General features: G+C 67.5%; 54 protein-coding genes and 1 other RNA gene (2 of these 55 only partly in view). 38 read left to right on the forward strand and 17 right to left on the reverse strand.

Features of this window, described 5'->3' with window-relative positions:
- Window positions 1-755, reverse strand: partial view of a 5'-3' exonuclease gene (locus ACRC20_RS09385; RefSeq protein ID WP_438686208.1) — the 5' portion only. It extends 196 nt beyond the left edge of the window; the window shows 755 of its 951 coding nt (coding positions 1-755); its start codon is at window positions 753-755; its stop codon lies beyond the left edge, outside the window.
- A gap of 31 nt (window positions 756-786) precedes the next feature.
- Here ACRC20_RS09385 and ACRC20_RS09390 point away from each other — a divergent pair, with 31 nt between their 5' ends.
- From ACRC20_RS09390 to ACRC20_RS09400, 3 genes are all read left to right on the forward strand, one after another.
- A complete protein-coding gene (locus tag ACRC20_RS09390) occupies window positions 787-2,391 on the forward strand; it encodes an amidohydrolase (RefSeq protein ID WP_438686209.1) in 1,605 nt (534 codons plus the stop codon).
- A gap of 139 nt (window positions 2,392-2,530) precedes the next feature.
- On the forward strand, window positions 2,531-4,102 hold the full coding sequence (gene lnt, locus ACRC20_RS09395) for an apolipoprotein N-acyltransferase (RefSeq protein WP_438686088.1): 1,572 nt from the start codon (window positions 2,531-2,533) through the stop codon (window positions 4,100-4,102).
- 7 nt (window positions 4,103-4,109) lie between these two features.
- Window positions 4,110-4,847, forward strand: coding sequence for a polyprenol monophosphomannose synthase (locus ACRC20_RS09400; RefSeq protein WP_438686089.1), 738 nt, complete (start codon window positions 4,110-4,112; stop codon window positions 4,845-4,847).
- A gap of 54 nt (window positions 4,848-4,901) precedes the next feature.
- Here ACRC20_RS09400 and ACRC20_RS09405 read toward each other — a convergent pair whose 3' ends face one another.
- Both ACRC20_RS09405 and ACRC20_RS09410 read right to left on the reverse strand, forming a co-directional pair.
- Window positions 4,902-5,249 carry an RNA polymerase-binding protein RbpA gene (locus ACRC20_RS09405; RefSeq protein ID WP_438686090.1) on the reverse strand — a complete coding sequence of 116 codons (348 nt, stop codon included), beginning with the start codon at window positions 5,247-5,249 and terminating at the stop codon, window positions 4,902-4,904.
- 133 nt (window positions 5,250-5,382) lie between these two features.
- Entirely contained in the window at window positions 5,383-5,757 is a 375-nt protein-coding gene (locus ACRC20_RS09410; RefSeq protein WP_438686091.1) for a nitroreductase family deazaflavin-dependent oxidoreductase, read from the reverse strand.
- 209 nt (window positions 5,758-5,966) lie between these two features.
- Between ACRC20_RS09410 and ACRC20_RS09415 the strand changes: the two genes are divergently transcribed.
- Window positions 5,967-6,842: a hypothetical protein gene (locus ACRC20_RS09415; protein WP_438686092.1), complete on the forward strand. Its 876-nt coding sequence runs from the start codon at window positions 5,967-5,969 to the stop codon at window positions 6,840-6,842.
- A 22-nt stretch (window positions 6,843-6,864) separates the two neighbouring features.
- Here the strand turns inward: ACRC20_RS09415 and ACRC20_RS09420 are convergent, their stop codons facing one another.
- Window positions 6,865-7,818, reverse strand: a complete 954-nt coding sequence (locus tag ACRC20_RS09420) for a GlxA family transcriptional regulator (protein WP_438686093.1) — start codon at window positions 7,816-7,818, stop codon at window positions 6,865-6,867.
- Window positions 7,819-7,884: 66 nt separating this feature from the next.
- Between ACRC20_RS09420 and ACRC20_RS09425 the strand changes: the two genes are divergently transcribed.
- The 4 genes from ACRC20_RS09425 to ACRC20_RS09440 are packed head-to-tail and all read left to right on the forward strand — an operon-like array spanning window position 7,885 to window position 11,736.
- Window positions 7,885-8,448, forward strand: a complete 564-nt coding sequence (locus tag ACRC20_RS09425; RefSeq protein ID WP_438686094.1) for an isochorismatase family protein — start codon at window positions 7,885-7,887, stop codon at window positions 8,446-8,448.
- The gene (locus ACRC20_RS09430; RefSeq protein ID WP_438686095.1) at window positions 8,445-9,023 is read left to right on the forward strand and encodes a DJ-1/PfpI family protein; all 579 of its coding nucleotides are present in this window, start codon (window positions 8,445-8,447) and stop codon (window positions 9,021-9,023) included. The genes ACRC20_RS09425 and ACRC20_RS09430 overlap by 4 nt, the downstream gene beginning before the upstream one ends.
- Window positions 9,024-9,043: 20 nt before the next feature.
- Window positions 9,044-9,649 (forward strand): molybdenum cofactor guanylyltransferase, encoded by a 606-nt coding sequence (gene mobA / locus ACRC20_RS09435; RefSeq protein ID WP_438686096.1) that lies wholly within the window; start codon window positions 9,044-9,046, stop codon window positions 9,647-9,649.
- Entirely contained in the window at window positions 9,646-11,736 is a 2,091-nt protein-coding gene (locus tag ACRC20_RS09440) for a S9 family peptidase (RefSeq protein WP_438686097.1), read from the forward strand. Before mobA ends, ACRC20_RS09440 begins: the two co-directional genes overlap by 4 nt.
- Before the next feature lie 36 nt (window positions 11,737-11,772).
- On the opposite strand, the gene ACRC20_RS09445 is transcribed toward ACRC20_RS09440, so the two are convergent.
- Window positions 11,773-12,363, reverse strand: a complete 591-nt coding sequence (locus tag ACRC20_RS09445; protein ID WP_438686098.1) for a hypothetical protein — start codon at window positions 12,361-12,363, stop codon at window positions 11,773-11,775.
- Window positions 12,364-12,544: 181 nt separating this feature from the next.
- Between ACRC20_RS09445 and ACRC20_RS09450 the strand changes: the two genes are divergently transcribed.
- The 5 genes from ACRC20_RS09450 to ACRC20_RS09470 all read left to right on the forward strand — a co-directional run bounded on the left by ACRC20_RS09450 (window position 12,545) and on the right by ACRC20_RS09470 (window position 20,410).
- On the forward strand, window positions 12,545-15,175 hold the full coding sequence (locus ACRC20_RS09450; RefSeq protein WP_438686099.1) for a valine--tRNA ligase: 2,631 nt from the start codon (window positions 12,545-12,547) through the stop codon (window positions 15,173-15,175).
- Window positions 15,172-16,590: a bifunctional folylpolyglutamate synthase/dihydrofolate synthase gene (locus ACRC20_RS09455; RefSeq protein ID WP_438686100.1), complete on the forward strand. Its 1,419-nt coding sequence runs from the start codon at window positions 15,172-15,174 to the stop codon at window positions 16,588-16,590. The genes ACRC20_RS09450 and ACRC20_RS09455 overlap by 4 nt, the downstream gene beginning before the upstream one ends.
- Window positions 16,591-16,604: 14 nt before the next feature.
- Window positions 16,605-17,084, forward strand: coding sequence for a DUF4233 domain-containing protein (locus ACRC20_RS09460; RefSeq protein ID WP_438686101.1), 480 nt, complete (start codon window positions 16,605-16,607; stop codon window positions 17,082-17,084).
- A 23-nt stretch (window positions 17,085-17,107) separates the two neighbouring features.
- On the forward strand, window positions 17,108-17,536 hold the full coding sequence (gene ndk / locus ACRC20_RS09465) for a nucleoside-diphosphate kinase (RefSeq protein ID WP_438686102.1): 429 nt from the start codon (window positions 17,108-17,110) through the stop codon (window positions 17,534-17,536).
- A 387-nt stretch (window positions 17,537-17,923) separates the two neighbouring features.
- Window positions 17,924-20,410 (forward strand): translation initiation factor IF-2 N-terminal domain-containing protein, encoded by a 2,487-nt coding sequence (locus ACRC20_RS09470; protein ID WP_438686103.1) that lies wholly within the window; start codon window positions 17,924-17,926, stop codon window positions 20,408-20,410.
- Between the two features lie 54 nt (window positions 20,411-20,464).
- Here the strand turns inward: ACRC20_RS09470 and ACRC20_RS09475 are convergent, their stop codons facing one another.
- Window positions 20,465-21,538: an NAD(P)-binding domain-containing protein gene (locus tag ACRC20_RS09475; protein ID WP_438686104.1), complete on the reverse strand. Its 1,074-nt coding sequence runs from the start codon at window positions 21,536-21,538 to the stop codon at window positions 20,465-20,467.
- 147 nt (window positions 21,539-21,685) lie between these two features.
- Between ACRC20_RS09475 and rplU the strand changes: the two genes are divergently transcribed.
- Genes rplU through proB form a run of 4 tightly spaced genes read left to right on the forward strand, consistent with a single transcriptional unit; the run spans window position 21,686 to window position 24,964 of the window.
- The gene (gene rplU, locus ACRC20_RS09480) at window positions 21,686-21,997 is read left to right on the forward strand and encodes a 50S ribosomal protein L21 (protein ID WP_438686105.1); all 312 of its coding nucleotides are present in this window, start codon (window positions 21,686-21,688) and stop codon (window positions 21,995-21,997) included.
- A gap of 34 nt (window positions 21,998-22,031) precedes the next feature.
- A complete protein-coding gene (gene rpmA / locus ACRC20_RS09485) occupies window positions 22,032-22,298 on the forward strand; it encodes a 50S ribosomal protein L27 (protein ID WP_438686106.1) in 267 nt (88 codons plus the stop codon).
- A gap of 12 nt (window positions 22,299-22,310) precedes the next feature.
- Window positions 22,311-23,855, forward strand: coding sequence for a GTPase ObgE (obgE, locus tag ACRC20_RS09490; protein WP_438686107.1), 1,545 nt, complete (start codon window positions 22,311-22,313; stop codon window positions 23,853-23,855).
- Entirely contained in the window at window positions 23,852-24,964 is a 1,113-nt protein-coding gene (gene proB, locus ACRC20_RS09495) for a glutamate 5-kinase (RefSeq protein WP_438686108.1), read from the forward strand. The genes obgE and proB overlap by 4 nt, the downstream gene beginning before the upstream one ends.
- Before the next feature lie 14 nt (window positions 24,965-24,978).
- Here the strand turns inward: proB and ACRC20_RS09500 are convergent, their stop codons facing one another.
- The 6 genes from ACRC20_RS09500 to hisN form a co-directional block, all read right to left on the reverse strand.
- Complete coding sequence (locus ACRC20_RS09500; RefSeq protein WP_438686109.1) at window positions 24,979-25,740, reverse strand: VOC family protein; 762 nt, start codon at window positions 25,738-25,740, stop codon at window positions 24,979-24,981.
- A 70-nt stretch (window positions 25,741-25,810) separates the two neighbouring features.
- Complete coding sequence (locus ACRC20_RS09505; RefSeq protein ID WP_438686110.1) at window positions 25,811-26,101, reverse strand: GlsB/YeaQ/YmgE family stress response membrane protein; 291 nt, start codon at window positions 26,099-26,101, stop codon at window positions 25,811-25,813.
- Between the two features lie 135 nt (window positions 26,102-26,236).
- Window positions 26,237-27,457: an acyl-CoA dehydrogenase family protein gene (locus ACRC20_RS09510; RefSeq protein ID WP_438686111.1), complete on the reverse strand. Its 1,221-nt coding sequence runs from the start codon at window positions 27,455-27,457 to the stop codon at window positions 26,237-26,239.
- Window positions 27,458-27,485: 28 nt separating this feature from the next.
- Complete coding sequence (locus ACRC20_RS09515) at window positions 27,486-28,634, reverse strand: acyl-CoA dehydrogenase family protein (protein WP_438686112.1); 1,149 nt, start codon at window positions 28,632-28,634, stop codon at window positions 27,486-27,488.
- Window positions 28,635-28,669: 35 nt separating this feature from the next.
- Entirely contained in the window at window positions 28,670-30,037 is a 1,368-nt protein-coding gene (locus tag ACRC20_RS09520; RefSeq protein WP_438686113.1) for an acyl-CoA dehydrogenase family protein, read from the reverse strand.
- A gap of 100 nt (window positions 30,038-30,137) precedes the next feature.
- Window positions 30,138-30,932 carry a histidinol-phosphatase gene (gene hisN / locus ACRC20_RS09525; RefSeq protein ID WP_438686114.1) on the reverse strand — a complete coding sequence of 265 codons (795 nt, stop codon included), beginning with the start codon at window positions 30,930-30,932 and terminating at the stop codon, window positions 30,138-30,140.
- Window positions 30,933-30,957: 25 nt separating this feature from the next.
- Between hisN and ACRC20_RS09530 the strand changes: the two genes are divergently transcribed.
- Entirely contained in the window at window positions 30,958-31,290 is a 333-nt protein-coding gene (locus tag ACRC20_RS09530; RefSeq protein ID WP_438686115.1) for a hypothetical protein, read from the forward strand.
- Window positions 31,291-31,300: 10 nt separating this feature from the next.
- Here the strand turns inward: ACRC20_RS09530 and ACRC20_RS09535 are convergent, their stop codons facing one another.
- The gene (locus ACRC20_RS09535; protein WP_438686116.1) at window positions 31,301-31,798 is read right to left on the reverse strand and encodes a beta-class carbonic anhydrase; all 498 of its coding nucleotides are present in this window, start codon (window positions 31,796-31,798) and stop codon (window positions 31,301-31,303) included.
- Between the two features lie 120 nt (window positions 31,799-31,918).
- Between ACRC20_RS09535 and prfB the strand changes: the two genes are divergently transcribed.
- The 8 genes from prfB to ACRC20_RS09575 all read left to right on the forward strand — a co-directional run bounded on the left by prfB (window position 31,919) and on the right by ACRC20_RS09575 (window position 38,465).
- Window positions 31,919-33,037 (forward strand): peptide chain release factor 2, encoded by a 1,119-nt coding sequence (gene prfB, locus ACRC20_RS09540; RefSeq protein WP_438686117.1) that lies wholly within the window; start codon window positions 31,919-31,921, stop codon window positions 33,035-33,037.
- Window positions 33,038-33,096: 59 nt separating this feature from the next.
- Window positions 33,097-33,789 (forward strand): cell division ATP-binding protein FtsE, encoded by a 693-nt coding sequence (ftsE, locus tag ACRC20_RS09545; protein WP_438686118.1) that lies wholly within the window; start codon window positions 33,097-33,099, stop codon window positions 33,787-33,789.
- Window positions 33,790-33,798: 9 nt separating this feature from the next.
- A complete protein-coding gene (ftsX, locus tag ACRC20_RS09550; protein WP_438686119.1) occupies window positions 33,799-34,725 on the forward strand; it encodes a permease-like cell division protein FtsX in 927 nt (308 codons plus the stop codon).
- A gap of 5 nt (window positions 34,726-34,730) precedes the next feature.
- Window positions 34,731-35,555, forward strand: coding sequence for a hypothetical protein (locus ACRC20_RS09555; RefSeq protein WP_438686120.1), 825 nt, complete (start codon window positions 34,731-34,733; stop codon window positions 35,553-35,555).
- 33 nt (window positions 35,556-35,588) lie between these two features.
- Entirely contained in the window at window positions 35,589-36,077 is a 489-nt protein-coding gene (gene smpB / locus ACRC20_RS09560) for an SsrA-binding protein SmpB (RefSeq protein ID WP_438686121.1), read from the forward strand.
- Between the two features lie 55 nt (window positions 36,078-36,132).
- On the forward strand, window positions 36,133-36,624 hold the full coding sequence (locus ACRC20_RS09565; RefSeq protein WP_438686122.1) for a GNAT family N-acetyltransferase: 492 nt from the start codon (window positions 36,133-36,135) through the stop codon (window positions 36,622-36,624).
- A 250-nt stretch (window positions 36,625-36,874) separates the two neighbouring features.
- Window positions 36,875-37,246: a transfer-messenger RNA gene (ssrA, locus tag ACRC20_RS09570) on the forward strand.
- Window positions 37,247-37,361: 115 nt separating this feature from the next.
- Window positions 37,362-38,465: a hypothetical protein gene (locus tag ACRC20_RS09575; RefSeq protein WP_438686123.1), complete on the forward strand. Its 1,104-nt coding sequence runs from the start codon at window positions 37,362-37,364 to the stop codon at window positions 38,463-38,465.
- On the opposite strand, the gene ACRC20_RS09580 is transcribed toward ACRC20_RS09575, so the two are convergent.
- Together ACRC20_RS09580 and ACRC20_RS09585 are read right to left on the reverse strand one after the other, a co-directional pair.
- Entirely contained in the window at window positions 38,359-39,306 is a 948-nt protein-coding gene (locus ACRC20_RS09580; protein ID WP_438686124.1) for a hypothetical protein, read from the reverse strand. The two genes, ACRC20_RS09575 and ACRC20_RS09580, sit on opposite strands and share 107 nt — an antisense overlap.
- 225 nt (window positions 39,307-39,531) lie before the next feature.
- A complete protein-coding gene (locus ACRC20_RS09585) occupies window positions 39,532-40,068 on the reverse strand; it encodes a hypothetical protein (protein WP_438686125.1) in 537 nt (178 codons plus the stop codon).
- A gap of 1,364 nt (window positions 40,069-41,432) precedes the next feature.
- Here ACRC20_RS09585 and ACRC20_RS09590 point away from each other — a divergent pair.
- The 8 genes from ACRC20_RS09590 to ACRC20_RS09625 all read left to right on the forward strand — a co-directional run bounded on the left by ACRC20_RS09590 (window position 41,433) and on the right by ACRC20_RS09625 (window position 49,887).
- Window positions 41,433-41,750 carry a hypothetical protein gene (locus ACRC20_RS09590; RefSeq protein ID WP_438686126.1) on the forward strand — a complete coding sequence of 106 codons (318 nt, stop codon included), beginning with the start codon at window positions 41,433-41,435 and terminating at the stop codon, window positions 41,748-41,750.
- A gap of 6 nt (window positions 41,751-41,756) precedes the next feature.
- On the forward strand, window positions 41,757-42,575 hold the full coding sequence (locus ACRC20_RS09595) for a hypothetical protein (RefSeq protein WP_438686127.1): 819 nt from the start codon (window positions 41,757-41,759) through the stop codon (window positions 42,573-42,575).
- The gene (locus ACRC20_RS09600; RefSeq protein ID WP_438686128.1) at window positions 42,576-43,841 is read left to right on the forward strand and encodes a hypothetical protein; all 1,266 of its coding nucleotides are present in this window, start codon (window positions 42,576-42,578) and stop codon (window positions 43,839-43,841) included.
- 18 nt (window positions 43,842-43,859) lie between these two features.
- Window positions 43,860-44,180: a DUF6968 family protein gene (locus ACRC20_RS09605; RefSeq protein ID WP_438686129.1), complete on the forward strand. Its 321-nt coding sequence runs from the start codon at window positions 43,860-43,862 to the stop codon at window positions 44,178-44,180.
- Window positions 44,181-44,325: 145 nt separating this feature from the next.
- Window positions 44,326-46,257, forward strand: coding sequence for an ATP-dependent nuclease (locus tag ACRC20_RS09610; protein ID WP_438686130.1), 1,932 nt, complete (start codon window positions 44,326-44,328; stop codon window positions 46,255-46,257).
- A complete protein-coding gene (locus ACRC20_RS09615; protein WP_438686131.1) occupies window positions 46,254-47,915 on the forward strand; it encodes a UvrD-helicase domain-containing protein in 1,662 nt (553 codons plus the stop codon). The genes ACRC20_RS09610 and ACRC20_RS09615 overlap by 4 nt, the downstream gene beginning before the upstream one ends.
- 207 nt (window positions 47,916-48,122) lie before the next feature.
- Window positions 48,123-48,656 (forward strand): hypothetical protein, encoded by a 534-nt coding sequence (locus ACRC20_RS09620; RefSeq protein WP_438686132.1) that lies wholly within the window; start codon window positions 48,123-48,125, stop codon window positions 48,654-48,656.
- Window positions 48,657-48,717: 61 nt separating this feature from the next.
- Window positions 48,718-49,887 (forward strand): endonuclease domain-containing protein, encoded by a 1,170-nt coding sequence (locus ACRC20_RS09625; RefSeq protein ID WP_438686133.1) that lies wholly within the window; start codon window positions 48,718-48,720, stop codon window positions 49,885-49,887.
- A gap of 35 nt (window positions 49,888-49,922) precedes the next feature.
- On the opposite strand, the gene ACRC20_RS09630 is transcribed toward ACRC20_RS09625, so the two are convergent.
- Window positions 49,923-50,540 carry a DUF6037 family protein gene (locus ACRC20_RS09630; RefSeq protein WP_438686134.1) on the reverse strand — a complete coding sequence of 206 codons (618 nt, stop codon included), beginning with the start codon at window positions 50,538-50,540 and terminating at the stop codon, window positions 49,923-49,925.
- Window positions 50,541-50,742: 202 nt separating this feature from the next.
- Between ACRC20_RS09630 and ACRC20_RS09635 the strand changes: the two genes are divergently transcribed.
- The 3 genes from ACRC20_RS09635 to ACRC20_RS09645 all read left to right on the forward strand — a co-directional run bounded on the left by ACRC20_RS09635 (window position 50,743) and on the right by ACRC20_RS09645 (window position 54,116).
- Window positions 50,743-52,320 carry a hypothetical protein gene (locus ACRC20_RS09635; protein WP_438686135.1) on the forward strand — a complete coding sequence of 526 codons (1,578 nt, stop codon included), beginning with the start codon at window positions 50,743-50,745 and terminating at the stop codon, window positions 52,318-52,320.
- The gene (locus ACRC20_RS09640) at window positions 52,317-53,741 is read left to right on the forward strand and encodes a zinc-ribbon domain-containing protein (protein WP_438686136.1); all 1,425 of its coding nucleotides are present in this window, start codon (window positions 52,317-52,319) and stop codon (window positions 53,739-53,741) included. The genes ACRC20_RS09635 and ACRC20_RS09640 overlap by 4 nt, the downstream gene beginning before the upstream one ends.
- A gap of 204 nt (window positions 53,742-53,945) precedes the next feature.
- Window positions 53,946-54,116 (forward strand): hypothetical protein, encoded by a 171-nt coding sequence (locus ACRC20_RS09645; RefSeq protein WP_438686137.1) that lies wholly within the window; start codon window positions 53,946-53,948, stop codon window positions 54,114-54,116.
- 10 nt (window positions 54,117-54,126) lie between these two features.
- Here ACRC20_RS09645 and ACRC20_RS09650 read toward each other — a convergent pair whose 3' ends face one another.
- A complete protein-coding gene (locus ACRC20_RS09650; RefSeq protein WP_438686138.1) occupies window positions 54,127-55,305 on the reverse strand; it encodes a hypothetical protein in 1,179 nt (392 codons plus the stop codon).
- Window positions 55,306-55,833: 528 nt separating this feature from the next.
- On the opposite strand from ACRC20_RS09650, the gene ACRC20_RS09655 reads away from it, so the two are divergent.
- Window positions 55,834-56,237 carry the start of a LysR family transcriptional regulator gene (locus ACRC20_RS09655; protein ID WP_438686139.1) on the forward strand. Its footprint extends 559 nt past the window's final position, so the window shows 404 of its 963 coding nt (coding positions 1-404); its start codon is at window positions 55,834-55,836; the stop codon falls past the right edge of the window.

Below are 56,237 nucleotides of genomic sequence, written 5' to 3' on the forward strand. Positions count from 1 at the left end.
CCCTCGACACGGGCAGAGGCGGCTTTGGCCGAGGACACCTCGCCGCGTTTGGCGGCTTCGAGCGCGGCTGCGAGGCTGCCGAATGCGCTGACCAGCTTCGACGCGGTCTTCTCGCCGACTCCGGCCACGCCGGGGAGCCCGTCTGACGGGTCGCCCCGCAACACCGCCAGCTCCGCGTACGCGACTCCTGCCCGTTCGAGCGGCACGCCGTAGCGGTCGGCGACCTCGGCGGGCCCGAACAACTCCGACTTCGCCACGCCGCGCCCGATATAGCGCACTCGGACAGGCGCCGGGTCGTCGGCGACCAGTTGCAGAAGATCTCGGTCGCCGGTCACGACGACGACGCCGTCGCGGCGCTCTCGGGCCGCGAGCGTCGCGATGACATCGTCTGCCTCGAAGCCGTCCGCGCCTGCGGTGGCGACCCCGGCCGCGTCGAGCAGCGCGAGGATCATGCCGACCTGGGGTCCCAGCGACTCCGGCTCCGCCTCGCCGGGGCCCGCGCCCGCAGCGTCGGGATCGCCGCCGGGGGCGACGCGGTGCGCCTTGTACTCGGGCAGGAGCTCCACCCGGAATCTCGGGCGCCAATCGAGGTCGAGGCACACGGCCAGCCGTTTCGGGCCGTCGCGCTCGACGAGCGCGGCGAGCATGTCGCAAAAGCCTCGGACGGCGTTGACCGGGCGGCCGTCCGGCGACGTGATCGACTCGGGCAAAGCGTAAAAAGCGCGGAACCACAAGCCAGCGGCGTCCACGAGCATCAGTGACATGGCTCCGAGTCTGGCACACTGGATGTTCGTGTCCACCGAACTGTCCACCACCGTCTTCTACGGCGGACGAGTCCACAGCCCGACGGCTCCGGAAGCGACCGCGATCGCCGTCCAAGACGGCCGGGTGGCCTGGCTCGGCGAGGACCGCGCGGCGCGGGAGCTGTTCCCGCAGGCGCACCTCGTCCCGCTCGACGGCGCGTTCGTGGCGCCGGGGTTCGTGGACGCGCACGTCCACCTCGCCGACGCGGGCCTCGCTTTCGCGGCCCGAGGGCTCGGCGGAGCGGTCTCGCGGGCCGAGGCCTTGCGGGCGTACGGGGCCGACGCGCGGCGCAAGGCGGGCGAGCTGGTCTGGCTTGGGACATGGGACGAGTCGAAATGGGATGTGCCCGAGCCGCCGACGACCGACGAGCTCGAAGCCGTCGCGCCGGGCGCCATGGTGTACAGCCCGAGGGTGGACGTGCATTCCGCCGCCGCTTCCGCCGCGCTTCGCGCCGCTGTTCCCGGGCTCGCCCAGGCCAAGGGTTTCCACCCGCAGGCCCCGCTGACCGGCGAGGCGCACCATTTGGTGCGGGCGGCGGCCAAGGCGCTGCTGTCCGCGCAGCAGCGCGCGGCGGCGCGGCAGACCGCGCTCGACCACGCGCTCGCCCGAGGCGTGGTCGAGGTCCACGAGTGCGCGGGCCCCGAGATCTCCAGCAAGGAGGACCTGGCGGCGCTCCTCGGGGCCGAGCACCCCGTCGCGCGCGTCGGCTACTGGGGCGAAGCCGTCGAAACAGCCGACCAGGCCCGCGAGTTGCTCGCCGAGACCGGAGCCGCAGGCCTCGCGGGCGACCTCTTTGTCGACGGCTCGCTCGGGTCGGGCACCGCGTGGCTTTCCGAGCCCTACCTCTCGACCGGCGGGCACGGCAACGCGTATCTCAGCCCCGAGGCGGTCGAGGCGCATGTGCGGGCGACCACGGAGGCGGGCGTGCCAGCGGGTTTCCACGTGATCGGCGACGCGGCCATGGCTGCGGTCGTCCGGGCCTTCGGCGCGGTGGCAGCCGATGTCGGCGGCCCCGCCCTCGCCCGGTGCGGACACCGCTTGGAGCATGCCGAGATGACGACTGCGGAGCACGCCCGGCTGCTGGGGCAATGGGGGGTGGCCGCGAGCATGCAGCCGCTCTTCGACGCGCTCTGGGGCGGACCGGGCGGGATGTACGAAGGACGCCTCGGCGCGGAGCGGGCCAGCAGGCTGAACGATTTCGCGCAACTCGCGTCGGCGGGGGTGGTGCTGGCGTTCGGCTCGGACGCGCCGGTCACCGACGTCGACCCGTGGGCTTGGGTCCGCGCGGCGGCGAACCACCACCGGCCCGAGTCGAGGATCTCGGCGCGAGCCGCGTTCCTCGCGGCCACCAGGGGCGGGCGGCGCGCCGCAGGCAGCAGGGACCAGTTCGCCGGGACGCTCGTCCCGGGGGCGGGGGCGACGTTCGCGGTGTGGTCGGTCGAGGGGTACGCCGAGGCCGGGCCGGGCCGGGCGAACAGCTGGTCCACAGACCGGCGCACACATCAGGCCCCGCTGCCGGATCTGTCCGCAGGCGCTCCGTCGTGCAAGATGGTCGTTGTGGACGGAGATGTCGCGCATGCGATTTAACATTCCCACCGCCCAGACCGCGATCTCCGGCGTTGTCGGCTCCTCGCGTACCCCGGCTCGTTCCTCGCCGTCTTCGTACGCCACGTCGCCTGCCGCCTTGAATCTCATCCGTCTGGATCGGCGGGGCTTTCAGTGGGGTGTGCGCACGATTGGCTCCGCGCTGAGCGGCTACGGGCTCGCCGACACCTTCCCGCCGCACGACAAGCTGTGGTGGGCCGCCCCGGTCTTCCTCGCGTTCTTCTTCATCCTGCTCCGGCCGGAACTGCGCGGCGCGCGGCGACGGCTGACCGGCTTTTGGTCCGGCTACGCCTTCGGATTCGGGTTCTTCGCGCCGCTCCTCTCGTGGACGGGAATCTTCGTCGGCAGCGGTCCCTGGCTCGCCCTCTGCGCCTTCCTGTCGCTGTACACAGGACTGTTCGGCTGGATCGCGGTGCGGCTCTGGGAGGTGAAGTTCTGGCCGTTCTTCGTCGCGAGCGCATGGACGGCGTGCGAGTGGCTGCGGGGCAGCTGGCCGTTCGGCGGCTTCCCGTGGGGGCGGCTCGCGTTCGGCCAGGCGGGGGGTTGGCTCGCCCCGGCGGCGACGCTCGGCGGCGCGAGCTTCCTCTCGTTCGTTGTGGCGTTGATCGCCGCCGGGCTCGCGCGGGGCATCCCGGACAAACGTCCGGGGCGGGCATGGGGCGTGTTCGCGGCGACCGCCGCCGTGCTGCTCGGCTGCGTCCTCGTCGGCAAGGCGGCACAGCCCGACCCCGACGGCGGTCGGCGGCTCGAAGTCGCGGCGGTCCAGGGCGGGGTGCCCAAGCTCGGCCTCGACTTCAACGACCGGCCGACGGCGGTGCTCATGATGCATGTGGACGAGTCGCTCCGGCTCGCGGGCCAGGAGCAAGCCGGGGCCGCGCCGAAAGCGCAGCTGGTGGTCTGGCCGGAGAACGCCTCCGACATCGACCCTGTGGTCTACCCGTGGGCGGGGGACCGGATCACCGGGGCCGCGCAGGCCTTGGGCGCGCCGATCCTGGTCGGCACGCTCGACACCTCGGACGAGGCGGCGCCGCACAACACCGTGCTGGTCTGGGACCCGCAGTCGGGACCGGTGGACCGCCACGACAAAATCATCCTCCAGCCGTTCGGGGAGTACCTGCCGATGCGCGGCTTCTTCCGGTTGTTCTCCCCATACGCCGACCGGGCGGGCAGGTTCGTCCCCGGCACGGGGGACGGCGTGGTCCGGGCCCCGGTCGCGAAGGGCGGCCAGGTCCCTGTCGGGGTCGCCACCTGCTACGAGGTGATCTTCGACCGCGCGCTGGTCGGCGCTGTGCGGAACGGGGCGCAGATCATCGCGGTGCCGACCAACAATGCGACGTTCGGCGACAGCGACATGACCTACCAGCAATTGGCGGCCTCGCGGATCCGCGCGGTCGAGCTGGGCCGCTCGGTCGTGGTGGCGGCGACGACCGGGGTCTCGGCGATCATCCTCCCCGACGGGCGCATGGTCGCCGAGACGGGCAAGATCAAGCCCGCATGGCTGGCCGCCGACGTGCCGTTGCGCTCGGAGCGAACCCCCGCCACCTATGTGCTGCCCTGGCTGGACGGCCTCCTCCTCGCGTTCACGTTCGCTGGTTTCGTCCTTGGGATTCGACGCGGTAGGCTGGCCCAATCCACTGGGCTGGCCCAGTCCACAGAGCAAGCTGAAGAGCCGCTTGAGCTCGCAGAGAAGTAGGAAGAGCATGACGCCCAAAGCGACTGGTCGGACGTTGGTGATCGTCCCCACCTATAACGAGCGGGAGAACATCGTCCGCATCCTTCCGCGCCTGTTCGCGGCGAACCCGGACGTCGAGGCGTTGGTGGTGGACGACGGCAGCCCGGACGGGACTGGGCAGATCGTGGACGAGCTGGCGAAGGACGAGCCCCGGCTGAACGTGATGCACCGCACCGGGAAGGGCGGGCTCGGCTCCGCGTATATCGCGGGCTTCCGGTGGGGGCTCGAGCGCGGCTTCGCGGTGCTCGTCGAGATGGACGCGGACGGCAGCCACGCTCCGGAGCAGCTCCCGCGATTGCTCGACAAGGTCGAGGCGGGCGCGGACCTCGTCATCGGCTCGCGCTACGTGCCGGGCGGGACCGTGGTGAACTGGCCGAAGCAGCGCGAAGTGCTCTCGCGCGGCGCGAACGTCTACGCGCGACTGGTGCTCGGCACCCACGTGAAAGACATCACCGGCGGATTCCGCGCGTACCGGGCCGAGGTGCTCCGCAAGATCGACCTCGACGCGGTGGAGTCGCGCGGCTATTGCTTCCAGATCGACCTGGCGTGGCGGGCCCAGCAGGCTGGCTTCACCGTCGCGGAAGCGCCCATCACCTTCACCGAGCGCGAGATCGGCTACTCGAAGATGAGCAAAGACATCGTCTTCGAGGCCTTTTTCAAAGTGGCCCGTTGGGGCTTCGACCACCGGTTCGGCGGGCGGCGCTAGGCCTGCCCGCCCGGCGACGGGTTGGGAAGCCGGATCGGATTCCGGCGACCCGGGTCAGACTCCGGTGACCCGGCGTTTCTGCTTCAAGAATTCGAGCCGCTCTTTCAGGAGCTCTTCCAGCTCGTCGGTGGTGCGGCGCTCCAGCAGCATGTCCCAGTGGGTGCGCGGCGGCTTCTGCTTTTTGACCTCGACGTTCTCGTCGCCCTCGATGAGGTAGCCCTCCTGGCCGTTTTTGCACAGCCAGGTCGGCGGGATCTCGGCGTCGTCAGCGAAGGGGACGAGGAACTCCTCGTTGTTCTCGGTGCGGTACTTCGCCATCCGCCTGGGCGCGAGGTCGTGGTTCCGATCGGTCTCGTAGCTCACCGCTCCGAGCCTTGATCCGCGCAACACTCGATCAGCCATGTCCGTCATCTCCTCGTTCTGCGCCGGGCTCGTTCTGCATTGGGCGCCTGCGCCGCAGTGCCCCATTATGCCATAATCCGGTGAACGGCGCTGCTCCGTGAGTTATTCCCGGGGCGCAGAGCCCGGGCTTTGCTCAGCGTTTGGGCAGGACCGCGACCGACTCGAAATTCCCGAGGCCGACGACGGCCTTCGGCAGTCCGGCGAGGTTCGCGGCCGCGCTCGGCAGCACCTGTGGCGGCCCGATGCCGAAGGTCGCGCCGCGATGGACGACCTCGCCGCCGCCCGCCGCCGCGAGGTTCTTGAGCCAGTCGCGGTCGGGACCGTAGGTGAGGACGACGAGGAAGCCTTCGGGAGCGTCGAAGAGCACCACGGGAGTCGAGTACGCCCGCCCGCTGGTGCGCCCGGCGTGTTTGATCGCCCCGAAGAGCGGCGCCCATGGCGCGATCGTCCCGAGGACTGGGTTCGTGACTCGGCGATTCAATCGCGCGACCCACTGCGGCAGCTGCATGTGTCCAGTGTAAGCCGCTTTTCCTGGGTTTGGCATGGGCTCCGCGGTCGGCGGGGGCGAGCATCGAATATGTACTATACTATTTTGTATAAATAACAAGTCTGACGCACCGGCTTCCCGGCGCTGCGATGTCGAGTTCGGAGAAGACACAATGGCTATATCCCCAGCGTTATCGACGAGGAACACCCGTGAGGAGCGGTCCGTGCGATTTGCGCTCGCCCTTTCGGGGGGGCGCGATGGTCTTGGTCTACGGGCTCTCGTGGATCGCGCAGTACTTTCCCGCGACCTATCGGCCCGAGGCGCTCCGGACGCACTGGTGGTGGACGGACGGGCCGACAGCAACCACGCCCATGGTGTACGCGATGCTCACGGGCCTCGGCGCGATGTTCGTGCAAGCGGCCCGCGAGCCTGCGGCGCATCGCAGCCTGATCCAGTCGGGGGCGGTTGTGTTCGCGGCCGCCCAGGCGGTGCTGGTCGTCGCGGCAGCGGCGCGGCGCGGCGACCACGGGCATCTCGTCGGCGATGCGCTGGTGGGAGCGCTGCTGGCCTCGGCGCTGCTCTGGTCGTGGCGGCGGTCGCGGTCGCAGGTCTCGGGGTTGGAGGCGCTCGGTCGCGGCTCGGGGAGGCCGGTTCCGCCGGAGTACCGGTCGGTGAGCGCGCTCCTGCGCGGGATCAGCGCCATGATGCTGATGTTCGTCGTGCTCAGCGGATGGCTGGTCGCGCACGGGCACTATGGCGACGACCTCGTCGCCGGGACCGGGCATGCTCGCGCGGGCTGGTTCGAGCATTTCGCGTTGTGGGGGAAGGACGACGTGTACGGCCAGCTCTTCGGCGTGGTGTTCGTGGTGTTCGCCGTGTTCCTCTGGCGGGCCGCGAGCGATCCCGTCGGGCATGACACCTTCATCTTGAGCTTCGTGTTCGTGCAGGCGCTGCATGTCGTGGGGATGGTCTTCTACTGCGCCCTGCATCCGGAGCACGTCCATCACCTCTATCAGGATGTGGCGTTGCTCGTTGTCCCGTTGTTGTTGTTCGCCGCATTGTGGACGTCCGCGCGGCGGAGCGTGCCGGGCGCGGGAACGGCGTAGGGGATTTGCTCCCCGGCTGGGCTCAGCCCGCGAAAGCCCGCCGATACGCGGTCGGGGTGGTGCGCAACTGCTTGCGGAAATGCTGGCGAAGGCCTTCGGCGGAGCCGAGGCCGACGGCGTTGGCGACCTCGTCGACGCCGAGGCTCGTCTCGGCGAGCAGCCGCTGCGCGGCGGCGACGCGCTGTCGGAGCAGCCAGGCGCCAGGGCTCGTCGCGGTCTCGGCCACGAATTTCCGTTGGAAGCTGCGTGTCGAGAGCAAGGCGCGGCGAGCCATATCGGCGATGGCGATCGGCTCGGAGAGGTGTTCGATCGCCCACTGGCGGATGTCTGCCAGCGAGTCCTCGGGGCGTTGCGGCACGGGTTGTTCGATGTATTGCGCCTGCCCGCCCTCGCGGTGCGGCGCGATGACGGTGCGGCGGGCGACCTCGGCAGCGTGCGCGGCCCCATGGTCTCGGCGGACGACGTGCAGGCACAGGTCCAGCCCGGCGGCCACCCCCGCGCTGGTGAGGATCCGTCCCTCGTCCACGAAGAGCACGTCGGGGACGGTCGTCACCTTCGGGTAGCGCCGGGCCAGCTCCTCCGTGTGCATCCAGTGCGTCGTGGCCCTGCGGCCGTCGAGCAGTCCTGCCTCGGCCAGGAGGAAGGCTCCCGTGCAGACCGACATGACCCGTGCTCCTCGCGCGTGCGCGGTTCTGAGGGCCTCGACCGCTTCTTCCGGAAACGACAGGCCGGGGACGCCGCATCCCGGGACAACGACGGTGTCCGCCCCCTCCAGGGCCGTCAAGCCGCTCTTCGGGCACAGGACGACGCCGGTGCTGTCCGGGGCGGGCCCGGCGGACAGCCCGGCGAGCTCGAACGCGTACTTGCCCTCGCCGCAATGCCCGAAGAGGTGCGCGGGCGCCGCGAGGTCGAGCAGGACCACGCCCGGCAGGGCGAGAGCGACCACTCGGTGCGGCCGGTTCGCAGTCTTTGGCATTTTTCTATGGAACCATGGCATTCATGCCACTGGCAAGGGGCGCCTGGGCGCGGGAGACTCGGAGCCATGACACACATCGGCACTGACACCGCTCTCATCGTCATCGACGCGCAGAAGGGCTTCGACGACGAGGAATACTGGGGCCCCAGGAACAATCCCGAGGCCGAGGCGAACATCGCGCGCCTCGTCGCGCATGCCCGCAGGCAAGGCTGGCTCGTCGTCGCCGTGCAGCACGCCTCGAAGGTCGCAGGCTCCCCGCTCAGCGCTGGAACGGAGGGTTTCGAGCCGAAAGACCCGCAGCTGTACGCGTCCGCCGACCTCAGGGTCGTCAAAAGCGTGCACGCGGCGTTCTTCGGCAAACCCGACCTGCACCAAGAGCTCCAAGCCCGAGGAGTGTCCCGGATCGTCGTCACCGGGATCACCACGAATTTCTGCGTCGAGACGACTTCGCGAGTCGGCTCCGACCTGGGCTACGAGGTGGTCTTGCCGCTCGACGCGACACACACCTTCGACAGGTTCAGCGGACGCGATCAGCGATGGATCACGGCGGACGAGATCGCTGCTGTGACTGCGGCGAACCTCGACCGCGAGTTCGCCACCGTGACGAGCACCGACGAGGTCGTCCGATGAGCCGCATCGACATCCTGCTGTTCGACGGGGTCGAGGAGCTCGACGCGGTCGGTCCGTGGGAGATCTTCGCGGCCTGGGCGCACCTGCATCCCGAGGACGGGTGGACGGTGCGGATGATCAGTCCGGACGGGGCGCCGGTTGTCTGCGCGAAAGGGCTCGTGCTCGCCGCGCACGCGGGGCTGGACGACCTCGACGGGACCGGCGTGCTCCTGCATCCGGGCGGGATCGGCACCCGCGCCCTGATGCGCGACGAGCGGCATCTGGACTGGGTCCGAGCGGCGCGGGAAGCGGTCCCGCTGCTCGCCAGCGTCTGCAGCGGGTCGCTGGTCTACGCGGCGGCGGGCCTGCTGCGGGGCAAGCGCGCGACGACCCATTGGGGAGCGCTGGATCTGTTGGCCAAGGCCGACCCCACAGTCGTCGTGGACGCGCACGCCCGGTGGGTGGACGAGGGCGACATCGTCAGCTCGGCGGGAGTCTCCGCCGGGATCGACATGGCGCTGCACCTGGTCTCGCGTCTGGCGACACCGGAGCGGGCGGAGGAAGTGCGCCACTACGTGGACTACGCGCCCGCCTGACGCTCAGGCAGACTAGAGGGATGTCCGCCATCGCTGGAATCGTCCTTGCCGGGGGCGGTTCCCGCCGCATGGGCACGGACAAGACCCGGCTCGTCTTCGACGGGAAGCCGCTTCTGGAGCGGTCGCTCGAAGCAATGCGGCCGTATTGTGCCGAGCAGTCGGGGGGCGCGGGGATGTTCGTGGTCTTCGGGGAGCACGAGCGGCCCGTTCCGGACGGCGTCCGGGCGCTCCGCGACGAGGTCCTCGGCCAGGGCCCGCTGCGCGGCCTGGCGACCGGCCTCTCGGCGGCTTCGGCGAGCGGGGCGGCGGCGGCCGTGGTCCTCTCCGCCGACCTGCCGCTCATCACCGCCGCTGTGGTGGGGGAGCTCCTGGCGGCATTCGAGGCAGGCCGGGCCGAGGCGCTGCTCGCCGCCGACCATGAGCGGACGCATCCGCTCGTCGCGGTGTGCTCGACGGCGCTGGCCGCGCCCGCCGTGGCCGCGCTGGCGGCGGGAAAGCGCGCGATGATGGAATTCCTCAACTCGCGCGCCATAAGAAAAACACAGGTCAGCGAACCATTAGCGCTCAGCAATGTGAACACCCCGCAGGAATGGGCGGCGCTCTCGCGACTACGCTCGGAGCCATGACGGCTTCGGAAAACTCCACACGGGAAGACTTCGCCCCGGCAAGCGCCACGGCGCTGCGCGACCTCGACGCCTATCTCGGCCTTCCCCGCGTGTCCGGCCTCGCCGTTTCGCGCGACGGCTCGCGGGTCGCCCTCGTGGTCGCCCAGCTCGACGAGAAGAAGACGAAGTTCGTCTCGTCGATCTGGGAGGCGGACCCGGCGGGCGGGCGGGCGGCGCGGCGGATCGCCTTCTCCGAGCGGGGCGAGTCCGCCCCGGTGTTCGCAGCGGACGGCTCGTTGTTGTTCCTGAGCTCGCGCGGCTCGGGCGAGGGCGGCGAGGACCCGCCCGCCTCGGTGTGGCGCCTGCCCGCTGAGGGCGGCGAGGCCAGCGAGATCGCGAGGTTCCCCGGCGCGGTGAGCGCCGTCCTTCCTGCCGCTGCGGCGGCGGCCACGGTCGCGACCGTGCGGACGCTCTCCGGCGCGAACAGCTTGAAAGAGGACGAGAAGCTGCGCAAACTCCGGCAGGAGGGCAAAGTCTCGGCCATCCTCCACACCGGCTACCCGGTGCGCTTCTGGGACCACGACCTCGGCCCGGACGCCCCGCGCCTCTGGCTGCTCGGCGAGGACGCGCCTGTCGACCTCACCCCGCCGCCCGCGCCCGCGCAGGTCAAGGGCCGTGGGCTGAGCGAGACGAGCGCCGACCTCGCCGCAGACGGGAGCTTCCTGGTCACTTCGTTCTTTGTCCCCGCAGAACAAGGCTCGCGCCGCGAGGTGCTGGTGCGCGTCGACGCCGCGACCGGGGAGAGCCGCGTGCTGCTCGACGACCCCGAGGGCTACGTCATGGACCCGAAGATCTCCCCGGACCAGACGCAGGTCGCCTATCGGCGCGAAAGCCGCTCCAGCCCGACCGAGGCGCCGCGCATCACCGTGCACGTGCTGTCGCTCGTCGACGGCTCCACGCGCCAGCTCGCGCCGGATTGGGACCTGTGGCCGGGGGAGATCGCCTGGTCGCAGGACGGCGAGGCGCTCTACATCGTCGCGGACGAGAACGGCCGCGCGCCCATTTTTCGCGTCGACGCCGTCCGGGCCGGTCTCGGCGGCACGGCGCCTGTGCGGCTCACGGCGGACGACTTCGCCTACACCGCTCTCGCGCCTGCCCTTGGCGGAGCCGTTTTCGCGCTGCGCTCCTCCTACCTGCGCCCGCCGCATCCGGTGCGGATCGGAGCCGACGGCTCGGTGGTGGAGCTGCCGTCTCCCGCGTCGGAGCTGCAACTGCCGGGGACCCTGGAAGAGCTCACGACGGTCCTCGCGACGGGGGAGCCGGCTCAGGACAGCACAGTCCGCTCGTGGCTGGTGCTGCCCGCCGGAGCGGGGCAGGAGCGGCCCGCCCCGCTAGTGCTTTGGGTGCACGGTGGGCCGTTGTCCAGCTGGAACGCGTGGTCGTGGCGGTGGAATCCGTGGCTTTTGGCCGCGAAGGGCTACGCGCTGCTCTTGCCCGACCCGGCGCTCTCCACCGGCTACGGGCAGTCGTTCATCCAGCGCGGCTGGGGCGATTGGGGCGGCGCGACCTTCGCCGACCTCATGGCGGCGGTCGACGCGGCGCTCGGGCATCCCGCCGTCGACCAGACGCGCACGGCGGCCATGGGCGGCTCCTTCGGCGGGTACATGGCCAACTGGATCGCCGGGCACACCGACCGGTTCAAGGCGATCGTCACCCACGCCTCCCTATGGGCGCTGGACCAGTTCGGCGCCACCACGGACGAGAGCTCGTACTGGCTGCGGGAGATGACCGAAGAGATGGCTCTGGCGAACTCGCCGCATCTGCATGTCGAGAACATCCGGACCCCCATGCTCGTGGTCCACGGGGACAAGGACTACCGCGTCCCGGTCGGCGAAGGCCTGCGGCTGTGGTGGGACCTGTTGTCCCGGTCGCAGCTCGCGGCGGACGAGCACGGGCAGACCCCGCACCGGTTCTTGTACTTCCCGAACGAGAACCACTGGGTGCTGCAGCCGCAGGACGCGAAACTCTGGTACCAGGTCGTCTTCGGCTTCCTCGCCGAGCACGTGCTCGGCGAGGAAGCCGAGCCGCCGGAGGTCCTCGGCTTGTAGCGGGCAGCCGTCCGGACCGGCTCGTTCTAGTCCGGGCTAGTTCTGTTCGGGCGCCTGCGCGGCCACGGCGGGCGCGCCTTGCTGGCCGGGCTGCCCGATTTGTCCGAGCTGCCCGATCTGTCCGATGCCGCACACCCTGGTGTAGTTGATCTGGTAGCCGATCAGGAGGGCCCCGATCCGCACGGCGAGCGAGGTCAGCTGGCCGTTCTCCGGCTTGGGGGCGAAGGGGTTGGTGTAGGCCCCGGCGTCGTCGGCCCCCTCGTTGACCGCCTCGTCGAGCTTGCTGATCGAGTCGCGAAGGCCGGGATCGCTGGTGCTGCTCTCCGCGTCCTGCAAGTCGCCGCTGATCTGGTGCAGCGAGTCCATCATCTCTTGCGCCTTCTGGCCGGTGTCGCCCAGATTGGCGGCTACGCCGAGGAGGTTGCCCTGCTGGTACTGCCCGCCGAGGCGGCCGACGGTGTTGGCGAACGCGCCGAATTTCGTGCCGAGGTCGCTGAGGTCGGGCTGCACTTGCTGGAGGGCCGCGCACCCGGGGTCGGCGGGCGCGGCGGCGGCGTGCGGCGCTGCGGACGAGACGGCTGCCGCGCACACCGCGAACAGTGAAAGAAGAGACGACTTTGTGCTCACGTGACTAGTGAAGCCCCTGTGACCGGTGTTACGCGACTGGCCCCCGGGACTGTTACGCATTCGGGTCCGGGCCAATACCGCGCCGTGAGGCTCGGTCGTGGGGCCGTGGGAAGCCGCCTCGCGCGCTGCGCAAGCGCGAACGCTTTCTGCCTCCGGCGGGGGCGGCGAGTAGAATCCTCCGGTGCCCAACCCCGAGACCACCAACGAGACCCTGCCCTCCGCCTGGGAGCCGTCGGCCCACGAGGACGAGATCTATCGGCGCTGGCAAGAGGCGGGACTGTTCACCGCCGACCCCGCGAGCGAGAAGCCGAAGTTCTCCATCGTCGTCCCGCCGCCGAACGTCACCGGCAACCTCCACGTCGGCCACGCGATGGAGCACGCCGTGATGGATGCGATCTGCAGGCGCAAGCGCATGCAGGGCTACGAGGTGCTCTACCTGCCCGGTTTCGACCACGCCTCGATCGCCACGCAGGCGGCGATCGAGAGCCAGCTGGCCGCAGAGGGCACCAGCCGCCACGAGCTCGGCCGCGAGGCGTTCCTGGAGCGGGCCTTCGCATGGAAAGAGGAGGTGCGGGGCAATATCTCCGGGCAGATGCGCCGTCTCGGGGACTCGGTGGACTGGAGCCGGGAGCGCTTCACCATGGACGACGGCCTGGTCAAAGCCGTGCGGACCGTCTTCAAGCAGCTCTTCGACGCGGGGCTGGTCTACCAGGCCGAGCGCCTGGTCAACTGGTCGCCCAAGCAGCGCACCGCGATCTCCGACGCCGAAGTCGTCCACAAAGAGGTGGACGGCGAGCTCGTCTCGCTGCGCTACGGCTCGCTCAAGGACGACGAGCCGCACATCGTCGTCGCGACCACCCGCGTTGAGACGATGCTCGGGGACGTCGCCGTGGCCGTGCACCCGGACGACGAGCGCTACCGGCGCCTCGTCGGCACGACCTTGCCGCACCCCCTCGTCGGCCGCGAGCTGCGCATCGTCGCGGACACGCATGTGGACCCCGAGTTCGGCACCGGCGCGGTGAAGATCACCCCGGCGCACGACCCGAACGACTTCGAGCTCGCGCAGCGGCACGGCCTCGCGATGCTCACGGTCATGGACGAGGACGGCAAGATCGCGGGCACCGGCACGCGTTTTGACGGCATGGACCGTTTCGAGGCGCGCAAAGCCGTCCGGCTGGAGCTCGCGGAGCAGGGCCGCGTGGTCGCGGAGGTCCGCCCCTACAAGCACAGCGTCGGGCACTCCGAGCGCGGCGGGGAGCCAGTGGAGCCGAGGCTCTCGCTGCAGTGGTTCTTGAAAGTCGAGTCGCTCGCGAAGGCGGCGGGCGAGCAGGTCCGCTCCGAGCTCATGCCGATCGCGCCGGAGGGGCTCGCCGCGCGCTGGTTCGATTGGACCGACAACATGCGCGACTGGTGCGTCTCGCGCCAGCTGTGGTGGGGGCACCGGATCCCGGTCTGGTACGGCCCGGCGGGCGAAGTCCGATGCTTCGGCCACGACGAGGAGATCCCGGAGGGCTGGACGCAAGAGCACGACGTGCTCGACACCTGGTTCTCCTCGGGGCTGTGGGCCTTCGCCACCCTCGGCTGGCCCGAGCGCACCCCCGAGCTCGAGGCCTTCTACCCGGTGAGCGTGCTGGTCACGGGATACGACATCTTGTTCTTCTGGGCCGTGCGGATGGCGATGTTCGGCGGTTGGGTCGCTCAAGAGGGCTTGGCGCAGGCTCCGTTCCGCGAGCTGTGGTTCCACGGCCTGGTCCGGGACGAGAAGGGCCAGAAGATGAGTAAGTCCAAGGGGAACGTCATCAACCCCTTGGACTGGCTCGACCGGTTCGGCGCGGACGCGACCCGGTTCGCCCTCTTGCGCGGCGTCGCCCCCGGCACGGACGTGCCGATGGGGGAGTCCAACGCGATCGCGGCCCGCAACTTCGTCACGAAGCTCTTCAACGCGACCCGGTTCGCGTTGATCAGCGGGGCTGCCGAGGGCTTCGGCGCCAGCCTTGACGAGAACTCGCTCACCGACGCGGACCGCTGGATCCTCGGCCGCCTCGAAGAGGTGCGCGCCGAGGCGGACAGCGCCTTCGAGACCGGGGAGTTCGCCAAAGCCTCCCACGCGCTGTACCAGTTCACCTGGGACGAGTTCTGCGACTGGTACCTGGAGCTCGCGAAACTGCAGCTTCCGGAGCGTCCGGACAGCACTAGGGCGGTGCTCGCGCGAGTGCTCGACGTGCTGCTGCGTCTTTTGCACCCGAGCATGCCGTTCGTCACCGAAGTGCTGTGGCAGGCGCTCGCAGGCGGCGAGACGCTGGTGAGCGCGTCGTGGCCCGCGCCGTTGGGCCACCAGGCCGATCCGGCCGCGCTCGCCCGCGTCACGGGCGCGCAGACGCTCATCACCGACATCCGGCGGTTCCGCTCCGAACAGGGGCTGCCGCCGGGCCAGCGCATCCCCGCCGCGCTCGACGGCCTCGCCGAGGCAGGACTGGCGGACTGGGCGGAGCAGATCCGCGCGTTCGCCAGGGTCGGCGTTCCCGAGGAGGGCTTCAACCAGACCGCCGCCGTCGAGTCGGCGCTCGGCTCGGGCGTGGTCGTCGTCCGGTTCGACCTGTCCGGCACGGTGGACAAGGACGCGTTGCGCAAGCGGTTGGAGAAGGACATCGCGACACAACAGAAGGAGCTCGACGGCACGGCCGTGAAACTCGGCGACGAGTCCTTCCTCGCGAAAGCCCCCGAGCCCGTCGTGGCGAAGATCCGCGCGCGCAACGAGACGGCGAAGGCCGAGATCGAACGGCTTGAGGCGAAGCTCGAGGAGCTGCGATGAGCGACTTCGACCAGGCAGGATTCGACCAAGCGGAATTCGACCATGCCGAGTTCGAGAGGGTCGAAGCCGAGCTCGACACCCGCTGGCCGGAGACGAAGATCGAGCCGAGCCTCACGCGGATCGCCGCGCTGATGGACCTCTTGGGCTCGCCGCAGCACGCCTACCCGAGCATCCATATCGCGGGCACGAACGGGAAGACGTCGACGACGCGGATGATCGACGCCCTGATCACCGCGACCGGCCTGCGCACCGGGCGGATCTTGAGCCCGCACCTGCAGTCCCCGGTGGAGCGGATCTCGCTCGGCGACCAGCCGATCACCGAGGCGCAGTACGTCTCGGCGTGGCGGGAGATCGAGCCGTTCGTGCTGCGCGTGGACGAGAGCTCGCGGTCGGGCGGCGGCCCGGCGATGAGCAAATTCGAGGTGCTCGTCGCGATGGCGTTCACGATCTTCGCCGAGGCGCCGGTGGACGTGGCCGTGATCGAGGTCGGGATGGGCGGGCGCTGGGACGCGACGAATGTGGTGAACGGCCAGGTCGCGGTCATCGCGCCGGTCTCGATCGACCACGTCGAGTACCTCGGGTCGGACCTCGCGGTGATCGCGGGCGAGAAAGCCGGGATCGTCAAGCGGCTGCCGAAAGGCCAGGCGGGCTGGGAGGAGAAAGACCAGATCGTGCTCACGGCCGAGCAGGAGCCCGCCGCGTTGCGGGCGATCCTCGCGCAGGTGGAACGGGAAGGGGCCGTCCTGGCCCGCGCGGGCCAGGAGTTCGCGGTGACCGAGCGCAAGCTGGCCGTCGGCGGGCAGCAAATCGGCCTCCGCGGCCTCGGCGCGGTGTATCCAGAGGTCTTCCTGCCGCTCTATGGGCCGCACCAGGCGGCGAACGCGTCGCTCGCCCTCGCCGCCGTCGAGGCGTTCTTCGGCGCCGGGCCGCAGCGCGCGCGCGCGGAGAGCGTCGTGCTCGACGGCTTCGCGAGCGCGCGCTCCCCAGGCAGGCTCGAGCGCATGCCCTCGGGGGCGCAGGACCCGCTCGTGCTGGTGGACGCGGCCCACAACCCGCACGGGGCGCAGGCCCTCGTCCGGGCATTGGCGGAGGACTTCCCGAACATCCAATTCCACGGCGTGCTGAGCGTCATGGAGGACAAAGACGTGCGCGGGGTGCTCGAAGCGCTCGCGCCGGTGCTGGCCTCTGTTGTGGTGACCAGCAACGGCTCGCCGAGGGCGCTCGCGGCGGACGGCCTGGCCGAGCTGGCGCGCGGCGTGTTCGAGCCCAAGCGCGTCGTGGTGCAGCCGGACTTCGCGGAGGCGGTCGGCACGGCGAAAGAGCTGGCTGCCCAGAAGGGGGACGGCGTGCTGATCACCGGCTCGGTGGTCACGGCGGGCCTGGCGAGGGACTTCTACGGATTGGCCCCATCGTGACCGAAGAAGAGGATATGAACCTGGTTTCTGGCGAGCCCCGCGCGGATGAGATCCAAGGCGCGCCGAGCCGAGGAATAGAGGGGGAGGAGGGGCCGTCCGAGGCGAGGAGCAACGAAGGAGATCGCCGCGCGGACCCCAGAAACGACCCCTGGAAGGGGTTCCGGGGGGTGTGCTCGGGGATCTTGATCCTGGAGATGGTCGCGGTGCTGCTCGGGGTTCCCGTCGTCGAGAACCTGTCCTCGTTCCACGGGCCGGGCTGGGCGCCGACCACGTTCGTGCTGTGCTTCGCGGCGCTGCTCTTCGTGGCGTGCGCCGTGCAATCCCGGCCCTGGGCGTTCTCGCTGGACCTGGGCCTGCAGCCCGTCCTCGTCGCAGGATGGCTCGTGCATCCGGCGCTCGGGATCGCCGGTGTGATCTTCGCAGTGGTCTGGGGTGTCGTGTGGTGGATGCGACGGGGCGTGCAGAAGGCTCAGGCGTCTCGTTATGACGGCTGAAAGCCGTGCTCTAAGCTAGCTCCGTGACTGAGCGGACTTTGGTGTTGATCAAACCTGATGCGGTGGCTCGCGGCCTCATCGGAGAAGTGCTGGCGCGTGTCGAGCGCAAGGGGCTTGAGATCCTCGCGCTGCAGCGGCTCGTGCCGCATGTGGACATCGCGCGCGAGCACTACGCCGAGCACGCCGAGCGTCCCTTCTTCGACTCGCTCGTCGAGTTCATCACCTCCGGCCCGCTGGTCGCGGCGATCATCGAGGGCGAGGGCTCCATCGCGGCGATGCGCCAGATCATCGGCGGGACCGACCCGGTGAAGAGCGCGGTCCCCGGCACGATCCGAGGGGATTTCGGCCTCACCGTCCAGAGCAACCTGGTGCACGGCTCCGACTCGCCGGAGTCGGCGCTTCGGGAGATCGCGCTGTGGTTCCCCGAGTTCGGGCTGTCCCACCACCACTGATCTGGACCCTCGAACCGGCTCTGGATCCTCGAACTCGGCCTGGCAGAAAGGCTCGCCAGGAGCCTTCACGGCGGGGGATGGCGCGCGCCGCGCGAAAGATATGCGATAGTGGATGCAGTCGGCGCGCGGCCGGCGGCCTAGGCCAGGCGGCGCGCGACGACCCCGAAGCTTTGTCGAAAAGTTCCGAATAACGCCAGCACCCAGCCCATGGGCGTCGGAGAGGGAGTTTTTCGACGGACTTCGGCCAGAAAACGCGACTATGTCGCCTCGCGCGGTCTTCACCGATTGCGCGATGCGCGATAGACACAAAGACCCCCCGCGTGGCTGTGCTCGTGATGTCCGAAGGACGTCCTGAGCGCGCCCGGGGGCTGATACAAGGAGTGCCACGTGGCTGAAGAGCTGCCGCCGATTGACGATTCCGCCCCGCAGGGGAAGATTCGAGTCCATGCCCTTGGTCGCCTGCTCGGGGTGACCTCCCGGCAAGTGCTGACCAAGCTTTCCGAGTTCGGAGTCACCGTCCGGGGACCGCAGTCGAGCATTGACGAGACTGTCGCGACCCAGGTGCGCGAGGCCTTGGCGAACGCCGAGCCCGCCTCGAACGCCGACACGGGCGCGAAAGCCGAGCCCCCCGCGAAAGCGCAACAAGAGCAGAAAGCCCAGGAGCGGGCCGAACCTGAGGCAGCGCCGCAGGAGCAGGCTCCGGAAGGGGCTGGCTCGACGCAACCCGACCCGGCTCCTGCGCAGCTGGAGCTGGTGGGCGGCCCGCCGCTCTTCCTGGAGCCGCATCGTTTGGAGCCGCACCTGGTCGAGCCGCACCTGGTCGAGCCGCGCAAGGCCGACCCGCAGGCCGCCGAGGCTTCCGATTCCGACGAGGAAGAGGAAAACGAGGGCGAGTCCGGCGACGACGCCGAGAGCCGGGCCAGCAGGCGCCGCCGCCGAGGAAGGCGCGGACGGGGCAGGGGACGCGGCTCGGAAGCGCAGGAGCAGGGCGAAGAGGGCGGCGAGCCCGTCGAGGCGGAGCTTGCGGACAAGCCGGAGAAGGCCGAGAAGCCTGAAAAGGCCGACAAGACAGACAAAGCCGACAAGGCCGACGAGTCCGGGCCCGCCGCAGAGAGCGCGGAGGCTGCCGAGCTGTCGTCTTCCGCGAAACGCCGCAGACGGCGCAGGCGGGGCGGCGACGGCGCGGACGACGACGCGCCGCCCGCGCCGACGCGCGAGCGGTCGAGCCGCTCGAAGGACAAAGACGAGGTGCAAGGCATCTCCGGCTCCACCCGGCTTGAGGCGAAACGCCAGCGCCGCAGGGAGGGACGCGACTGGGGCAGGCGCCGTTCGGTCATCCTGTCCGAGTCGGAGTTCCTCGCCCGGCGCGAGGCCGTGGAGCGGGTCATGGTGGTGCGCGAGCGCGACGGCAACCCCGACGGCTCGCCCGGCGGGAAGTACACCCAGATCGGGGTCTTGGAGGACAACGTCCTCGTCGAGCACTTCGTGACCACGTCGGCCTCGGCCTCCATGGTCGGGAACATCTACCTCGGCCGGGTGCAGAACGTCCTCCCCTCGATGGAGGCCGCGTTCGTGGACATCGGGCGGGGCAACAACGCCGTCCTGTACGCGGGCGAGGTGAACTGGGAAGGCGTCGGCCTCGGCGGCGACGCGCGCAAGATCGAGCACGCCATCAAGCCGGGCGACTACCTTCTGGTGCAGGTCAACAAGGACCCGGTCGGGCACAAGGGCGCGCGTCTGACGACGCAGATCGCCCTCGCGGGCCGTTACCTGGTCTTCGTGCCGGGAGCCTCGGCCAAGGGCATCAGCCGCAAACTGCCGGACACCGAGCGCAACCGCTTGCGCGAGATCCTCTCCGGCATCGTCCCCGAGGACGCGGGCGTCATCGTGCGCACCGCCTCGGAGGGCGTGTCCGCCGAGCAGCTCACCGAGGACGTGACGCGCCTGGCCGAGCAGTGGCAGCGCATCCAGCAGTTCGCCGAGGAGGCGAAGGCGCAGGGCGGCGGGCCGCGCTCGCTGTACCGGGAGCCGGACCTGTTGGTCAAGCTCATTCGCGACGTCTTCAACGAGGATTTCACCAAGCTGGTGGTCCAGGGCGAGAACTCCCACGAGGTGGTGCAGGAGTACCTTTCGGCCATCGCGCCGGACCTCGGCGCGCGCCTTGAGCGGTTCGAGCCCAAGACAGACGGCCAGGACGTGTTCTCCGAGTACCGGGTGGACGAGCAGCTGGCGAAGGCGCTGGGCCGAAAGGTGTGGCTGCCGTCGGGCGGCACGCTCGTCATCGACCGGACCGAGGCGATGACGGTGGTCGACGTGAACACCGGCAAGTTCGTCGGCTCCGGCGGCAACTTGGAAGAGACCGTCACCCGGAACAACCTCGAGGCGGCCGAGGAGATCGTGCGCCAGCTGCGGCTGCGCGACATCGGCGGGATCATCGTCGTCGACTTCATCGACATGGTGCTCGAGTCCAACCGCGAGCTGGTCCTGCGCAGGCTCACCGAGTGCCTGGCCCGGGACCGCACGCGCCACCAGGTCTCCGAGGTGACGTCGCTCGGGCTGGTCCAAATGACCCGCAAGCGGATCGGCACCGGCCTTTTGGAGGCGTTCTCCACGAAATGCTCGCACTGCGAGGGCCGGGGCGTCGTCGTGCACTCCGACCCGCTCGGGACCGAGCCCTCGGACGAGGGCCGCGCCGAATCCGGGTCCGGGCGGGGCAGGCGCTCGCGCGGCGGCTCGGGCGGGAGCTCGGGCGGCAACGCCCAGCAGCAGGCCCCCGTGGTGCCGAAGGTCGTCGCCCATCACGGCGAGCATCCCATGTTCCGGGCTATGGCCGCGCAGGCCGAGGCCACGCAGGGCGAGGAGGCTCCGGCCTAGGGCCGAAGCCTCCTGCGGGGCGCTTCGAAAGACATGTCGAAGTGTTAGCCCTTGCTAAGAAGTTGCCTCGATGACCTCCATCAGCTCGGCGACTGCGGCCCGGCCCGCCCGATTGGCCCCGATCGTGCTCGCAGAGGGGCCGTAGCCGAGCAGGTGCAGCCGGGGCTCCGCCGCGACTCGGGTCGCGAGCCTGCCAGTCATCACGATCCCGCCGCCGGGGGAGCGCAGCCGGAGCGGGGCCAGGTGGTCGAGGTTGGCGCGGAAGCCGGTGCACCAGAGGATCGCGTCCACGTCCAACGTCCGCCCGTCCGCCCACGCCACCCCGGTCGGGGTGAGCCGCTGGAACATCGGCGAGCGGGCGAGGACCCCGTGGGACTGCGCCTCGCGCAGCTCCGGGGTCCACATCAGCCCCGTGACGCTCACGACCGAGCCGGGCGGCAGGCCCCGGCGGACCCGGTCCTCGACCACCGCGACAGCGGCCCGTCCGATGTCCGGGGTGAAGGGGCCCTCGCGGAAGAGGGGCTCGCGCCGGGTGGCCCATGTCGTCCTGGCGACTTTCGAGAGCTCGAGGAGCAGCTGCACCCCGGACACCCCGGCCCCGACGACCAGCACGTGCTGCCCGGCGAACTCCTCGGGCAGCCGGTAGTCGTGGGCGTGCAGCTGCCTGCCCTCGAAAAGGCCTGCCCCCGGGTAACGGGGCCAGAACGGCTTCTCCCAGGTGCCTGTCGCGTTCAGGACGCCCGCGCAGGAGAATTCGCCGATATCGGCCCGGACGAGGAAGCCGGAGCCGTCTCGGGCCACCTCGCGCACGTCTGCGGGCCTTCGGACGTCGAGCCCGAACTCGCGCTCGTAGCGGGCGTAGTAGCCGGGGACGGTCGTCGAGGCTTGGACCTCGGGCTGGGAATGGTCGAGCGGAAGGCCGGGCAGGTCGTGCACGGCGTTGGCGGTCTGCAGGGTGAGGCTCGGCCAGCGGTGCTGCCACGCGCCCCCGGCCTTGGGGGCGTGGTCGAGGATGACGAACCCGGAGCCGGGCTCCAGGCCTCGTTTGCGCAGGAAGTACCCGGCGGACAGGCCTGCCTGCCCCGCTCCGATGACGACGATCGTGGTGCGCTCGCGCGTGATGTCCATGAGAACATTGGAACAAACGTCGGCCTGCGCGGGTCGAGTTGACTCCCCGTGCCCCGCTCCCCTAGAATGACTCGGTTGTTTCTGGTCCGTCGTGGGCCGAAAACCCCGCAGGCATGACCTGGGCAAGCTTTGAGGAATGTGAGAGATATGGGCGCATACGCGGTTGTGAAGACCGGCGGCAAGCAGTACAAAGTCGCCGTTGGCGACGTGGTGAGCGTGGAGAAGCTCGAGGGCGAGCCCGGCGACGCCGTCTCCCTCACCCCCGTGCTCATCGCCGACGGCGCTTCGGTCACCACGAAGGCCGACGCGTTGGCCAAGGCGAAGGTGACCGCCGAGCTCGTCGAGCACACCAAGGGCCCGAAGATCCGGATCCACCACTTCAAGAACAAGACCGGCTACCACCGTCGCCAGGGCCACCGTCAACCGCTGACGGTGCTCAAAGTGACCGGTATCGCCTGACTCGCAGCAGAAGACTTAAGAGAGGATTTGACTCATGGCACATAAGAAAGGCGCCTCAAGCTCCCGCAACGGCCGCGACTCCAACGCCCAGCGGCTCGGCGTGAAGCGGTTCGGCGGCCAGGCCGTGAACGCGGGCGAGATCATCGTCCGCCAGCGCGGCACCCACTTCCACCCCGGCGACGGCGTCGGCAGGGGCGGCGACGACACGTTGTTCGCGCTCGTCGCGGGCAAGGTCCTGTTCGGTTCCAAGCGCGGTCGCAAGACCGTCAACATCGAAGCCGTCGAGGCTGTCGAAGCGTAGTTAGGCTCTCCCATGGCGCGTTTTATCGATCGCGTCGTGGTCCATGTGAGCGCCGGAGCAGGCGGCCACGGTTGCAGCTCGGTTCATCGCGAGAAGTTCAAACCGCTTGGTGGCCCGGACGGCGGGAACGGCGGCCACGGCGGCTCAGTTGTTTTTGAGGTCTCCTCGCAAGCGCACACCTTGCTGGACTTCCACTTCCACCCCCACATCAAAGCCTCGGACGGCAGGATGGGGATGGGGTCGAACCGCAATGGCGCGCGAGGCGAGGACCTCGTCCTGCCCGTGCCGTCCGGCACGGTCGTCTTCGACGACAAGGGCGAGTTCGTCGCCGACCTCACCGGCGAAGGCACCAGGTTCGTCGTCGCAGAAGGAGGGCGCGGCGGCCTCGGGAACGCGGCGCTGGTCTCCAAGGCCCGCAAGGCGCCCGGTTTCGCGCTCCTCGGCGAGGACGGCGAAACCAGGGACCTCACCCTGGAATTGCGCTCGGTGGCCGATGTCGGCCTCATCGGCTACCCCAATGCGGGGAAATCCTCGCTGATCAGCGCGCTCTCTGCCGCGAAGCCCAAGATCGCGGACTACCCGTTCACCACGATTGTGCCGAACCTCGGGGTGGTGTCCTCGGGGGACACCACGTTCACCGTCGCCGACGTGCCGGGCCTGATCCCAGGAGCAGCGGAGGGCAAGGGCCTCGGCCTCGACTTCCTGCGGCACGTGGACCGTTGCGCGGTGCTGGTGCACGTTTTGGACTGCGCCACGTTGGAGCCGGGACGCGACCCGGCCTCCGATTTCGACGCGGTGGAAAAAGAGCTCGCGGCCTACCAGCCCGCGTTGGACGCCGACCTCGGCCTGGGGGACCTGCTGCGCCGCCCCCGTATCGCGGTGCTGAACAAGATCGACGTGCCAGACGCCGCAGACCTCGCCGAGATGGTGGCCGAGGACCTCGCCGAGCAGCTGCGCGGCGGACCCGCGCCCGCGGACGAGCCGTGGGCGGAGCCGGAGTCGCCGAAGGTTTTCAAAGTCTCCGCCGTGAGCGGCGAAGGATTGCGCGCGTTGACCTTCGCGTTGGCCGCGCTGGTCGAGGAGCACCGCGCCAAGATGGCCGCAGTGGAGCCAAAACGGCAGATCGTCCGGCCGAAAGCCATCGACGAGTCGAAGTTCGCCGTCCAGGCGGACCCCGAGAACCAGGGCGGTTTCCTCGTCACGGGGGCCAGGCCGGAGCGCTGGGTCCGGCAGACCCAGTTCGACAACGAAGAGGCCGTCGGCTATCTCGCGGACCGGCTCGCGAAGCTCGGGGTCGAGGACAAGCTCGCGAAGCTCGGCGCGAAGCCGGGCGCCGACGTGCGCATCGGGCATGTCGTGTTCGGCTGGGAGCCGAGGCAGGCTTCTCTGCGGCACGGATCGCGCGGCACGGACACCCGTGTCTGGGAGGCGCAGCACAGCCTCGAGGCCGAAGAGGACTCGGACGAATGGGAAGACGTGGAGTGGGAGGACGGCGAGGTTTGGGAGGACGAGGAGCCAGCAGCCGCGTCTGAAGAGCCTTCGGACGGGGCAGAGTGAGCGAGACGGGCGCGGCGGCCGCTTCGACAGCGGTCCGCGAACAAGTCCGCACCGCTCGGACCGTGGTCGTCAAGATCGGCTCTTCCGCGTTCACCAGCGCAGGCGTCGGCGTCGATGTCGCGAAGCTCGACGCGCTTGTCGACGCGCTCGCCGGGCGGATCGAGGCGGGGAGCAAGATCCTCGTCGTGAGCTCCGGCGCGGTGGCGGCTGGGCTCGCGCCGCTCGGCCTGCGCCGCCGCCCGCAGGACCATCTCACCCAGCGGGCCGCCGCCAGCGTCGGGCAGACCGCCTTGGCCCTGGCCTGGGGAGCCTCCTTCGCCCGGTACGGGAAAGTCGTCGGGCAGGTCCTGCTCTCCGTGCACGACTTCTCGATCCGCGAGCACAACGCGAACGCGCAGCGCACGCTGAACCGGCTCCTCGCGCTTGGCGCCGTGCCGGTGATCAACGAGAACGACGTGGTCTCGACGGCGACCGTGCGGCTGGGGGACAACGACCGCGTCGCGGCGCTGGTCGCGCACCTCGTCGGGGCGGAGGCCCTCGTGCTGCTCTCCGACGTCGACGGGGTGTACGACCGCAACCCGCAAGAGCCCGGAGCCGCCCGGCTCGACTTGGTCGCGTCTGCGGCCGATTTGGACGGCGTGAGCGCGAAGGGCGGCAACGGGCTCGGCACGGGCGGTATGGAGAGCAAGCTCCGCGCGGCGCGGATGGCTGCGGACGCGGGTGTGCCGGTGCTCGTCACCTCGGCTCCGCGGGCGGCGGACGCGTTGCTCGGCGGCCAGAGCGGCACGGTGTTCGCCCCGCGCGCCCCGAGGCTGTCCGCGCGCAAATTCTGGATCCGCCACGCCGCCGAGCCCACCGGCTCGCTCGTCCTCGACGACGGCGCGGTGCGCGCGGTCACCGCAGACCGCAAGTCGCTCCTTGTCGCCGGGGTCAAAGGCGCCTCGGGAGAGTTCCGCTCCGGGGACGTCGTCGTGTTCGCAGACCAGCGCGGCGAGCACGTCGCCAGGGGGGTGGCGGCGTACGGGGCCGTCGAGCTCAGCGAGGCGCTCTCCGGGCGGGGCGAGCTCGCGAAACCCGTCGTGCACGCGGACGACGTCGTCGCGTACTGACGGCCCTCCCGGCGCTAGCTGACGCTCACGACGCCGAAGGCGATGCCCTTCGGGTCCGCGAGTATCGCGATCTTGCCGTTCGGCGTGTCGAAAGCCGGGGCGAGCACGCTCCCGCCGAGGCTCTGCGCCTTCTCGACCGCCGCGTCGGTGTCGGCGACGCCGAAATAGACCTGCCAGTGGTTCGGGACTCCTTCGGGCAGGAAGGCGCTCCCGTCGATGGCTCCGCCGAGCTCGTCGCCGCCTGCCGCGCCGAACACGGTGTAGTCGGGGCCCTCGTTCTCGTACGGGCGGGCGCTCCAGCCCAACAGGCCGGTGTAGAAGTCGACGCCCGCCGCCTTGTCCCGAGTGTTCAGCTCGAACCAGACCGGGGCGCCCGGCTTGCCGGTGCGGACGAAGCCTTTGTGCGTGCCCGGCTGCCACAGCCCGAAGGCGGCGCCTTCGGGGTCCGCGATGACCGCCATGACGCCGAGGTCGCCGACCGGGGTTGGCTCGCAGAAGGCGGTGGCACCCGCAGCTTTCGCCTGCTCCGTGGTCGCCGCCGCGTCGTCGGCCTGGAAGTACACCGTCCAGCAGGGCGGGACGCCTTGCTCGGGCGGAAGCTCCATGCCGCCTGCCACGAGGCCGCCTGGCCCGGAGAAGTTGCCGTACCCGCCGAAGTCGGGGTTGCGCTCGTAGGTCCAGCCGAAAAGCCCTGCGAAGAACCCCGCGCTGCTGTCGAAGTCAGGGGTGGCGAAATCCACCCACACGGGGACGCCGTTCTGTGTGATCGTGCTCATACAAGGAGCTTATAGCAGAACGACCGGGCCGACAATGTCGGCCCGGTCGTTCCCGCAGAAGCGTGAAAATTTACTTCTTGCTGATCAGTTTCCAGAGCCAGATGAGGATGGAAGCGCCGATCAGCGCGCTGATGAAGGTGAACCAGAAGCCACCGCTCGAGTGCCAGACGAACTTCAGGAGGAATCCGCCGATGAGGCCGCCGACGACACCGAAGAGAACGTTGAGCAGGATGCCCTGCTGCGCGTCGGTGCCGAGGAACTTGCTTGCGAGCCAACCGGCGAGGCCGCCGATGATGATGTAGCCGATCCATCCGAACGAGGTGTATTTCGTCGCCTCGGCGAGGACCTGAGTAGAAGCCATCAAAGTTGGAGTGATCATCGTCATTCCTGCCTTTTCTCACATTTTATGGTGTGTGCCCACGAACACAAGATCAAGTTTACTCTATGGCGAGCGTTTCAGGCGGGAAGCGACGCGAGAGCGGAACCTGTTTTTGTTTTATTTCAGTTGTGCTGAGGTGAGGCCGAGGGTGCGTCGGGCGACGATGAGCTGCTGGATCTGCTGAGTGCCCTCGTAAATATCGAAGATCTTCGTGTCGCGGCCGTATTTCTCCAGAAGCGCCCGCTGCGAGTAGCCGTAGAGGCCCGCGAGCTCGATCGCCTTGAGGGTGACGTCGGAGCCCATGCGGCCCGCCTTGGCCTTGGCCATGGAGGCCTCGCGCGAGTTCGGGATCTTGTTGTCGGCCATCCACGCCGCCTTGAGCGTGAGCAGGTACGCGGACTCGTACTCCGACTCGAGACGGAGGTACTCGGCGGCCGCGGCGTGCTGGACGTGCGGGGGCTTGTCGTAGCTGATCTCGACGCCTGCCTCGGTGAGGATCTCCAGGAGGTCCTCCAGCGCGCCTCGGGCCACGCCGATCGACATGGAGGCGACGACCGGCCGGGTGTTGTCGAAGGTCTGCATGACCCCGGCGAAGCCCTTCTCGACGTTCACCTCGGGGGAGCCGAGCAGGTTCTCCTTCGGGACGCGGGCGTTGTCGAAGATGAGGGCGCAGGTGTCGGAGGCCTTGATGCCGAGCTTGTGCTCGACGCGGATCAAGTTCACGCCGGGGGTGTCGCGGGGGACGACGAACGACTTGATCGCCGCGCGGCCGAGACTCTTGTCCACGGTCGCCCACACGACGATGTGGCTGGCGCGGGAGGCCGCGGTGGCGAAGATCTTCTCGCCGTTGATGACGTACTCGTCGCCGTCGAGGATCGCGGTGGTCTTGACGGCGGCGGAGTCCGAGCCGCAGCCCGGCTCGGTGATCGCCATCGCGGCCCACTTGTTGCCGAACCGCTTGTACTGCTCGTCGTTGGCCACCGCCGCGATCGCGGAGTTCCCGAGGCCCTGGCCGGGGATGGTCAGGGTGAGGCCGGGGCAGCCCCAGCAGCTCTCCGCCATCGCGAGCACGGAGTTGAGGTTCGCGCCGTTCTTGTTCCCCCGCGCGGCCTTGCTCTCCTCGGTCTCCTCTTTCGCCTGCGAGTTGACCGACTCGCCCATGTCGCTGGTCTCGCTCATCGCGTCGTACGCGGCGCCGATGACGTCCATCTCGACGGGGTAGTCGTGCTCGGCGAGGTCGTACTTGCGAGCGATGGGCCGCAAGTAGCTGCCCGCGAAGTCGTGGGCGAGGTTGAGGAACTGCTGGTACTTCTTGGGAAGTTCGAGGTTGATCGCCATAGTTATCGCCTTTTTCCGAGTCGTGTGGTCACTTGAGTTTCGCGGAGCTGAGCCCGAGGGTGCGCCGCGCGACGACGAGCTGCTGGATCTGCTGGGTGCCCTCGTAGATATCCGTGATCTTCGCGTCGCGCGCCCACTTCTCCAAGAGCGACTTCTGGGAGTAGCCGTGGACGCCCGCGAGCTCGACGGCCTTGAGGGTCACCGCTGTCGCGGTGCGCCCGGCCTTCGCCTTGGCGATCGAGGCCTCTTTGGAGTTCGACTGCTTGGAGTCGATCAGCCATGCGGCCTTGAGCGTGAGCAGGTACGCGGCTTCCCAGTCGGCTTCGAGAGCCAGGTAGTCCACGGCTGCGGACTGCTGGCTGTACGGGGCGTTGTCGTAGCTGATCTCGACGCCCGCGCCTTCCAGGATCGAGCGCAGCTCCTCGAGCGCCGCGCGGGCGATGCCGAGGGCTTGCGCTGCGACCAGGGGCCGGGTGTTGTCGAAGGTCTGCATGACCCCGCCGAAGCCCTTCTCGGTGTTCACCTCGGGGGAGCCGAGCAGGTTCTCCTTGGGCACCCGCACGTTCTCGAAGAGGATCGCGGCGGTGTCGGAGGCCTTGATGCCGAGCTTGTGCTCCAAACGCACCAGGCTGACGCCGGGCGTGCCCCAGGGGACGACGAACGACTTGATCGCCGCGCGGCCCGCCTTCGGGTCGACGCTCGCCCACACGACGATGTTCTTCGCCCGCGCGCCGCAGGTGACGAAGATCTTCTCGCCGTTGATGACGTACTCGTCGCCGTCGAGGATCGCGGTGGTCGTGACGGCGGCGGAGTCCGAGCCGAAGCCCGGCTCGGTGATCGCCATCGCGGCCCACTCGCCGCCGAAGCGCTCGAGCTGCTCCGGGCTGGCCACCGCCTCGATGGCGGCGTTCCCGAGGCCGTTGCCGGGGATGGTCAGCTCAAGGCCGAGGTCGCCCCAGCTGAGCTCCAAGACGTTGAGGACGGCTCCGACGTTGCTTCCGGCGGAGAGCAGGTCCTTGGTCTCGGGGTTCTTGGCGAGCTCGTCGAGCTCCGTCGGGTACTCGTGCTCGGCGATGTCGTACTTGCGCGAGATCGGGCGGAAAACCTCCGAAGCGACCTTGTGCGCCCTTTCGACGACGGCTTCGAGGTCCTTGGAAAGTTCGAGGTTGATAGGCATGGTGCGAAATCCTCTCTAAGCTGCGGTCGGGGGGATTAGACGAGGATGACGCCCTCGGCGACGCCGACGGCCCGCAGGTCGCGGTACCAGCGCTCGACCGGGTGCTCCTTGGTGAAGCCGTGGCCGCCGAGCAGCTGCACGCCGTCCAGGCCGATCTGCATGCCCTTCTCCGAGGCGAGACGGCGGGCGAGCGCGGCCTCGCGGGCGAAGGGCAGGCCCTGGGCGGCGCGGGAGGCGCCGCGGAGGGCGACCAGTCGGATGCCGTCGAGCTCGATGGCGATGTTCGCCACCATGAAGGCGACCGCCTGGCGGTGGCTGATCGGCTCGCCGAACGCCTCGCGCTGGTTCACGTAGGGGATGACGTAGTCGAGGACGGCCTGCCCGACTCCTGCCGCGACGGAAGCCCACGCGATGCGAGAGAGGCGGACCGACTCGGTGAAGTTGTTCTCGCGGACCTGCGGGTCCGGGTCGCCGAGCAGAGCGCTCTCGGGCAGGACGACGTTGTTGAGGTTGATGCGGCCGATGCCTGCGGCGCGAAGGCCCATGCTCGGGTCGCCTTCGACGGTGAGGCCCTTGTTGCCGGACTCCACGATGAAGAGGGCGGGGCGGCCTTCGAACTGCGCGCCGATGATGAAGAGCTCGGCGGAGCCCGCGGCGGGCACGAGCGCCTTCACGCCGTTGAGCTTGAACCCGCTCGGGGTCCGAACGGCCTTGGTCTTCAGGTCGAACGGGTTGAAGAGCGGCTGCGGCTCGGCGATGACGAACGCGGCCTGGGGGGCCTTGTCCTCCGCGAAGGAGGGGAGGTACGTCTTCTGCTGCCCGTCGGTGCCCCATTCGCCGAGGGCGATGGCGACCGCGCTGGGGGCGAGGATCGGCAGGGCGAGGCCGAGGTCGCCGTGGGCGAGGGCCTCGGCGACGAGGGCGTTGGTGATCGCGTTGCGCTCGGAGGCGGCGCCTTCGAACTCCTCGGGGACGTTGATCAACGTGACGCCGAGCTCGGCCGAGCGGTCCAGGATGGACTGCGGGGTGGCGACGGCGGCGTCCGCCTCGAGGGCGGCGGGGCGCAGCACCTCCTCGGCGAACTCCTTGACGGTGTCGACGATGAGCTTCTGGTCTTCCTCGGGGGTGAGGTCGAACAGGTCGCTCGTGGTGCGGGCGGGGCGGGCGCCCTTGTTGCCGCCGCCGACCTGCTTGAAGACCCGGTTGGCGACGCCGAGGGCCTTGAACCCGGTCTTGCTCGCGTTGTACGAGGTCCAGGTCAGCTGCTTGTTGAGGTCGTACTTGTTCACCAGATCGGAGCCGGTGATCGCGGACAGAGCGCGCAGCCCGAGGCCGATGGGGGTCGTCTTCTTGCTGGAGAGCGACTTGGGAGAAGCGTCTGCAGAAGCGGGTTTTGTGGACATGTCCGTCGAGTTCCTATCGCCGAAGTTTCCTTGGTCGAGAGCTATGTTACCGACCGGTAGGTAAGGCTTCGCGCGGGGTGCCCCCGGGGTCCTCTTGCGGCTACGCGCCGGTGCCTCCCATGGCTTCGAGCGCCGCTGCGTGCAGTCTACCGTTGCTCGCGAGCGCACTGCCGCCGTGGGGCCCGCTCTGGCCGTCTAACGAGCTAAAACACCCTCCTGCCTCGCGGACGACGATGTCGAGGGCGGCGAGGTCCCACAGCGAGACCTCGGGCTCGGCGGCGAGGTCGACCGCCCCCTCTGCGAGGAGGCAATAGTGATAGAAGTCACCATAACCGCGTAATCGCCAGACTTTTGATTCGAGCGCGCGGATCCGTTCGCCGAAGGGCCCCTCCCGCCAGTCCGAGACCGAGAGGCTCGCGTCCGCCAAGTCCTCGACCTTGGACACGCCGATGCGCCGCGCGGGGGCTCCGGGGGCCTCGACGAACGCGCCCGCGCCCTGCGCCGCCCACCACCGGCGGTGCAGCGCGGGGGCGCTGACCGCCCCCACCACGGGCACCCCGTCCACGAGGAGCGCGACGAGCGTGGCCCAGATCGGCACGCCCCGCACGTAGTTCTTCGTCCCGTCGATCGGGTCGACGACCCATTGGCGCCCCGAGAAGGCCGCTTCGCCGCCGAACTCCTCGCCGAGCACGGCGTCGCCGGGGCGCTCTTCGGCCAGGATCTCGCGGATCCGCGTCTCGACGGCCAGGTCGGCCTCGGTCACCGGAGTGAGGTCGGGCTTCGCGGTGACCGAGAGGTCGGAGGCCAAGAAGCGGCTCGTCGTGATGGCGTCGGCGGCCTCCGCGAGGCGCAGCGCGACATCGAGGTCGTCTCGGTACGTGGTCGGGGTGCTCATGGCCGTCGAGCGTAGCCTTGGCCGTATGACGACGTTCATGGCGATCACCGCGCTCGTCCTCTTGGGGTTGTTGCTTTGGCGGCGGTTCGGGGGGAAGGGGCAGCGCGCTCCCGGGGCCGAGGCCCAGCCCGCGCTGCTCACGCTGACCGGCGTGAGCCCGGTGTCCCGCCCGTCCGGGGACGCGGAGGCGTTCTGCGCGGTCAGCGGTATTTTGCGCGGTCCAGAGCTGCCGCCGACCGAGGTGTACCAACGTTGGGTGCTCGGGCCGGGGGCGGCCTGGCCGTCTGTGGGCCAGGAGATCGACGCGCTCTATCTGCCGGGCAAGGCCAGCACCCACTGGTGGGCCGTGGAGAGCTAGCTCCAGAGCGCTACGCGTCCTCGGAGACCTCGCGCAAGAGGCCCGAGGCGACGTCGAAGACGAAGCCGCGTAGCGACGTGGTCTTGGTGACGAACGGGCTGCGCCGCACGCGCCGCAGCGACTGGCGCACGTCCTCGTCGACATCGCCGAACGCCTCGGCGGACCACGCGGGCTTGATCCCGATCTCGTCTTGGACGTCCCGCTTGAACGCGTCGTCGGTGAACGTCAGCATCCCGCAATCGGTGTGGTGCACGAGGACGATCTCGGTGGTGCCGAGGAGGCGCTGGCTGATCGCGAGCGAGCGGACGACGTCGTCGGTGACCACGCCGCCCGCGTTGCGGATCACATGCGACTCGCCCTCGCGCAGGCCGAGCGCCCGGTACACGTCCAGCCGCGCGTCCATGCACGCGACGACGGCGGTGCGCTTGCTCGGCGGCAGGGGGAGAGGGCCGGAGAATGCCGCAGCGTACGTCTCGTTGTTGCGCAGCAATTCGTCGGTGAAGGCCATAGCCGCAGGCTACGCGCCGGGGGCTGTCCGCGCGGGCGCATAGCGGCTCGCGCATGGGAACGCCGAGGCCACACGCGGGAGGGACTTCGGCGCGTGTTGAGCGCGGTAAGCTTGCTCATCATGCATCCTGACGTAACAGCAGATCTGGCTGGGCTCGCGACGACGCTCTCCACCGTGGAGTCCGCGCTCGACCTCGACAAGCTCAAGGCGGAGATCGCCGACCTCGAAACCCAAGCGGCGGACCCCTCGCTCTGGGAGGACCAAGACCGGGGGCAAGAGGTCACCAGCGGGCTCGCCCGAAGGCAGGCGACGCTGCGCGCGGTCACCGCTCTGCGCTCCCGGCTCGACGACCTGCACGTGCTCTACGAGCTCGCCGAGGACGACAGCGGCGCGGAGGGGCAGGAGGCGCTCGCCGAGGCGGACGCGGAGCGCAAAGCCCTGCGCGGGGACATCGAGGCCCTCGAAGTCCGCACCCTGCTCAACGGCGAGTACGACGAACGCGAGGCCTTGGTCACCATCCGCTCCGGCGCGGGCGGGATCGACGCGGCCGACTGGGCGCAGATGCTCATGCGCATGTACATCCGCTGGGCGGAGCGCCACAAGCACTCGGTCGAGGTCTACGACATCTCCTACGCCGAGGAGGCGGGCATCAAGAGCGCGACTTTCGCTGTGAAGAGCGCCTACGCCTACGGCACGCTCTCGGTCGAGCAGGGCACCCACCGCCTCGTGCGGATCAGCCCCTTCGACAACCAGGGCAGGCGGCAGACCTCCTTCGCCGATGTCGAGGTGCTGCCGGTGGTCGGCACCACCGACCACATCGAGATCCCGGAGTCCGAGATCCGCGTGGACGTCTACCGCTCGTCCGGCCCCGGCGGGCAGTCCGTGAACACCACGGACTCCGCGGTGCGGCTGACCCACCTGCCCACTGGCGTCGTCGTCACCTGCCAGAACGAGAAGTCGCAGCTGCAGAACAAGCTCTCCGCGATGCGGGTCCTGCAGGCCAAACTCCTCGAACGCCGCCGCCAGGAGGAGCAGGAGCAGCTCAACGCGCTCAAAGGCGACGGCGGCAGCTCGTGGGGCACCCAGATGCGCTCCTACGTGCTCGCCCCGTACCAGATGGTGAAGGACCTGCGCACCGAGTACGAGGTCGGCAATCCGACCACGGTGCTGGACGGCGACATCGACGGCTTCCTCGAATCGGGTATCCGCTGGCGGCGGGCCGGGGCTTCGGCCTCGTAACGGCCCCAGCCGCCGCGTTTGGCGGGATTCGCCAGGACTTACGGTTACACTTGCACCCTGTGATCAGTCTGAAGAACGTCTCGAAGACGTACCCGAAGTCCACTCGGGAAGCGTTGTCCAAGGTGAACATCGAGGTCGACGAAGGCGAGTTCGTGTTCCTGATCGGCCCGTCCGGCTCGGGGAAGTCCACGCTCCTGCGCATGCTGATCCACGAGGACATCCCAGACTCCGGCGACATCCACCTCGCGCAGTTCCACGTGAACAAGCTGCCGTCGCGGCGCGTGCCCCGGCTGCGCCAGACCGTCGGCTGCGTCTTCCAGGACTTCCGCCTCCTGCAGCAGAAGACCGTCGCGCAGAACGTCGCGTTCGCGCTGGAAGTGATCGGCAAGCCGCAGGCCATGATCGACAAGACCGTGCCGGAAGTGCTCGAGCTCGTCGGCCTCGCCAGCAAGGCCGACCGGCTGCCCCACGAGCTCTCCGGCGGGGAGCAGCAGCGGGTCGCGATCGCGCGCGCCTTCGCGAACAAGCCGCTCGTCCTGATCGCGGACGAGCCGACCGGCAACCTCGACCCGGAGACCTCCGGGGAGATCATGAGCCTCCTGGAGCGCATCAACAGGCACGGCGGAACAACATTGCTCATGGCCACGCACGACCATCACATCGTCGACTCCATGCGCAAGCGGGTGATCGAGCTGTCGCTGGGGAAGATCCTGCGCGACGAGGCCAAGGGCGTCTACGGAGTCGGAAGGTAATAAAAAAATATGCGTTTGAAGTTCCTCATTGGCGAGGTGCTCACCGGCTTCCGGAAAAACATCACGATCGCCATTGCGATGATCTTGACCTCGGCCATCGCCCTCACCATGCTCGGCACCGGCATCTTGGTGGTCAACCTCACCGACCGCAGCAAGCAGCAGTTCCTCTCGGAGCTGGAGATCCGGGTGAACCTCTCCAAGAGCTTCACCAACGCGGACCCCAAGTGCGAGCAGGCAGACTGCAAGGCCCTTGAGGAGAAGATCAAGGGCACCCCCGGCGTCGCGTCGATCCGCTACCTCTCCCAGGACGAGGTCTACGACGACGCGATCCACCGTGTCTTCGCCGACCAGCCGGACCTGCAAGAGCTTGCCGCGCAGCACGGCAAGGAGGCCTTGCTCGCCTACTTCAAGGTGACCGCCAGCGACCAGAAGACGTTCGGCCAGCTCGTGGAGAAATTCCGCGACGACCCGGAGCTGAAGGGGAAGGTGCAGAACGTCGTCGACCAGCGCGAGCTGGTCAAGCGCGTGTTCCGCGTCTTCGACGGCGCGCGCGACGTGGCCTTCGCCATGGCGGTGATCACCGCTGTCATCGCGGTCTTCCTCATCGCGAACATGGTGCAGATCGCCGCGTTCACCCGGCGCAACGAGATCGCCATCATGCGGCTGGTCGGGGCGACCCGCTGGTACACGCAGCTGCCCTTCCTGGTCGAGGCCGTGATCGCCTCGCTCTTCGGCTCGACCCTCGCGGTCGTCGGCCTCTTCGTCTCCCGCAAGGTCTTCTTCCAGAACTCGTTGCAGGACTTCCAGCTCGCAGGCCTCATCGCCCCGGTGACCACCGGCGACGTGTGGCAGCTGGCCCCGTTCATCACGCTCATCGGCGCGGTGCTCGCGGCTTCCACGGCGTATGTGACGCTGCGCTGGTACGTGCGGAGCTGAGCCCAGTGCCAGCGCCGGACACAGGAGGGGAGCACGACGTCCGAGGGCGGACCCTCCTGGCGCTGGACGGCTTGGCTGCGGTGCTGCGGCTCCACCAAGCGATGTGGGAGCCGGGCGCCGAGCACCCCTCTGTGCTCAACGAGCCGATCCGCAGCGTGGTGGGGCAGACCTGGAAGGACGGGCTCACCCCCGAGCTCGACGAGCAGCTCACCCGCGCGCACGAGTACCCGCAGGCCGCGCTGCGCGAGCTCATGTGCCTCGTGGACTGGCTGCTCGGCGCGTGCGAGTCCGCGACCGACGCGGTGCGCTGGGGCGGCGACGAGGAGGAGATCGGCGCAATGCTGCGCCGTTCGCTCGGCGACGGGGACAAAGCCGCCGCCGCGGCCATCGCCCGCCGCAGGCAACGCGTCCTCGTCGCGACCCAAGCCGTGCGCAGCAAGCTCGGCACGCTCGGCCCCGACGTGTCGGACGAGTCCGAGGAGGCCGCCGAGCTGTCCGAGGCCGATGTCGAGATGTGCCATTTCGTCGCGGGCGCCTGGTCGAAGATCGTCGTCGCGGGCGACGCGTACCTGCAATTGCACGGGGCGCTCGACGCCGCGGTTCGCGACGCCCGGGCCGGGGTCTGGCCCGCGCGCGAGATCGCGCCGAGCCTGGAGCGCCTGCGCGACATGATCACCGGCCGGATCAAAGTCGTCTTGGAGGAGTGCCGCTTCAACGCCCGCGTGCTGCGCGGCATGGGCGACCCCGAGGGGTCCGCAGAGGAGCGCCAGCGGAGCTACCAGGACCTTTGGGACCGCAACAAGAATCGCAAGGACTACGTCCTCATTTAAAGCATTTGCGCTGGCTGGTAACCTCTTCCCACTATGAAAAGCGTGAAGAAGAACGACCCGAACGAGGCGTTGATCGCGCGCAACCGCAAAGCCAGGCACGACTATTCGATCCTGGACGTGTACGAGGCCGGGGTGGTGCTGCAGGGCACGGAGGTCAAGAGCCTGCGCGAGGGACACGCCAACCTGGTCGACGCCTACGCCACCGTGGACGGCGACGAAGTGTGGTTGCGCGGGGTCCACATCCCCGAGTACCGCAACGGCAGCTGGACGAACCACACCCCGACCAGGACACGCAAACTGCTGCTGCACCGGCGCGAGATCGAAGACCTCGTGGGGAAGACCAGGGAGGGGAACACCACCCTGGTGCCGCTGTCGATGTATTTCAAAGGCGGCAGGGTGAAAGTCGAGATCGCCCTCGCCCGAGGCAAGCAGCTCCACGACAAACGCCAAGACCTCGCCAAACGGGACGCGGACCGCGAAGTCGTCCGGGCGATGGGGAGAGCCCGAAAAGGAATGTCCTGACCCGCCGCCTGCGTAGGCAATTGACCACTGTGGAAGCGGCGTTGTAAAAAACCGTATGTCCCTTCGCATCAACCCTGCAGACTTCTCCGACCCCTTGCTGCGGGCGTTCCTCCAAGCCCATGTAGACGACCTCGCGCCGACCGCTCCGGCTGAGAGCCGCCATGCCCTCGACCTGGCCGGTCTGCGCGCCCCGGGGGTGCGGCTGTGGACCGCCCACGACCGGGACGATCTGGCAGGGACCGTCGCCCTCGCCCCCGTGGCAGACGGGCACGAGGAGGTCAAAAGCATGAGAACCGCTCCGGAGCGCAGAGGGCGAGGGGTCGCGGCGGCGCTACTCCAACACGCTCTCGCGGACGCGAGAGCGCGCGGCATATCGCGAGTGTCCCTGGAGACGGGAAGCATGGAGTTCTTTGCTCCAGCCAGAAGCTTCTACCGCAAACACGGTTTCCACGACTGCGAGCCGTTCGGGCCGTACAAGCCAGACCCCAACAGCGCCTTCATGACCCTCTCGCTCGAAGGCCCCAGCCCCGTCGGTTCGAACGCGTAGGCCGCACTCAGGCCAGCCGCTCCGCCAGATGCGCGCGGCTGTGCAGGCTTCAGGGAGGCTTGGGCCGTTGGCTCCGCCGCAGACGGTCCATGCGCCGTCGGGGAATGGGGTTTGGCCCCTCGGCCTCGCCAAAACGGGACGCGGACCGCGAAGTCGTCCGGGCGACGGGGAGAGCCCGAAAAGGGATGTCCTGACCCGCTGCCGGTGATATACTGGTCGTGTCAGCCGTTCTCCACGGCTGGCGACGTTAGGGGCTGACAGGTTTCGACTTCGAACGTCGATGAAGGAGAAGCGTGCCGGTGCAGGCAATTGACCACCGTATAAGCGTCGTTGTAAAAAATATAAGCGCCGACTCTACTCAGCGCGACTACGCCCTCGCTGCCTAAGCGATAGCGTGTCTGTCAGCCCGGGAACGCCCTCGGCCCGGTTCCTGGCATCAGCAAGAGGGATCCAACCGCTAGCCCGGTCACGGGGTTGGCGGTGACATCAAACAGTGACTGGGACCGTCTTCCTAGCTCGTCCGTGTGACTAGGAGGCCCGAGCAAGGACACAGCGGACTGCGCACGGAGAAGGCCTTTTGAAGCGACGAAGGACCCGAGTTCGATTCTCGGCAGCTCCACTCGGGGGCAGTACCACATCCCTTCGACCATGATCGCTCCCGCATACCCGGCCTGGATGCCGAGTTCGTTGCGTTTGTAGTCGCCGACGAGTTTGTAGCCAAGGGCTTTGAGGGGGCCTTGGAGCTTCTCGATCTTGGCGCTCGGCAGATAAGCTCGGTCGCCGACGAAATAGTTGATCGGCAGGCCCCGGTCCACGATCTCGCCGACGCAGGTCATCGCGTTCTCAGCGACACGGCCAGAGGGTTTCTCAAGGCTCATGGAGAGCACGAGCTTGGGGAACTCGCCGGTGGTGTCGGGATCGTCGGCCATGACTGCGATGGTCGCCTCATACGCCCAGCAGAATTCGCCGTGCTTGCGTTTGAAGCGTTTGTCGTCCTTGTGGTCTTCGGCGCTGCGCACGTGCCATCCCGCATCGAACTCGGGACTCAACATGGCATTGGGATTGCGTTCTGCGAGGCGAGGAGATCCCGCGCTACCCCAGACAGGCATCGCGGTGCCGTCGACGCAGATGGTTCCCTTCCATCGGGAACGTGTTGTGGGGTCGAGGATGCTGTAGGTCATGTGGAGGATCTGGTTGGCGACCCAGCTGGCACGGCGCTGCTTCGTGGCGAGCCGGTCGGCGATCTCCGCGCGTCGTCGGCGGATCTCTTGCACCCGCGAAAAGGTGAGCCGTTTGCCCGAGTTGAACGGGGCGGAGTCGATCACTTTCAGCAAGCGTCCCATCGCTCGGCGCAGGTTCGTGTAGACGTTGCTGTAGTTCGCGTCTGCGGGATTCGGCGGCAGGGCGAGGATCTCACGGCTTTTCGGGTTCAAGCGCTCGTGCGCGGTGGCCGCGAGCTCTTTGATCAGCAGTGGCTCGTCTGTGATGGCATGGAGCATGAGCAGTATGAGGACGTGCCGGTCGTTGAATATCGCAGGGCGTCCGCCGCGAGTCCCGTGACCGGGGTCATCCTCATGTCGCCACGCATTGAGCTGCTCCGGAATACCCGACTCATCGGCCAGCTCGGCCGCGAGCCGCACCGTGTCCGTGCTGTGATTGCCCTTGAACGATCCCGCATTCTTGCCGGATCTCGCTGGGAACAGGGCGGCGCAGCGGCGTTCGAGCTCCTCGTCCTCAGCGGTCGCGTCGGACATGAGAGGTCCCCGGTCCGCGAAGCAGCGGACGCGAGAAGGCGTGCTCGACCAGAGGCAGGTGCTCCATGCATCGCTGCAGAGACGTGAGCCCGTCCACCCCAGCGGCTTCGACCAGCGCTTTGACCGGAACTCCTGCAGCGAGATGCTTGACGATCCAAGTCGTGCGCATCCGAGAGGTCGAAGGCTCGTTCTCGGCGCCGCGCATGAAATGCGCAACGACGTTCGCATTGGGCCGTGCAGCATCGGGCCGGAACACGAACGACTCCGGGTCCGAGCCGGACAGCGCCACAGCTGCGAGTGAGCCCTCCCACTCCATCAACACTGGCACGGTTCTCGACCGTCGCCCGATCACCTTGACGAGCACTCCGGCGACATCGGCGGACACATGGCCCCGCCGCAAGTCGATGATCTCCCCGCCAGAAAGCCCCGCCCCCAAGCCAAGGGCGAGCAGGATCTTCGCGTCGGCGCGGCGCGCGGAGGTTCGTTGGCCCGCTGCCCACGACCGCAGCGAAGCCTGCTCGGCGTGGGTATAGGGCAAGGCCTTGAAGTCTGGGCGAATGCCGGGCAGATGCTGGTTCTGGTGCTCTGGGGCCAGCACCTCGCCCATCCGCAGCAAACGGGAGCGGTAAGTGCCTCGCGTCGTCTTGGCCAAACCATCGCAGCCTTTCGCGATGAAGAGGCCGACAGTCGAGCGACGAAATACTACGTCGAGCTCCAATGGCAGCCCGTTCCTCCACGCCCAGAGCGCGAGCTGCGCAGCAGATCCCGACAAACTCCTGGCCGAGTGCGGGATATGGCCATCGCATGCCTGGACAGCCGCGAGGACGAACCCTTCGATCGCGGCCCACTCATCCACAGGAAGGCGGGGGACATACTTTCGTGTTGAGATGGCCGAGACGGTCCGGTCGTCCGTAGGCCCGGTTCTCATCTTTTCGCTCCTCGTCGCGAGAGCGAGGTCCTCTTGAACTGGCTGATGACCAGCGTCGATGGCCGTGTGCTCTTGCGGCGCGGCAGGACTGGATGTAGAATGGACATAGCAAAGGCTCCTTCGATGTCACGAGGGTTTTGCGCTAGGGCGGGTCACCAGTTGGCGCTGGTGACCCGCCATTTTTCTGTTTTAAGGTGTTCAATTTCTAGGCGCTGGGCCCGGCGGTTACGCGATCACGGTTCCTCCTGGGAGTGTTGACCAGGGGTTGTGGCTTGCTGTATCGGAGTAGGGGAGTCTGCCCTCAGGACGAAGTGGTAGCGGTCGACCTTGCGGATCGCGCCTTCGGCGACTAACCGGTCGAACGCCGCGTTGACCGGCACCAGGGGCTTGCTTCCAATACGCGCTGAGCGCTTTCGCCGGGAATGCCTTGAAGAACGCGTCGAAGAAAGCCTTTTTCGTGGTCGGTCGCCCATGGAAAGCGGTCATCACGTCGGTCACCATCAACGAGCTCCGCAACCTGCGGACGGTGCTGCCGTTGGCGGGCAGATACCGGTCGAGCAGCACCTCGCGGTCGCGAGATTCGTTTTCGCGGTCGAGTGTCTCGGCTGAGGAATCCGGCGCGGAGCCGACCTCGCTCTGCGAGCGAGGAGTGAGGATGCCGTGGATGGCGTGTAAAAAAGCCTCCAATTGGCCGACGGTGCGCAGAGAGGCTTCCAATTGGCGTAATGCCTCAATAATTTGCCTGTCCTGAAGAACCGCCATGCATAGTAATAATACACAATAAGCCTTGTCCCGCAATACCGGGGAATCCAAGCGATCTCTCCCCGGGAGGAGCGCCAAAAGCATGCAACACAATGGTGCAACACATGTTGACACAACATGCGTTGAATGTCGAAAGGATCGACCAGGGGTGTCGATGCGCGCGCAGTTTACCTGCGTCTATTCGGTTACGGATTTCATGTTGATTTTCATTATGACTGGTTTTTCGGGTGGTTTGAATTTTCATTCTGATTCGACCTAGACGGCTGTCGTAATTTCATTTGAATAATTTTCACCAAGGGTTCGAGATCATAGGCATCGCGTGAAAATCAGCGGGCCTGTATCGGAGCGCTAGAAGAGGAGAGGCTGTGTGGTGTCCGAGCCACATCGCTTGGGCCGTGTTGCAATGTGTGGCCAGTCCTGGATTGAGTGAAACGCAAGCCGTGTAGGGGCACTGCAACGCTTCCGGAACATCTGCAGTGCCGCTGCGGCATCGTGGGGAGGACGAAGGGCATGACTCAGCGTGCCGAGACGAGGTGCTGGGTGCTGGGTGCTGGGTGCTGTTATATGTGCTCGTGTCGAAGCCGCGATGCGAAACCTGCCTTAATTCCTCGATACCGACTGACGGATCACGGCACGCTGACGGTAGAGGCAGAAGTTAACCGAATCAGATCAAATGATCCGAGGCTCGAGCTAGTCCAACGGGTCGAGTGGATGAACTGCTAGCCGATGTGCGTAGGTATCAAGCTAGGGCCGCAGGATCTCTGGAGCGAGGATCTAATGATTATGTTTTAGACGACCTAATGACGAGCGGAAAGCTGCTCGTGGCTGCGAAAGGTCTGCCAAAAAGATTCGTCGGACACTGTTGAAACGCGGGCTGAGGAAGCTTTTAAAAATGAAACGACGAGGTTGTCGGAGGTACACGGCAGCAAAACTGCTGAAGGCACGAACGTGCTCGGTATTTGGATGAACCGCGTATTCATGAGCAAGAAGCCCCTGATGAGGGCTTGGAGCCTCTTGACCGGGGGGATTTCGATGCCGCCCTACGAACTCAGCTCAACTCAAAGGAAGTGAAAGTTCTGATTCGCTCTCTCGGGAAGCTGAGTCGCTGCCGATGATTTTCCACCCATGAACCTGGGGCCAGAAATTCTACAGTTCCGTGCGTCGGATTCTTTCTACTTCAGCTCCACGGGCTAAGGACACCGGGCTGCGGGCACGGCGAGGATGCTCTGAGCCGCCCAAGGCTTTCCAGACTGGTTCACTGGTATGTGCGCTGACATATGCACATGCAACACGTGCATGCAACACATGTAGGTGCTAGGGTGCCGAGCAGGAGAATCATCGGTTCGATCGCAGGTGGGAAAGTTATGGCGGACGAAGACTTGAGGGTCGACCCGGACGGGGCACGCGCGATGACGGGCTGGCTTGAGTCCTTCGGGTCGTACTTGAAGGGCTTCACCGACAGCCTCATCCAAGGCTTCGCCCCTGCGCCCGGTTCGGCGGAGCCGTCGGGCGCGATGCTCGCCGAGGTGCTGGAGAGCCACCACGAGGCGATGCGTGAGGAGGCCAAAGGCCTGCACGGGGAGATTCAGACGACGACGGCGAAGGTCCTCGACGGGGTGAACGTCATCCTCGAGAAGGACTGGGACGGCGGACGGGGCATCGCCCGCACGGTCGAGGGGTGAGGCACCGTGGAGCGTCCGGCTGAGTGGTACGAGGGTCGTCCCGCTGCGAACGTGCGCTTCCACGAGGGCCTGGACGGGCTGCAGGCGAGGCTCGTGTCGTTGGCGGATGTGCCTGCTCAGGTCTCGTTCGGGTTCACCACCGCGACTTCGGACGAGTTCCGTGTGACCGTGGGCGGCTCCGGTGTCCCGCACGAGATCGCCACCAGCGCGCCCGGCGTGGGGCCGTTGTTGAAGTGGGCGGTCATGAAGGCCGTGCACGAGATGCACTCCAGACGCTCCGCGATCACCTCGCTGCTCACCGGCGTCCAGCAGTTCGGACTCGGGGCCTTCAACCCCGGCGGCGGGGCCGTGGGCGTGCGGGAGGCCCCCGAAAACCGGGAGGACGCCGCAGAGTTCGATCGGCTCATCCAAGCAGCCCACGAAGGCTCGCAGGCCGCGCGGGCGGAGCTCGAGGAGCACATGGCCACCGGAACAGCCGCCTTCGCCGCGCACGCCCCGCAGGGAACGGTCGCCGCGACAGTGGACTCGACGCTGCTCGTGACCCGGCTGCAGGCGCGATTCCTCCCCACAGGCGCGGACCAACGGCTGGGATGGCTTCTACGCGCGGCGGGCATCGCACACCTGGGCTGGGAGCGCCGCAGCGGCGCCAGTTGGGCCCAGGACGTGCCGCAGTTCTCCGACCAGCTGCCCGGCCAACCCTCGTTCTTCGACCTCCTCGGCGCGGGGGAGGCCGGATGGCCCCCCGAAGACCCCGTCGAGCGGGCCGACCGCGAGGAGTTCCTCGCCGACGCCGTGATCCGGACCCCGGACCAGAAGGCGGCGTAGGTGGCGTTCCCGAAACCGACCGGCGAGCTCGCCGACGATCTGATCGGCGATTTCTGGCCCCAAGGGAACGAGGACTCACTGCGCGAGGACGGGCAGGCGTTGATCGCGGACGGGCAGCGCCGCCAAGAGGACGCGAAAGAGATGCTCAGCGGCGCGGGCGGGTTCCAAGAGGTGTTCGGCGGCAAACGCCTCGACGCGGCGCAGCGCAAGACCGAGGAACACGCCCGCCAGCTCTCCGCCATCGGCGACGCGCGGGAGCGCCGCGGAAAAGCCCGCACCGCCATCGCGGACCTTCACGCCGACGCGAAAGACCGCATCGACCGGATCGTCCGGACCGCCGAAGTCCAACTCGTCGCCGCCCAAGCCGCTCTGCGCGGCCAGCCCGCCGCGGTTGCCGCGGCCCGGGAGAACATCAAGAACGCGGGACGGGCGGCGGTCCAAGGAGTCAACGCCCAGCTGGCCGCCGACATCGCCAAATACAAAGAGACCCCCGCGCAAGAGTCCGGGGGCTGCTGCGGTGCCGGGTTCGCCGTGCGCGAGATGGCCGGCTGGCAGGAGTGCGAGGCCGCCTACCAGCTCGCGATCAAGCACTGCCGGAACCTGCCCGACAAGAAGCGTCGAGCCCTCTGCTACGCGGAGGCGGCGGACGACCTCGCGAAATGCCGGGCCGAGTCCGACCGGCCGCCCCAACCCAGGCCCAGGCGCAAACCAGCGCCGCCGAAACCGCCGCCGCCCAGGCGCGACCCCGAGCCGGACCCCCAGCCGCAGAAGCCCCCGCCTCCGCCGAGCCAGCCCGAGCCCCAACAGCCGGCGCCGGTCCCGCCGCGCCCGCAGCAGCCCGTGCCTGAGCCCCAGAAGCAACCCCCTCCCGCGCCGCCGTCGCCCTCGCCGACTCCGGTCCCAGCGCCGCCTTCTCCCTCCCCGGAGCCAGCTCCCGCGCCGACGACCCCGCAGACCACCCCCGCGCCGGAGCCGCAACCGCCAGGGGCGCCGCAGCCCTCCCCGGAGCCGAAACCTGCCCCGTCGACCCCGCAGACCCAACCGCCCGGGCCGCCCGGCGGGCCGACACCGACCCCGGGCCCGTGGTTCCCGCCCCTGCCGCACATCCCGGAGCCGCGCTTCCCCAACCCGTTCCCGCGGCCCGATCCGCGCCACCCGCACCCGGGCCCGTTCCCCGGGCCGTTCCCGATCCCGCCGATCCCCATCCCGATCCCGGTGGAAGACCCCCAGCCCAATCCGCCGCCCGAACCGGGCCAAGATGTCTGACAGGAAGAAAGGCCGAGCATGGACGATGTGAACCTCGACTTCGACCCGCCGATGGCGGAACGGGTCTTCGAGAACGAGGCCGGCGGCGACGTCGTCCTCAAACTCGGACCCCCGCAGAGGTTCGACCCCGAAGACCCCGACAGCGACTGGTACCTCCCGTACCGGATCGAGGGCCTGCCCGGAGAACCAGTGCGTCGTTCCTTCTTCGCCGGGATAGACAGCATCCAAGTCCTCGTCCTGGGCCTGGCGACCCTCGGCGACGTCCTCCGCGCAGAACCCGACGTGCGACTCACCTTCCTCGACGACGAAGACCTCGGCCTGCCCAGCACCTACGACTAACCAAGGAACCGCAGGGTGATCGATCGCGACCGAGATCGATCACCCTGCGCGGGCAGGATTCGTCTGGGACCTGAGCCCGGTCCCGCAGCTTGACCAGGACAACGAACCGCGGCACTGGCGCCGCGAGAAGAGAGGTCGGAGGCCCATGAGGATCACGTCGTTGCGTCTGAGCAACTTCCAGTCTTTCGGCCCAACGGCGACGGAGATCGCTCTCGATGGTCTTAACTACGTTCTCGGGCCCAACGGCTCGGGCAAGACCGCCGTCCTAGAGGCGCTTTCGAGAATGTTCAGCCCATTGCCAGCCCAGCGTGCGATCCGCCTCGCGGATTTCCACACCCCGGCTGAACAGCCTGCAGGCCAACCACAGCGTGGAGCCCCCACCTTATGGCTGGAGGCCGTCATCGAGCTTCCAGAAGCGGGCGCAGACGGGCAGCATGCGTCTGTGCCTCCGAGCTTCTCCCACATGACAATCGACACGGCGGACGGGGTTCCGCAGATCCGTGTGCGTCTGACGGCTTCACTGGACCCGGACGGGGGAATCGACGAGAAGATCGAGTACGTGCTGGATTCGGACGCGGCAGGCGAGCCCACCCGCTGCGCCGAGATGAAGCGCCACGACCGCAAGGCTATCGAAGTTTATTACCTGCCCGCGCGGCGTGACCCGGCTGATCACCTCGCGTACACGACGGCCTCGCTCATCGGCCGTATTTTGCGAGCCACCGATTGGACGGCGGAACGTGGCATATTGGAGGGTCTCACCGACCAGATCACGGGCTCGCTGTCCGCCAACAGTGTTGTGGCCGGCATCAACGACCGTCTGACCGAACAGTGGCAGGGCCTCCACCGCGGCGAGCACTTCAAGGCCCCGTCGATCGCTTTCGGGCGAGGCGAATTGGAGGGTCTGCTGCGCCAGCTCACCGTCACCTTCTCTCCGTCGCCCGACGGGACCGCCCTATCGTTCGAGCGGCTGAGCGACGGCCAGAAATCCCTGCTCTACATCTCGTTGGTGCTTGTCTGGCAGTCATTGGCCAGGCAAGCGCTCGACGACGAGGACATGTCGCTCGACAGGGACAACCTCCGGCCTCCGGTGCACACCGTCATCGCGTTGGAAGAGCCCGAGAACAGCCTCTCGCCGCAGTACCTCGGCCGAATCATCCGCCAGCTGCGCGAAGCGTGTGCGGGCGGCGACGTGCAGGCGCTCGTCGCCACGCACGCGCCGACGCTCCTGCGTCGGGTCGACCCCGGGTCGATCCGCTTCCTGAGACTGAACGAGGCGCGGGAGACGACTGTGCGCGGCATCGTCCTTCCTGATGGCGGCGGTTCTGCCGCCAAATACGTGCGGGAGGCGGTCCAGGCTTATCCCGAGCTGTACTTCTCGCGGTTCGTCGTGCTTGGCGAGGGCGCGAGCGAGCAGGTGGTCCTGCCACGCGTCCTAGCCGCGGCCGGGATCGCCGAGGACGACGCGTCGGTGTCGGTGGTCCCGCTCGGCGGCCGTCACGTCAATCATTTCTGGCGGCTCCTCGACGAGCTGCAGATCCCGCACGCGACACTGCTCGACCTCGACTCTGGCCGGCACCAGGGCGGCTGGGGGCGCGTGCGCTACGCCGGGAGCCAATACAGCAAGATCCACCCGGAGCTCCTATCGACAGAAGCGGTCGACAAGCTTCCCAAGTGGAATGATGACCGAGACTTCCCGACGCTCGACACCCCAGGCTTCCCGAACAACTCGATCAAATGGCTGGAGGGGAAAGGAGTTTTCTTCTCCCACCCGGTCGACCTCGATCTGATGATGCTCGCGGCGTACCCCAACGCTTACGACGCGGAGAAGGCCGAGCCGGACGAGGACACCATCTCCGCTGTGCTCGGCAGAGGCCGCGCGAATGAAGATCGTATCCCTGATGACGTGCGAAACCTCTTCAACACCTATCGCCGTTTGTTCGACCGAGGCAGCAAACCCTCGGCACACCTAGAGGCATTGTCCGAGATGAGCGACGACCAATTGCAGGAGGGCCTTCCTGACGTGCTCGACCGACTCGTCGAGCACGTTCGCTCGAAACTCAACGGGCTTCCGGAATGATCGACCCCAGCCAATGGAACCCAGCGCGGGGGTTCGATCCGGAGCCGAACGCGAAGACGGCCGTCACCATGCTGGACGAGAACGTGGTCGTCGCGGCCGGACCAGGCTCGGGCAAAACGGAGCTGCTCGCCCAACGCGCGGACTTCCTGCTCCGCACAGGCAAATGCCCCTACCCACGACGGATCCTGGCGCTCTGCTTCAAAGTCGACGCCGCCCGAAACCTGCGGGAGCGGGTCCGCAGCCGTTGCGGGGATCGGCTCGCAGCCAGATTCGACAGCTTCACTTTCGACGCCTTCGCGAAACGCCTGATCGACAACTTCCGGCCCGCGCTCACGGGGTACAACGCCATCGATCCGGACTACCGAATCGACCCCGACCACCGTGTCGGGCACAAGCAGATCAGATTCAAGGACCTCGTGCCTCTGGCGCTGGAAATCATTGAGACCAACAACTACGCTCGCCTCGGCGCCCGCCAAACATACAGCCATGTCTTCCTCGACGAGTTCCAAGACTGCACCCAAGACCAGTACAAACTGGTCCAGACCTTATTCGGCCAGACGACGGCCGTCATGACCGCCGTCGGCGACACCAAACAGCGAATCATGGCCTGGGCTGGCGCACTGGAAGGCGTGATGCAAACCTTCGCCGACGATTTCTCCGCCCGCTCCCTCCCCATCTACAAGAACCACCGCTCCGATCCCCGTCTGCGAAGGATGCAGAACCGGATGATCGCGCGAATGGACCCATCGGCCGCCAGCCCCACCGAAGACCTCACAGGGGACAAGGGCATCATAGATGTCCTTGGCTTCCCCACCGAGCACGACGAGGCCAGTGTCATCGGGGGCATGGTCGAAGAATGGCTGGGGGAAGGCGTGGCGCCGGGCGAGATAGCCATCCTCGTGCGCCAGCAGCCGCACCTAATCGCCGCAGAGCTCGGCCAAGAACTCACATGCCGCGGCATCGCATTCCGAAACGAGCAGCAGAGCCAGGACCTCGCCGCAGAACCAGCAGCCGCGCTCGTGCTCAACTTCCTCCGGGTGATCGCCGACAATAGGCAACCCGACGCCTATGCCGAACTCACAAGGGCCGTCAATCGCTCAGATACCTCCGAAGACAGGGCGGCGCGCTTCGACAGCCAGCTCGCGCGGCTGCTCCGCAACGCCCGGACGACCGCACAGGGCGCTGGATTCAATAGGAGCGACCCCGCCGCGTGGAGGCCCCTCGTCGATGAGTTCCTGAGACTGGTGTCGCGGCCGATGCTGGTCGCGTTGTCATCGTGGTACCGGCAGGGCGCCGAGCTTGACCACAAGATCGAACAGGCATTTGGCTTTTTCAGCCGAGAGTTGGCGGTTGACGGGGACGCAGCGCAAGCGCTCAAGCGCCTATCCGGAACGGACGCGATCCGCTTTTTGACCATCCACAAGTGCAAGGGCTTGGAGTTCGAGAAGGTGGTTGTCCTCGGAGTGGAGGAGCAGCTCTTCTGGGACAAAAAAGACCCCACGGAGGTCATGTCGGAGTTTTTCGTCGCGATATCGCGAGCGAAGCACCATCTCGTGCTGACCCACACCAGACATCGCGATCGACCGCAGGGGCACACAAAGCCTTGGCAAGAAACGCGTGAGGCGCACCGAAAACTTTTGCGATTCGCTCAGGAGTAGAAAAAACAGATCCTGAGCAGGACTGGCTTGAGACTACAGATCCGGACCAAACGACTAGGGCCACAACTGACCTAATCAGGGTAGATCGTCCTCGCGTCGGGCGTTCGCCGCGCATACTATTGGCCGCATGGCGAAACGAGACCGGTTCGGCCGCGTGAAAACCGGCCCCCGCCCGAGCCGGGCTCTCTGGTGTCCTACATCCGGGCTGTGGCCAACTGCGAGATCCTCGGGTGGGAATTCCTGCGCCGCAACCCGAAAGCGGTCGATCTGAGGACCTGCCCAGCGGACGACCCAGTCGCAACAAGCGAGCTGATGGCACTCGGCGGTCGGCGGCTCACGTCGATCTTCCGGATCATGCGCGGAGATCTCGGCCGGCCGTGCATACCGGTCTGGGAGTTCTACGATTTCGCGGTCGACGAGCAAATAAACAGCATCGACGAGGACGAAGACCCCGTGTGCGCCCAGCTGTCCGTCTTGGGACTGCTGTACATGTTGGCGAAAGTCGAGGTCCATTTCCCAGACGGACAGGTCGTGGAGCGCACGCTCGACGAGGCCACCGAACGGGCGGGCGGCGGCGCGACGTCCTTCGACTTCTGTGAGGCGATGCTCACGCTCAGCAAAACCGGCACGCTCTCCTTCAACGACACCGACCCGGGCTTCTGGGAGCACATCTGCTCGCCTCCGAAATCGAAGAAGAGCGCCTCGTTCCAGTTGTTCATGGCAGGGTTCGGCCCGGATTGAAAGATCGCCGTCGCAAGAACTAGAGATCGTAGACGTCGGTGCCTTCCTCTACAGTTCGGGCATGCGCGCAACGGCACAACGAGACGACCAGCGAGGCTCCCGGCCGGGCCTTTCCCCGAGTGGTCCTTTGGACGAGGTCTGGGACGAGGTGCTCGCACGAGTCCACGCGCGCTCTCGCATCGCCCACGCCCTGCTGGAGAGCTCCTCGGCGCACCAGCCCCGCAGCGGGGAGCTCGTCGTCCGACACACCTCGTCTGCGGTCGCTGCCCGGGTCTGCGGGTCGTCGATCCCTGCCCTCGTGGCCGACGTGTTGCGCGAGATCACCGGCACGGATTGGAAAGTCACCTACGAGCACCATCCCGAAGCCCCCGAGGAACCCCGGCCCGCCAAAACCGTTGCGAAACCCGCCGCTCCCAGGAGCTTCCGCAGAGCCCGGGGCGGGCAGCCAGGCCCGGGCTCTGCGAAGCCCGCCGCGCCTCCCCAACCTCAGGACGACCCGGAGTTGACCAGGCTCCTCGGAACATTGCCGGGACACCGGCTCAGGAACATCGTGCGGACGATCCTGCTGTGGGCGCAGTTCGGCATAGGGCCCGAGCACCCCGAATACCCTGGGCACGTCGAGTCGGTGCCGAAGAGATACGGCAGGCTCGGCGCAGACGGCCCCGTCGTGGTCACGCAGTACGAGGTGACCAGGCTCCTATTGGTGGAGACGGGCTACGCAGAGTCCGTCTTCCTGCACAACAGAACGATCCCGGTGCGGATCGACTTCCCGCCCACGCCCGAGCAGATCCGGCGCTGCCTCGACGAGGCCGCCCTCGCCCCCGCGTGCTCGGCCGGCGACACCTGGGGCCCCTGCGCCCCCTTTGTGGACCGAAGAATAGACAAGTCGAAGAAGAGCCCTGGCCGTCGGGCGCGCGACGAGCTGGTCGCCGAGCTCGGGGAGCTGTGCCACTGCTGCTGGACCAACCACGCGGTCGTGCTGGACCACGACCACATCTCGAACCTCGTCCGCGGCGTCCTCTGCCACCGCTGCAACACCGCCGTCGACCGCTGCCTGCACGCAGGCGGCTGCCGGTTCGCGGACTACCTCAACAACCCACCCGCGCTCAAATTCCACATGCGCTACCGGGGCGACCGCGACAGCAAAAGAAATGCCGAGCTCCTCTGGGACGCGTACATAGCCACGCCCCAGGGCAAAGCCTTCTTCACGGCCACGCGCGACACACGGTAAGAACGCCTGAAGCCAATCCGATCAGCCGACGCAGGTCATACAGTGTCGATATCGGGCACTGGCCGCTTGTCGGCGGCCTTATCGCTCCAACACGAGCTGATGCGCCGTTCACGGCATGCGCGGTGGATCTTCTCTCCCAGCAGCTTCCTGGTTTTCTCGAGGTTCGCGGCCGTGGGCCAGTGCCCGTCGGGGTTCTTCATGAAGCGCATGAAGTAGATCTTGTCCGCCTCGTCGACGTCAGGGCGAGCCTTAGCGACGTGATCAGGGTCGGGGTCTCTGGTTTGCGCGGCGGTTCTAGGCACCCGTGCGTCGAGTTCCCCAAGGAACTTGCGAAGTCCAAATTCCTTATCGCCGGGCCGGATTCCCAGCGCGTCGTAGAGCGCGTAGAGCTCTTTGGCCTCTTCTATCCACGGGATGACCTTGAACCCTGGACGCATTTCCAAGACCGTTTTGAACGACCCAACCCGAGCGACCAGCAAAAGCTGGAACGGTTCGCAGTCGATGAAGAACACCACCACGAAATCGGTTTTGCCTCTGTGGCGGTACCCGAACTGCGCCCAAGGTCGACCTGATGCCCTCATCGACCGATACAGCCGACCCAACCCTGCCATGACGATCGGTTCCCCGTGGCCGTTTCCGGGCTGTGCGCTCACGCGATCAGTATGCCGCGTTCGAACCGCCGAAGCCGGGGCGTCTGCGTCGTGGTTGTGGCCGGAGGGCCCGCACCAGCGGATCTGTAAGCCCGGCCGGGATTTGTCAGTGCCCGGTGCTATCACAGTTGCTATGCAAAGAGGCTGGTACTGGCGCGCAAGCAACGAAGGTGTGTATCGGGTTTTCTCGCACGAGGAGATGCCCTTGAACCCGGACACGCCCGCTCGTGCGAGCTGCGCGATCGTCGCGGTGTTCACCCCTGCCACAGGAAATGGCCATGAGATGGGGACTTTCTACGAGGCCGAGGCGCTCGCACGCGGCTGGGAGCGGATCACACAGGCGAGAGCGCTCGCCGAACTGGCCGCCCGTGAGGTGGACATCGCCGCGCTCGGGCGGCAGGGCTGGGTCATCGAAGGGGAGGAGTTCGGCCCTCTGGATGTGCCCCCCGCCGAAGTCGGCGAGATCCGCGGCGGATCGTGGCGGGCCGACCCGGAAGCCCAGGTGTGGGCGTGCGTGGACTTCGACTACGCGAGGACGAGCGACGTGCGGGGCAGCAGCTCGTTCGGCAGGAGCGACCGGCCAGTTCAGGAGTGGACGCTGCGACGCGGCGCGGCGTTGGTCGTGGCCGTCCGGCCCGAGTCGGGCGAGTTCTCCGTCCTCTCGGAGGAGTTCTTCGATGGGCCGGACCCGGCCCGGCAGTTCGTGAGCCTCGCAGCCAAGGTGGACCGGGTCTTGGGCCATAACCTGTTGGCCAGTGACTATCAGGCCATCGGCCAAGTGGCCGATCTCCCCGACGAGTTGATCAGCAAGACCGTCGACGTTCTTGACGTGCTGTTGCGCTACGAGCACTCCCGCCGACCGGCCATCAAATCGTCGAACGGGCTGAGCCTCGCAGAACTGGCCTGGCTCAACTGCGGCCTCGTGCGGAGCAAAGCGGGCCGCCACAGCGTGTGGGGGGTGAAGCTCGCAGCCCCATCGTCGGAGGAGAAGGAAAGCCCGATACACGACTGCAAACTGACCGTCGCTCTCTGGTCCGCGCTGGTGTCGTCCGAATCTGCGGTGACCGGTCGGAGCAAGCCCGACCCGATGGAGCTCGACGCGCTCGCGTCATGCCAGCTCAAAGGAGAGATCCCCTGTATGACCGGAGAGCAGTGGCACGACGAGCGCCGGGGCGAGCCGAGGTCCGGGCATCGCGCGCTCGCCTGGAGCAAACACGCCGACGAATGGATCGCAAGAATCACCGCTCCCGTCCCGGACAGGACGATGCGCCAGTTGCGCGAGATCCACGCCCGCTTGCGTTCGCGAGAGCTCGTGACGGGGGACGGCTCGGACGAGCAGCTGCTTCGCGGCGTGCAGCAGCTCAAGGGGAAGCTCAACGCGGCGCTGCGGAACAGCCCAGACGGCGGCTTACCGAACGAGCTGGCAGAGCACTACGCGGTCGCGCTGTGGGAGACGACCCATCCGGAGATCTTCGGCGAGCTAAGAGTCTTCTTCGCAAGCCAGAAAGCTTTGTGTTCCATAGCCAAACCCGTGGTCTTCGAGTGTCTCGACGAGCACCGCGCCGGCGTGCGCCGCGCCGCGCGAGGCGAACCGCACGAGATACCCCGCCACTATGAGGACTTCTTGCGCGGCTTCGCGCGAGGCCCCGACGAGGAGTTCATCGGCGCATGGCTGGAGAAGCTCTCGTGGGACGAAGAATTCGAGCCCTGGCGCGAGACCTCCCAGGCGTATAGCGACCTCAAAAAAATCGAGTTCTACAACGTCCTGTTCGGGACAAGATGACCTGCAAACCTGCGCCGAAGACAGCGCCCCGAGCTCGACGGCGAAAACCCCACGCCCGCCACTGCCCGCAGCCTGGAGAGTCCCTCGCCGACTTGTATCCCGAGCTGGCAGCAGAGTGGCACCCCACCCTCAACAGCCCGCTCACTCCCCGAGATGTCAAATCGATGAGCAACAAAAGGGCCCACTGGCGCTGCGGCTCATGCGGGGAAACATGGGAGACGACCGTTGTGAACCGGACTTTGAGCAACGGCCCAGGGTGTCGAAAGTGCTCGATGCAAAAAGCGGGTAGAGCACGAAGAACCCCAAAATCAGGGGAGTCGATCGCCGAGCTGCGGCCAGACCTGGCGGCAGAGTGGCATCCGACCCGCAATGGCGTGCTCACGCCGCACGATGTGAGGCCTGGCAGTGAGTTGCCAATATGGTGGCGGTGCTCCACCAACGCGCACGAATGGATGAGCACCGCGTGGAGCCGCTCGAACGGCTCAAGATGCCCCCACTGTCAATTATGGAACACGAGCGCCGAAGAAATACGGCTGAAGTGCGAACTCTCCGCAGCAGGCGTCCCCTTCGACCTCTCGAACTCGGTGCAGATCCCATCGCAAGCCCGACCTCTGCTCTGCGACATGGTTTGCTCCGGGTGGAAGCTGATCCTAGAGTTCGACGGCTACCGTTTCCACCGCACCGCTGAAAGCGCGCGCAGAGACTCCTTGAAAACCAATCTTCTCGAGGACGCGGGGTGGACGGTCGTCAGGATTCGCGAAGAGTTGGAACTGATCGACGAGGCAAACGACGTGAGGGTCGCGAAAGGCTCTTCGGAGCTGGCCCGCGCGAAGACAGTCTTACGGAAGCTGCGCCAGCTTGGCTTCGAAGCTCCGAACCACGACGCCTACATGGGTTCTACAACACCTAAGGGCGCGTTGGAGGCGAATGCGGCCCTCCGCCGCGAACTGAGTGATTCTCTAGCAGCGAGAGACCCCGAACTGGCGGCGGAATGGCACCCCACCCTCAACGGCAAGCTCACCCCGGGAGACGTCAAACCCCGCAGCGGCGAGAACATCTGGTGGTCATGCACCATCTGCGGCCACGCGTGGCAAGCCCGCGTGGTCAAACGCACGGGAGGCCGAGGATGCCCCCCATGCGCCAGAAAACGCCAAGGGGACCTGCGAAGAACCCCGAAGCCAGGCGGGTCTCTCGCCGAGCTGCGGCCAGAGCTGGCCGAGCAATGGCACCCCACCCTCAACGGCGAGCTCACCCCGGGAAACGTCAAACCCGGCAGCACGCTGCTGGCCTATTGGCAGTGCCCCGCATGCAAGGGCGTGTGGCAAACTGCGGTGAACGGCCGTTCAGCGGGCAAAGCGCTTGGATGCCGAAGCTGCGCCCAAAAGCAAAGACGACGCGGCGCGGTTCCAAAATCTGACTGAACCGGCTTGATCATGCTTAATCTCGCGGGTGATACTTCGAAACCACTCGTCAAGTTGCAGTATGACGATGCTCAGGGAACCCGGCCGGGCTCCTAATTGCCCTATAGGGCAATTAGATTCTCGAAGCGAACCTGCCTCCGGCTTGCTATTCAGCATGTTCTGATATCCGGTATTACCGGTACAGCGAGGAACAAATCCGGCGAGTTGATCTTCTCGGGGGAGGACGACGCGATCGCCCAATCGCACTGGCTCATCACCCATAAATGGGTCCGGGTCGAGGACGGAGGCCTGCGCCGAGGCGAAGCAGCGCAGAAGATCTCCCAACAACGCCAAGAGGCACGTCAAAAAGCCCTCGCGGAAAGGCAGAGCGGCTAAGCCCGTGGGCCTAAAGCGCTCCCCCGCGCTCGCGGACCGCTTCGACGAAACGCGAGCGTTGCTCCTCGTAGGAGCGATCGTCCTCGTCAAAGGCCTCTTCGTCGTCTTCCTCGTCGAAATCCTCCTCGTCGAAGTCGTCGTCATCGTATGAGCCGTGGCCGCCGTCGCTGTACTCGCGGTAGACCAGCCAGCACCCGTAGATGCCGGACAAGAGGTCCTCGAGCAGGTCGAGCGCGGGGCGCCGCGGGTCAAGGAGGGAAACCCGGACCTCCGCGCGCAGAGCGTCGTACGTGCGAGGCTGAGCCTCTCGGTACGGCTTCGCGTTCTCGTTCACTATCGCGATGACCTCTTCCAGGTCGCTCAGGTTGGCGATCCTGCCTTCGGCGGCGAACAAAGCCTCGCGCACGAGATCCGCCACGACCTCGTGCGCAGGCACCCCGAGGTCGAGGAGCTCGAGCACCCTGGTGGGCGTCTCCACAGGCAGCGCCTCGATGTCGTCCGCCTCGATGACGACACCGGTGAGCTCGCGCCCAGACTCGTCGGCGGCGACGCTCGCCGCAGCGCGCAGCCAGCGGGCCGCCGCCACCGCCGCAGCGGTCGGCTCGATCAGAGTGAACAAGTCGGTCGAGCCGAGCGGATTCTCCCGCAAGATCTGATCGGCGGCATGCACCTGCACGGGCGAGGCCTCGACCCGGCTCAGTAGCACCGCCTGCTGGGCGCGACCGGAAAGATCGCCCAACTCGGCCCGCTCGACCGCAGCGAGCTCCTCTCGCACCTCAGCTTCCACCGCGCGCCCGAACTCGGCATCGCTAAAAGCGGACAGAGCGTCGGCCACCTGCTCCGCCGCGTTGAGCACAGGATCGTAGGAACTTTCCACGAACCCGCTTTCACGCTGCTTCGCCCGCTCCCCCCGGGCCTCGATCACCGAGAGCACCTCCGCGAACGCGCGACGCGACTCCTGCTGACGCCAGCCCTCCGTGTTCACCTCGACGTTCTCGTAAGCGCTGGCAGGGAACACGTAGCACCGCCACAACTGCTCGCACAGCCGCGACAGCTTGCCCGCCAGAACGACAAGCGCTTCCAGCTCATCAGACGATGATCGCGCCACACTCTTGGCGACATCACCCCGACCCGTGCCCCAGGCTGCGATGAGCACACCCTCGTCGCGGTCCACCGCGTACCTCGTCACAACAACCCTCCTGAACCGATTGCGGAAAATTCGACCAAATCCCATGCCGACAGCACGTGAGTCGGCTCACTGTACATCAGCAAGAAGACCAATCCGAGCGATCACCCCGACCGCCCAGCATCGGAGTCATGGATCACATATTCCATACGAAAAGCAGACACAAACCCCCGGGAGCAGCCTTCGTGATGCGAACCGACGGCGGATTGATGGGTGGGGCAGGTAGGCCCTGACTCCGTATCTGCACACGGGAGGTGGCCCTCACATGCGATTCAAAGCCTTCTCCGGGCCCGAGATGTTTAGCCCCGCGCAACGATGGACAAGGAGGACGAGATCCACGGACAAGACATCGTTATAGGCCCTCGTTGCCCCTGGCCAGTGAGTTCTGCAAATAGCCCACTCGGGCGATTTGTTCGTCACGCGTATCGCCTATGCTGAGAGCGGGCCATCCCAATAAGCTTGAACGCGACCATTGCCGTGTCGGGGAGCCCGGGCAGCAACTGACGGATCGACACTTTCAAGGAAGATACGGTGGACATCAGCCTTCGAGTTCTCAAATATGCGGTAACGGTCGCCGAGCAGGGGAGTTTCACTGCGGCGGCAGAGGTTTTGTACGTGTCGCAGCCTTCGCTGAGCAGGCAGGTCCGCCAGCTGGAGGAAGATCTCGGGGTCGTGCTTTTCGAGCGGAACCGACGGGGGATCGAGCCCACCGAATCAGGGAAAGAATTCCTCGACACCGCCAAAGGGATCTTGGAGGGCATGGAGGACGCCGTCAACAAGGTGAAGATGGCAGAGGCCGCGGGCCAGCAGGTGCTGCGCGTCGGGGTGAACGGCCCCAGCACGGGGCGGCTGACCGCGCGTCTTCGGGCTCGTTTCGCGAAACTGTGCCCCGACGTGGAAATCCAACCGAAAGCAGTCGACTGGGGCGGCGAGGC

This window comes from Segniliparus sp. (genome assembly GCF_051660745.1).
GTDB lineage: Bacteria > Actinomycetota > Actinomycetes > Mycobacteriales > Mycobacteriaceae > Segniliparus.

Coding starts and splice junctions, on each gene's coding strand:
- ACRC20_RS09390 (WP_438686209.1), top strand. CDS start 787: ATGTTCGTGTCCACCGAACTGTCCACCACCGTCTTCTACGGCGGACGA.
- ACRC20_RS09400 (WP_438686089.1), top strand. CDS start 4,110: ATGACGCCCAAAGCGACTGGTCGGACGTTGGTGATCGTCCCCACCTAT.
- ACRC20_RS09405 (WP_438686090.1), bottom strand. CDS start 5,249: ATGGCTGATCGAGTGTTGCGCGGATCAAGGCTCGGAGCGGTGAGCTAC.
- ACRC20_RS09410 (WP_438686091.1), bottom strand. CDS start 5,757: ATGCAGCTGCCGCAGTGGGTCGCGCGATTGAATCGCCGAGTCACGAAC.
- ACRC20_RS09420 (WP_438686093.1), bottom strand. CDS start 7,818: ATGCCAAAGACTGCGAACCGGCCGCACCGAGTGGTCGCTCTCGCCCTG.
- ACRC20_RS09425 (WP_438686094.1), top strand. CDS start 7,885: ATGACACACATCGGCACTGACACCGCTCTCATCGTCATCGACGCGCAG.
- ACRC20_RS09430 (WP_438686095.1), top strand. CDS start 8,445: ATGAGCCGCATCGACATCCTGCTGTTCGACGGGGTCGAGGAGCTCGAC.
- mobA (WP_438686096.1), top strand. CDS start 9,044: ATGTCCGCCATCGCTGGAATCGTCCTTGCCGGGGGCGGTTCCCGCCGC.
- ACRC20_RS09440 (WP_438686097.1), top strand. CDS start 9,646: ATGACGGCTTCGGAAAACTCCACACGGGAAGACTTCGCCCCGGCAAGC.
- ACRC20_RS09455 (WP_438686100.1), top strand. CDS start 15,172: ATGAGCGACTTCGACCAGGCAGGATTCGACCAAGCGGAATTCGACCAT.
- ACRC20_RS09460 (WP_438686101.1), top strand. CDS start 16,605: ATGAACCTGGTTTCTGGCGAGCCCCGCGCGGATGAGATCCAAGGCGCG.
- ACRC20_RS09475 (WP_438686104.1), bottom strand. CDS start 21,538: ATGGACATCACGCGCGAGCGCACCACGATCGTCGTCATCGGAGCGGGG.
- rplU (WP_438686105.1), top strand. CDS start 21,686: ATGGGCGCATACGCGGTTGTGAAGACCGGCGGCAAGCAGTACAAAGTC.
- rpmA (WP_438686106.1), top strand. CDS start 22,032: ATGGCACATAAGAAAGGCGCCTCAAGCTCCCGCAACGGCCGCGACTCC.
- obgE (WP_438686107.1), top strand. CDS start 22,311: ATGGCGCGTTTTATCGATCGCGTCGTGGTCCATGTGAGCGCCGGAGCA.
- ACRC20_RS09500 (WP_438686109.1), bottom strand. CDS start 25,740: ATGAGCACGATCACACAGAACGGCGTCCCCGTGTGGGTGGATTTCGCC.
- ACRC20_RS09505 (WP_438686110.1), bottom strand. CDS start 26,101: ATGGCTTCTACTCAGGTCCTCGCCGAGGCGACGAAATACACCTCGTTC.
- ACRC20_RS09510 (WP_438686111.1), bottom strand. CDS start 27,457: ATGGCGATCAACCTCGAACTTCCCAAGAAGTACCAGCAGTTCCTCAAC.
- ACRC20_RS09515 (WP_438686112.1), bottom strand. CDS start 28,634: ATGCCTATCAACCTCGAACTTTCCAAGGACCTCGAAGCCGTCGTCGAA.
- ACRC20_RS09520 (WP_438686113.1), bottom strand. CDS start 30,037: ATGTCCACAAAACCCGCTTCTGCAGACGCTTCTCCCAAGTCGCTCTCC.
- hisN (WP_438686114.1), bottom strand. CDS start 30,932: ATGAGCACCCCGACCACGTACCGAGACGACCTCGATGTCGCGCTGCGC.
- ACRC20_RS09530 (WP_438686115.1), top strand. CDS start 30,958: ATGACGACGTTCATGGCGATCACCGCGCTCGTCCTCTTGGGGTTGTTG.
- ACRC20_RS09535 (WP_438686116.1), bottom strand. CDS start 31,798: ATGGCCTTCACCGACGAATTGCTGCGCAACAACGAGACGTACGCTGCG.
- prfB (WP_438686117.1), top strand. CDS start 31,919: ATGCATCCTGACGTAACAGCAGATCTGGCTGGGCTCGCGACGACGCTC.
- ftsX (WP_438686119.1), top strand. CDS start 33,799: ATGCGTTTGAAGTTCCTCATTGGCGAGGTGCTCACCGGCTTCCGGAAA.
- smpB (WP_438686121.1), top strand. CDS start 35,589: ATGAAAAGCGTGAAGAAGAACGACCCGAACGAGGCGTTGATCGCGCGC.
- ACRC20_RS09565 (WP_438686122.1), top strand. CDS start 36,133: ATGTCCCTTCGCATCAACCCTGCAGACTTCTCCGACCCCTTGCTGCGG.
- ACRC20_RS09580 (WP_438686124.1), bottom strand. CDS start 39,306: ATGAGAACCGGGCCTACGGACGACCGGACCGTCTCGGCCATCTCAACA.
- ACRC20_RS09585 (WP_438686125.1), bottom strand. CDS start 40,068: ATGGCGGTTCTTCAGGACAGGCAAATTATTGAGGCATTACGCCAATTG.
- ACRC20_RS09590 (WP_438686126.1), top strand. CDS start 41,433: ATGGCGGACGAAGACTTGAGGGTCGACCCGGACGGGGCACGCGCGATG.
- ACRC20_RS09605 (WP_438686129.1), top strand. CDS start 43,860: ATGGACGATGTGAACCTCGACTTCGACCCGCCGATGGCGGAACGGGTC.
- ACRC20_RS09610 (WP_438686130.1), top strand. CDS start 44,326: ATGAGGATCACGTCGTTGCGTCTGAGCAACTTCCAGTCTTTCGGCCCA.
- ACRC20_RS09615 (WP_438686131.1), top strand. CDS start 46,254: ATGATCGACCCCAGCCAATGGAACCCAGCGCGGGGGTTCGATCCGGAG.
- ACRC20_RS09625 (WP_438686133.1), top strand. CDS start 48,718: ATGCGCGCAACGGCACAACGAGACGACCAGCGAGGCTCCCGGCCGGGC.
- ACRC20_RS09640 (WP_438686136.1), top strand. CDS start 52,317: ATGACCTGCAAACCTGCGCCGAAGACAGCGCCCCGAGCTCGACGGCGA.